At 62.6% G+C, this 56,135-nt stretch carries 52 protein-coding genes and 1 pseudogene (1 of these 53 running past the window's edge); 30 read left to right on the top strand and 23 right to left on the bottom strand.

The genetic code is table 11. The annotated features are described in order from the left end of the window. Positions 1–432, top strand: partial view of a PAS domain S-box protein gene (locus THIDRDRAFT_RS14830; protein WP_007041682.1) — the end only. It extends 2,115 nt beyond the left edge of the window; the window shows 432 of its 2,547 coding nt (coding positions 2,116–2,547); its start codon lies off the left edge, out of view; its stop codon occupies positions 430–432. A gap of 1 nt (position 433) precedes the next feature. Here THIDRDRAFT_RS14830 and dusA read toward each other — a convergent pair whose 3' ends face one another. Then, positions 434–1,426, bottom strand: coding sequence for a tRNA dihydrouridine(20/20a) synthase DusA (gene dusA / locus THIDRDRAFT_RS14825; protein ID WP_007041681.1), 993 nt, complete (start codon positions 1,424–1,426; stop codon positions 434–436). 380 nt (positions 1,427–1,806) lie between these two features. Beyond that, the gene (locus THIDRDRAFT_RS14820) at positions 1,807–2,760 is read right to left on the bottom strand and encodes a helix-turn-helix transcriptional regulator (protein WP_007041680.1); all 954 of its coding nucleotides are present in this window, start codon (positions 2,758–2,760) and stop codon (positions 1,807–1,809) included. A gap of 249 nt (positions 2,761–3,009) precedes the next feature. Here THIDRDRAFT_RS14820 and THIDRDRAFT_RS14815 point away from each other — a divergent pair, with 249 nt between their 5' ends. Beyond that, positions 3,010–5,019: a TonB-dependent receptor gene (locus THIDRDRAFT_RS14815; RefSeq protein WP_040844982.1), complete on the top strand. Its 2,010-nt coding sequence runs from the start codon at positions 3,010–3,012 to the stop codon at positions 5,017–5,019. Positions 5,020–5,158: 139 nt separating this feature from the next. Here THIDRDRAFT_RS14815 and nifN read toward each other — a convergent pair whose 3' ends face one another. The 4 genes from nifN to THIDRDRAFT_RS14795 form a co-directional block, all read right to left on the bottom strand. Next, positions 5,159–6,490 (bottom strand): nitrogenase iron-molybdenum cofactor biosynthesis protein NifN, encoded by a 1,332-nt coding sequence (gene nifN / locus THIDRDRAFT_RS14810; protein WP_007041678.1) that lies wholly within the window; start codon positions 6,488–6,490, stop codon positions 5,159–5,161. Further along, positions 6,478–7,830, bottom strand: a complete 1,353-nt coding sequence (gene nifE, locus THIDRDRAFT_RS14805; protein WP_007041677.1) for a nitrogenase iron-molybdenum cofactor biosynthesis protein NifE — start codon at positions 7,828–7,830, stop codon at positions 6,478–6,480. Before nifE ends, nifN begins: the two co-directional genes overlap by 13 nt. Before the next feature lie 163 nt (positions 7,831–7,993). Further along, positions 7,994–9,370: a glutathione-disulfide reductase gene (gorA, locus tag THIDRDRAFT_RS14800; RefSeq protein WP_007041676.1), complete on the bottom strand. Its 1,377-nt coding sequence runs from the start codon at positions 9,368–9,370 to the stop codon at positions 7,994–7,996. 265 nt (positions 9,371–9,635) lie between these two features. Beyond that, positions 9,636–10,376, bottom strand: a complete 741-nt coding sequence (locus tag THIDRDRAFT_RS14795; RefSeq protein ID WP_007041675.1) for a glutathione peroxidase — start codon at positions 10,374–10,376, stop codon at positions 9,636–9,638. 379 nt (positions 10,377–10,755) lie between these two features. On the opposite strand from THIDRDRAFT_RS14795, the gene THIDRDRAFT_RS14790 reads away from it, so the two are divergent. The 13 genes from THIDRDRAFT_RS14790 to THIDRDRAFT_RS14730 all read left to right on the top strand — a co-directional run bounded on the left by THIDRDRAFT_RS14790 (position 10,756) and on the right by THIDRDRAFT_RS14730 (position 24,655). Continuing rightward, positions 10,756–11,073: a sulfur globule protein CV3 gene (locus THIDRDRAFT_RS14790; RefSeq protein ID WP_281054768.1), complete on the top strand. Its 318-nt coding sequence runs from the start codon at positions 10,756–10,758 to the stop codon at positions 11,071–11,073. Positions 11,074–11,267: 194 nt separating this feature from the next. Beyond that, positions 11,268–12,248, top strand: a complete 981-nt coding sequence (gene glk, locus THIDRDRAFT_RS14785; RefSeq protein ID WP_007041673.1) for a glucokinase — start codon at positions 11,268–11,270, stop codon at positions 12,246–12,248. Between the two features lie 85 nt (positions 12,249–12,333). Beyond that, positions 12,334–12,504: a heavy-metal-associated domain-containing protein gene (locus THIDRDRAFT_RS14780; RefSeq protein ID WP_007041672.1), complete on the top strand. Its 171-nt coding sequence runs from the start codon at positions 12,334–12,336 to the stop codon at positions 12,502–12,504. 58 nt (positions 12,505–12,562) lie between these two features. After that, complete coding sequence (locus tag THIDRDRAFT_RS14775; protein ID WP_007041671.1) at positions 12,563–14,383, top strand: autotransporter assembly complex protein TamA; 1,821 nt, start codon at positions 12,563–12,565, stop codon at positions 14,381–14,383. A 16-nt stretch (positions 14,384–14,399) separates the two neighbouring features. Further along, positions 14,400–18,437, top strand: a complete 4,038-nt coding sequence (locus tag THIDRDRAFT_RS26805; RefSeq protein WP_007041670.1) for a translocation/assembly module TamB domain-containing protein — start codon at positions 14,400–14,402, stop codon at positions 18,435–18,437. Then, the gene (locus THIDRDRAFT_RS14765) at positions 18,406–19,377 is read left to right on the top strand and encodes a lysophospholipid acyltransferase family protein (RefSeq protein ID WP_007041669.1); all 972 of its coding nucleotides are present in this window, start codon (positions 18,406–18,408) and stop codon (positions 19,375–19,377) included. The genes THIDRDRAFT_RS26805 and THIDRDRAFT_RS14765 overlap by 32 nt, the downstream gene beginning before the upstream one ends. Beyond that, positions 19,374–20,369, top strand: coding sequence for a lysylphosphatidylglycerol synthase transmembrane domain-containing protein (locus THIDRDRAFT_RS14760; protein WP_007041668.1), 996 nt, complete (start codon positions 19,374–19,376; stop codon positions 20,367–20,369). The genes THIDRDRAFT_RS14765 and THIDRDRAFT_RS14760 overlap by 4 nt, the downstream gene beginning before the upstream one ends. A gap of 272 nt (positions 20,370–20,641) precedes the next feature. Then, positions 20,642–21,022 carry a succinate dehydrogenase, cytochrome b556 subunit gene (gene sdhC, locus THIDRDRAFT_RS14755; RefSeq protein WP_040844980.1) on the top strand — a complete coding sequence of 127 codons (381 nt, stop codon included), beginning with the start codon at positions 20,642–20,644 and terminating at the stop codon, positions 21,020–21,022. Further along, positions 21,019–21,363 (top strand): succinate dehydrogenase, hydrophobic membrane anchor protein, encoded by a 345-nt coding sequence (gene sdhD / locus THIDRDRAFT_RS14750; RefSeq protein ID WP_007041666.1) that lies wholly within the window; start codon positions 21,019–21,021, stop codon positions 21,361–21,363. Before sdhC ends, sdhD begins: the two co-directional genes overlap by 4 nt. Positions 21,364–21,370: 7 nt before the next feature. Beyond that, the gene (gene sdhA / locus THIDRDRAFT_RS14745) at positions 21,371–23,134 is read left to right on the top strand and encodes a succinate dehydrogenase flavoprotein subunit (protein ID WP_007041665.1); all 1,764 of its coding nucleotides are present in this window, start codon (positions 21,371–21,373) and stop codon (positions 23,132–23,134) included. 79 nt (positions 23,135–23,213) lie between these two features. Continuing rightward, positions 23,214–23,906 (top strand): succinate dehydrogenase iron-sulfur subunit, encoded by a 693-nt coding sequence (locus tag THIDRDRAFT_RS14740; protein WP_007041664.1) that lies wholly within the window; start codon positions 23,214–23,216, stop codon positions 23,904–23,906. An 8-nt stretch (positions 23,907–23,914) separates the two neighbouring features. Then, positions 23,915–24,196, top strand: coding sequence for an FAD assembly factor SdhE (locus THIDRDRAFT_RS14735; protein WP_007041663.1), 282 nt, complete (start codon positions 23,915–23,917; stop codon positions 24,194–24,196). 6 nt (positions 24,197–24,202) lie between these two features. Then, positions 24,203–24,655, top strand: a complete 453-nt coding sequence (locus tag THIDRDRAFT_RS14730) for a protein YgfX (protein WP_007041662.1) — start codon at positions 24,203–24,205, stop codon at positions 24,653–24,655. An 82-nt stretch (positions 24,656–24,737) separates the two neighbouring features. On the opposite strand, the gene THIDRDRAFT_RS14725 is transcribed toward THIDRDRAFT_RS14730, so the two are convergent. Further along, complete coding sequence (locus THIDRDRAFT_RS14725; RefSeq protein WP_159105420.1) at positions 24,738–26,216, bottom strand: flagellin N-terminal helical domain-containing protein; 1,479 nt, start codon at positions 26,214–26,216, stop codon at positions 24,738–24,740. Positions 26,217–26,439: 223 nt separating this feature from the next. Here THIDRDRAFT_RS14725 and galE point away from each other — a divergent pair, with 223 nt between their 5' ends. After that, positions 26,440–27,450: a UDP-glucose 4-epimerase GalE gene (gene galE / locus THIDRDRAFT_RS14720; protein WP_007041659.1), complete on the top strand. Its 1,011-nt coding sequence runs from the start codon at positions 26,440–26,442 to the stop codon at positions 27,448–27,450. Between the two features lie 37 nt (positions 27,451–27,487). On the opposite strand, the gene THIDRDRAFT_RS14715 is transcribed toward galE, so the two are convergent. From THIDRDRAFT_RS14715 to hrpB, 9 genes are all read right to left on the bottom strand, one after another. Continuing rightward, entirely contained in the window at positions 27,488–28,828 is a 1,341-nt protein-coding gene (locus tag THIDRDRAFT_RS14715; protein WP_007041658.1) for an ATP-binding protein, read from the bottom strand. Continuing rightward, complete coding sequence (locus tag THIDRDRAFT_RS14710) at positions 28,825–29,523, bottom strand: response regulator transcription factor (RefSeq protein ID WP_007041657.1); 699 nt, start codon at positions 29,521–29,523, stop codon at positions 28,825–28,827. Before THIDRDRAFT_RS14710 ends, THIDRDRAFT_RS14715 begins: the two co-directional genes overlap by 4 nt. Positions 29,524–29,576: 53 nt before the next feature. After that, on the bottom strand, positions 29,577–29,807 hold the full coding sequence (locus THIDRDRAFT_RS14705; protein ID WP_007041656.1) for a PepSY domain-containing protein: 231 nt from the start codon (positions 29,805–29,807) through the stop codon (positions 29,577–29,579). Between the two features lie 141 nt (positions 29,808–29,948). Beyond that, positions 29,949–30,293 (bottom strand): hypothetical protein, encoded by a 345-nt coding sequence (locus THIDRDRAFT_RS25655; protein ID WP_007041655.1) that lies wholly within the window; start codon positions 30,291–30,293, stop codon positions 29,949–29,951. A gap of 104 nt (positions 30,294–30,397) precedes the next feature. After that, complete coding sequence (locus THIDRDRAFT_RS14695; protein WP_007041654.1) at positions 30,398–31,759, bottom strand: DegQ family serine endoprotease; 1,362 nt, start codon at positions 31,757–31,759, stop codon at positions 30,398–30,400. 180 nt (positions 31,760–31,939) lie between these two features. Beyond that, positions 31,940–32,404 carry an Hsp20 family protein gene (locus THIDRDRAFT_RS14690; protein WP_086009935.1) on the bottom strand — a complete coding sequence of 155 codons (465 nt, stop codon included), beginning with the start codon at positions 32,402–32,404 and terminating at the stop codon, positions 31,940–31,942. Between the two features lie 121 nt (positions 32,405–32,525). Further along, a complete protein-coding gene (gene mobA, locus THIDRDRAFT_RS14685) occupies positions 32,526–33,134 on the bottom strand; it encodes a molybdenum cofactor guanylyltransferase MobA (RefSeq protein WP_040844975.1) in 609 nt (202 codons plus the stop codon). Positions 33,135–33,145: 11 nt separating this feature from the next. Then, the gene (locus THIDRDRAFT_RS14680; RefSeq protein ID WP_007041651.1) at positions 33,146–33,880 is read right to left on the bottom strand and encodes a carbonic anhydrase; all 735 of its coding nucleotides are present in this window, start codon (positions 33,878–33,880) and stop codon (positions 33,146–33,148) included. A 162-nt stretch (positions 33,881–34,042) separates the two neighbouring features. After that, positions 34,043–36,589: an ATP-dependent helicase HrpB gene (gene hrpB, locus THIDRDRAFT_RS14675; RefSeq protein ID WP_007041650.1), complete on the bottom strand. Its 2,547-nt coding sequence runs from the start codon at positions 36,587–36,589 to the stop codon at positions 34,043–34,045. A gap of 164 nt (positions 36,590–36,753) precedes the next feature. On the opposite strand from hrpB, the gene THIDRDRAFT_RS14670 reads away from it, so the two are divergent. The 6 genes from THIDRDRAFT_RS14670 to mgtE all read left to right on the top strand — a co-directional run bounded on the left by THIDRDRAFT_RS14670 (position 36,754) and on the right by mgtE (position 42,588). Further along, positions 36,754–37,470 carry a transposase gene (locus THIDRDRAFT_RS14670; RefSeq protein WP_007041649.1) on the top strand — a complete coding sequence of 239 codons (717 nt, stop codon included), beginning with the start codon at positions 36,754–36,756 and terminating at the stop codon, positions 37,468–37,470. A 1-nt stretch (position 37,471) separates the two neighbouring features. Beyond that, a complete protein-coding gene (locus tag THIDRDRAFT_RS14665) occupies positions 37,472–37,885 on the top strand; it encodes a cupin domain-containing protein (RefSeq protein WP_007041648.1) in 414 nt (137 codons plus the stop codon). A 77-nt stretch (positions 37,886–37,962) separates the two neighbouring features. Beyond that, positions 37,963–38,565 (top strand): flavin reductase family protein, encoded by a 603-nt coding sequence (locus THIDRDRAFT_RS14660; protein WP_007041647.1) that lies wholly within the window; start codon positions 37,963–37,965, stop codon positions 38,563–38,565. 85 nt (positions 38,566–38,650) lie between these two features. Then, positions 38,651–40,099 (top strand): pyruvate kinase, encoded by a 1,449-nt coding sequence (pyk, locus tag THIDRDRAFT_RS14655; RefSeq protein ID WP_007041646.1) that lies wholly within the window; start codon positions 38,651–38,653, stop codon positions 40,097–40,099. A 100-nt stretch (positions 40,100–40,199) separates the two neighbouring features. Continuing rightward, a protein-coding gene (locus tag THIDRDRAFT_RS24695) for an IS5 family transposase (RefSeq protein ID WP_425358445.1) occupies positions 40,200–40,960 on the top strand; the annotation gives its coding sequence in 2 pieces (ribosomal slippage) (positions 40,200–40,542 and positions 40,542–40,960; 762 coding nt in all). Between the two features lie 185 nt (positions 40,961–41,145). Continuing rightward, positions 41,146–42,588: a magnesium transporter gene (gene mgtE, locus THIDRDRAFT_RS14640; RefSeq protein WP_007041644.1), complete on the top strand. Its 1,443-nt coding sequence runs from the start codon at positions 41,146–41,148 to the stop codon at positions 42,586–42,588. Positions 42,589–42,660: 72 nt separating this feature from the next. On the opposite strand, the gene THIDRDRAFT_RS14635 is transcribed toward mgtE, so the two are convergent. Continuing rightward, complete coding sequence (locus THIDRDRAFT_RS14635; protein ID WP_007041643.1) at positions 42,661–43,149, bottom strand: peptidylprolyl isomerase; 489 nt, start codon at positions 43,147–43,149, stop codon at positions 42,661–42,663. A gap of 183 nt (positions 43,150–43,332) precedes the next feature. On the opposite strand from THIDRDRAFT_RS14635, the gene cysS reads away from it, so the two are divergent. The 4 genes from cysS to THIDRDRAFT_RS14615 all read left to right on the top strand — a co-directional run bounded on the left by cysS (position 43,333) and on the right by THIDRDRAFT_RS14615 (position 48,749). Next, positions 43,333–44,724, top strand: coding sequence for a cysteine--tRNA ligase (gene cysS, locus THIDRDRAFT_RS14630; protein WP_007041642.1), 1,392 nt, complete (start codon positions 43,333–43,335; stop codon positions 44,722–44,724). Positions 44,725–44,846: 122 nt separating this feature from the next. Further along, entirely contained in the window at positions 44,847–46,244 is a 1,398-nt protein-coding gene (locus tag THIDRDRAFT_RS14625) for a sensor histidine kinase (protein ID WP_139058749.1), read from the top strand. Beyond that, a complete protein-coding gene (locus THIDRDRAFT_RS14620) occupies positions 46,241–47,248 on the top strand; it encodes an NADH-quinone oxidoreductase subunit B family protein (protein WP_007041640.1) in 1,008 nt (335 codons plus the stop codon). The genes THIDRDRAFT_RS14625 and THIDRDRAFT_RS14620 overlap by 4 nt, the downstream gene beginning before the upstream one ends. Before the next feature lie 52 nt (positions 47,249–47,300). Next, positions 47,301–48,749 carry a nickel-dependent hydrogenase large subunit gene (locus THIDRDRAFT_RS14615; protein WP_007041639.1) on the top strand — a complete coding sequence of 483 codons (1,449 nt, stop codon included), beginning with the start codon at positions 47,301–47,303 and terminating at the stop codon, positions 48,747–48,749. A 27-nt stretch (positions 48,750–48,776) separates the two neighbouring features. Here THIDRDRAFT_RS14615 and THIDRDRAFT_RS14610 read toward each other — a convergent pair whose 3' ends face one another. After that, positions 48,777–49,166, bottom strand: coding sequence for a hypothetical protein (locus tag THIDRDRAFT_RS14610; protein ID WP_007041638.1), 390 nt, complete (start codon positions 49,164–49,166; stop codon positions 48,777–48,779). A gap of 191 nt (positions 49,167–49,357) precedes the next feature. Between THIDRDRAFT_RS14610 and THIDRDRAFT_RS14605 the strand changes: the two genes are divergently transcribed. Further along, positions 49,358–49,897, top strand: a complete 540-nt coding sequence (locus THIDRDRAFT_RS14605; protein WP_007041637.1) for a hypothetical protein — start codon at positions 49,358–49,360, stop codon at positions 49,895–49,897. 17 nt (positions 49,898–49,914) lie between these two features. Here THIDRDRAFT_RS14605 and THIDRDRAFT_RS14600 read toward each other — a convergent pair whose 3' ends face one another. Further along, on the bottom strand, positions 49,915–51,162 hold the full coding sequence (locus THIDRDRAFT_RS14600; protein WP_007041636.1) for a hypothetical protein: 1,248 nt from the start codon (positions 51,160–51,162) through the stop codon (positions 49,915–49,917). Here THIDRDRAFT_RS14600 and THIDRDRAFT_RS25650 point away from each other — a divergent pair. Next, positions 51,145–51,333: a hypothetical protein gene (locus THIDRDRAFT_RS25650; RefSeq protein ID WP_139058748.1), complete on the top strand. Its 189-nt coding sequence runs from the start codon at positions 51,145–51,147 to the stop codon at positions 51,331–51,333. The two genes, THIDRDRAFT_RS14600 and THIDRDRAFT_RS25650, sit on opposite strands and share 18 nt — an antisense overlap. 560 nt (positions 51,334–51,893) lie before the next feature. Here the strand turns inward: THIDRDRAFT_RS25650 and THIDRDRAFT_RS26800 are convergent. The 3 genes and pseudogenes from THIDRDRAFT_RS26800 to THIDRDRAFT_RS26790 all read right to left on the bottom strand — a co-directional run bounded on the left by THIDRDRAFT_RS26800 (position 51,894) and on the right by THIDRDRAFT_RS26790 (position 52,805). Beyond that, the gene (locus THIDRDRAFT_RS26800; protein ID WP_050984732.1) at positions 51,894–52,088 is read right to left on the bottom strand and encodes a hypothetical protein; all 195 of its coding nucleotides are present in this window, start codon (positions 52,086–52,088) and stop codon (positions 51,894–51,896) included. 88 nt (positions 52,089–52,176) lie between these two features. Continuing rightward, positions 52,177–52,542, bottom strand: a pseudogene (locus THIDRDRAFT_RS26795) (transposase); the annotation flags it as partial. Continuing rightward, complete coding sequence (locus THIDRDRAFT_RS26790; RefSeq protein WP_159105418.1) at positions 52,494–52,805, bottom strand: hypothetical protein; 312 nt, start codon at positions 52,803–52,805, stop codon at positions 52,494–52,496. The gene THIDRDRAFT_RS26790 and the pseudogene THIDRDRAFT_RS26795, both read right to left, overlap by 49 nt. A 310-nt stretch (positions 52,806–53,115) precedes the next feature. Here THIDRDRAFT_RS26790 and THIDRDRAFT_RS14590 point away from each other — a divergent pair, with 310 nt between their 5' ends. Together THIDRDRAFT_RS14590 and THIDRDRAFT_RS14585 are read left to right on the top strand one after the other, a co-directional pair. Next, positions 53,116–54,378, top strand: coding sequence for a lipopolysaccharide biosynthesis protein (locus THIDRDRAFT_RS14590; protein ID WP_007041633.1), 1,263 nt, complete (start codon positions 53,116–53,118; stop codon positions 54,376–54,378). Then, complete coding sequence (locus THIDRDRAFT_RS14585) at positions 54,368–55,306, top strand: glycosyltransferase family 2 protein (protein ID WP_040844972.1); 939 nt, start codon at positions 54,368–54,370, stop codon at positions 55,304–55,306. Before THIDRDRAFT_RS14590 ends, THIDRDRAFT_RS14585 begins: the two co-directional genes overlap by 11 nt. Before the next feature lie 360 nt (positions 55,307–55,666). Here the strand turns inward: THIDRDRAFT_RS14585 and THIDRDRAFT_RS14580 are convergent. Beyond that, positions 55,667–56,135: integrase core domain-containing protein (locus tag THIDRDRAFT_RS14580; protein ID WP_007041631.1), on the bottom strand; the 469-nt coding region annotated here is incomplete at its 5' end.

Raw genomic sequence — 56,135 nt, 5'->3', positions numbered from 1 at the left:
GCGGGGCAGCAGGCTGAGCGTCTGGCGAAGATGGAGCGTGCGGCCGTCCAGCTACTCCAGGTCACCAATGACGCCTTGGATCTATCCCTGAGCGAGACGGATGGACGGTCGCTCGAAGCGCGGGATTTCAGGCGCGATGAGACGGGGGACGTCTCGGGTGGGGCGGAATCGACAGAGGATCCAGAGGTCACGGCCGATTCGGCTGGCTGGGATTCCGGGACTCTGACGCGTCTCCAGGCGCTGCTCGGCAAGGGCGATATGGCGGCCAACGATCTGGTCGTCTCGGAATCGGTTCTGCTCGGGAGTCGGCTCGGTTCGGAGTATGCGCGTCTGTGCGCTCTGGTCGAGCGCTTCGAATACCGTTTGGCGCTCGACCTGTTGCGGACCTCTCTTTCGGAGGTGCCCGACCGAGAATCTGAGGAGCGTCGCTGATTCAGGTGTCCTCCAAGCGGCCGCGTTCGGCCATGCGTGCGCACGCCAGAGAGATGCAGTCCGCCGACAGGACATCGACCCCAGCGCCCTTGCGATGGGCCTGCTCGCTGATTTGGCGACGCCAGGCCCGCGCGCCCGGCTGGGCCTGAAACAGCCCCAGGATGTGCCGACTCATGGTCCCGAGCGGGGTGCCTTGCGCCAGCTCGCGCTCGGCGTAGCGGATGAAATCGTCGAGGACCTGGAAGCGGTCCGGTGGCGCTCGATCGTCGCCAAAGATGCGTCGGTCGGCCTCGGCGAGGATCCAGGGATTCTGATAGGCCTCGCGCCCGATCATGACGCCGTCGAGCTGGGTCAGAAACTCCGCCGCTTCGTCCAGCGTCTTGATGCCGCCGTTGACGGCCATGGGGAGATCGGGGAAATCCCGTTTGAGCCGCAGGGCCACGTCGTAGCGCAACGGCGGAATGTCGCGGTTCTCTCTCGGGCTCAGTCCGCTCAGCCAGGCCTTGCGTGCGTGAACGATGATGGCGTCGCAGCCGGCCTCCGCCTGGGCGCCGACGAAATCGACCAATTCCTCGTAGCTGTCGCGGTCGTCGATTCCGATCCGGGTCTTGACCGTTACCGGGATCGAAACCACGTCCTTCATCGCCTTGACGCATTCGGCGACCAGTCCAGGCTCGGCCATCAGACAGGCGCCGAAGCGTCCGTTCTGGACCCGGTCCGAGGGACAGCCGACGTTGATGTTGACCTCGTCATAGCCCCAGTCGGCGCCGATCCGTGCGCAGCGCGCCATGTCGGCCGGGTCCGAGCCGCCGAGCTGGAGCGCGAGCGGGTGCTCGGCCGCATCGAAGCGCAGATGGCGCTCGCAGTCGCCATGGATGAGCGCACCCGTGGTGACCATCTCGGAGTAGAGCAGGGTGTGGCGCGAGATGAGGCGAAGGAAATAGCGGCAATGCCGGTCGGTCCAATCCAACATCGGCGCGACCGAGAGTTTCATGTATTCAGTATTCACCAGGTGTTTCAGTTAGATGCTTGGTTGAATTGAGGATTCATATGTTTAGACGCCGGCCGGGCTCGGCCTGAATTGGCCCTATTTGTTGCCCTCGGTGCTACGGCAGTGGTCGATGAACTCTTGTGTCGGCACCGCGAGCGATCGCGGCCGCCATCACCTCCTTCACGCGGAGGCGACGGACTGAACGCCCGGTTCGGCTCGATCAAGATGGCGACGCTCTGATCCGAGCGCCATCAAACCACGATCGGCGGCCTCATCAAAGCCTGTGGCTGGGGTATGGAATGTCTTTCCAGGAGGGTGTTCATCGCGCCGAGCGGTTTGCAAGGGATCTCGGAGAGATCGCCTTGCCGCTCGGTCGCTTCGGATCATGCACGATCTTGCGCATTGGGACGCGCTGCCGCGTGCAGTGCCCAGTCCCTGGGCGCACGCCCCATGCATTCCTTGTAGATCTTGCTGAAATGGCTGAGGCTCGAAAAGCCCACCGCATAGGCGGTCTCGGTCACGCATTCTCCCCGTGCGAGCAGTCGCGAGGCGGCCTCGATGCGCGTCCTGATCAGGTATGTCCGAACCGTGGCTCCGAACAGCGATTTGAATCCGGACTGAAGGCGTTTTTCGCTCATGCCGACCCGTTCGGCAAGCCTTGGGACGGTCCAGTCCTGCTCATATTGCTCGTCGAGCAGGCGGCGCGCATCCAGCAGGGGGCGCCGGTCGCGCGCGGCCGAGGTGCCATTCCAGGCATCCGCAGCGAGCAGGTCGGACAGCACCAGTGCCAGGGCTTCGTCGATCTTGGCTCCGAGATAGAGTGGCTGTAGTGCGACGTCGATGCGTCCGCCGCCGAGAATGTCGCGACCGACGCGCATCAGGTCGTTGGAGGCGACGATTCCCGCCATGAAGGCACCCTGGGCAGGCAGGCTGCAATCCTCGACGAGGTTCGGCGGATGTTGCAGTCGGGCCGGATCGCAGAAATGGGGTAAGGCGTTTGCTGGGATCGAGAACTCCACCAGCTGCATGGATTGTGCGCCCACGAGATCGTCATGGCCCGTCACTGTCTGCTGGGTCGACATCACGACCGCCATCCCTGGGGACAGGGCCAGCGATGGGCCGCCCTGCAAGCGCATATGCGAACGTCCCTCCAGCTGAATGCCGATGCGGAAGGCGGGTTCGCAACGCCCGCTCAGGGCCAGGTCGGTGTCCAGATGCGTGTTCCAGCAGCTGATGCAGCGCCCTCCGGGCAGCGTCCAGTTCAGCGGGATCTGGTCATGGACCGGGTGGGCGCATGGTCGGCGATCGGCCTCGACGCCCTCTGTCGTGCTTTCCATTCTCGGGTCATCCGTCTCTCGATCGTTCCGAAAACCGCATGTCCCGGCGCATTACCGTTAGCGCAATTTTCGATAATAAATATCATTTGCCTTTAGCGCGGGCCGAGTATCTCCCGGCGATGTTGTGGCTGTCCAGCGACGCGACCCAGTCGCGTGCGCTCCGCAGCCCTGCCTCGGGAGGTGAGGGCGCGCGCGATGGGGCCCGGGTTCGGATTCGGGGGTGAGTCTGCAACGATAGAAGACGCGAGCATGATAAAGCAGAAGGTTTTGACTCCGGTGATCGCGGTTGCCGCCGCCGTCATCGTCGATGGCGCTCAGGCAGTGAGCGGCGGTGAGGACGGGGTGTTTCTCGAGCCCATTACGGTGACCGCGACCAAACGGCCGGAAAGCGATTTCGATATCGCCGGTAGCGTAGACGTCGAGTCCCGCGAGCAGCTCGTCGAGGCCGTCGTGAACGACACCGACGAACTCGACCGTGTCTTCCCCGAGCTGCTCTCGGTCGGGCGCAGCTCGCGGGTCTACAACATAATGACCTTGCGGGGACAGGCATCGGCCGATTTCTTCAGCCCGAGCACCAGTTTCTATCTCGATGGCGTCCCGCAGCTGCCGCATGCCTTCGGGCAGACGCTACAGGAGGTCGGGCAGGTCGAATTGCTCAAGGGACCGCAGGGCGCCATCTATGGCCGGGGTGCGCTTGGCGGTGTGCTGAGCATCACCAGCCGCCGGCCCGGCACGGAGCCCGAGCTGTGGGGCAATGTCCAGGGATTCGAGCGCGGTTATCGGGTACGGGCGGGCGCCAGCACGGGGTTCGATCGCAACGGCCTGGCGATCCAGGGCAGCATGATGCGTGCCGACGAAGACGGAACGCTCGACGATGCCCTGAACGGTCGCGACGATCTCGACGATCGCGAGAACACTGCGGGCAGGCTGTCGATTCACTATATGTCCGAGAATCTGCCGCTGGAGATGCGTCTGAAGGCGCGCGCCGAGCGCTACAGCTCTCACGAGGAGTATTACGTTCCCTACGCCCCGCTCTCGCGTTCGCAGGTCGAGCCGGTGGTGAAGACACCGTGGCTCGAGCGCAAGATCAAGGACGTCTCCTGGGATCTGGAATACAGCCCGAATGTCGACTGGACCATCACCGGGATCCTCGCCAGACAGACCGTCGATCTGGAGCGCACGTTCGGCCCCTACGGCGTCGACACCGTCGAGGCCCAGAGCAGCAATTACGCCGAGCTGCGGGCCAATTACGAGGGCGCGGCCCTGACCGCCGTCATGGGGATCTCCGCCCAGCGTCTCCGTTTCGAATATCAGGACGTCAATTATGGCGAGGCGGCCGGTTACATGGGTGGGCCCTACACCGAGAACGAGATTCTCAACTATGCGGTCTTCGCCGATACCAATTACCGCTTCGCCGAGCACTGGGAGGTGAGTCTTGGCACGCGTGTGGCTCGGGAGGATGCCGAGGTGAGCATGCTGATGCCGGACGCGAACGGCTCGGACGTCATGCAAACCTACACCAACGACGAAAGCTTCACGGCGGTGACTCCGCGCTTTGCGCTCGCCTGGCTGCCGAACGACCAGATGCGTCTCTGGGCCGCCGTCGGACGCGGCTTCAAGCCGGGCGGCTTCAACAAGGCCGGGACCAGCGATGCCGATCTCGTCTCCTACGACTCCGAGATCGCCACCAACTTCGAGATCGGCCTCCGGTGGCGCAGCCCCGGGCGCCGCTATCAGGCCGAGGCCACCCTGTACGCCATCGACAGTCAAGACGTACAGGGATGGATCGGACCGCCCGGCCTTCAGATCCTATCGAACATGGGCGACGCCACGAGCCGGGGCATGGAGTTGCAGGCGAAGATGCGCTTGGCCGAAGGCCAAACCTTCACGCTCGGCGGCATGGTCAATCGCAGCCGCTATACCAGCGGCGAGTTCGATGGCAAGGACGTCGCCTACACCCCGGGGTACAGCGCGCTCGTGGCCTGGGATGGCATCTTCGGCATGCGCGACCAATGGCGTCCGCGTATCGCCTTGCGTGCGACCGGGCCGCATTATTTCGATACCGAGAACGACTTGCGCCAGAGCGCCTACGCCCTGCTCGAGGCCTCCCTGATGTGGCACAGCAGGCATGGCTTCGAGCTGGGTGTCTACGGCCGCAACCTGACCGACGAGCTCTACCGCGTCTATGGCAACAGCGCCGTCGGTGCCCAGTTGGGTGCGCCCCGTGAGATCGGGGTGCAGCTGAACGTCGAGATCTGAGGGCTCGAGCCCGGAGGCGTAAGCAAACGGGCGAACGATGAGGGGATATCCGACCGGGACAGCCGGGCTTCCCAGTCTCAGAAGATGTCTCTATCGCGGCCTTGGCTATGTTGGGCACTGCGGTGCAGTGCCATGCCGATTAGGCGATACGTTGCAGCTTAATCTGTTCACGCTCATGGTGAACCTGCTCTTCTCTCATGCGTTCGGCGGCATTGGCGATCTCGAAGAGAAAATAGGCGCCGCCCTCGTAGAGCAGGTCGTTTTTCAGGGCGATCCCGACCTCCTCATAGTTGGGAAAACCGCGCATGACCGCCTTTTTTGCCACGCGATGGGCCAGGGCCTCGGTGTGGAAGTTGCCGATGATCAGGTCGTAGGCGTCGTGCATCTTTTCGGCATCCTCGAGGTCTCCGACGATCACCTGGTCCGCCTCGATGTCGCCGAGGATGGGCGAATCGACCGTCGAGATCGCCAGGGCGATCTTGCCGCCCACCTCGCGCAGGGAGGCGGCCATGGACGCCAGATGATCGGGCTCGGCGACCAGCAGGAAACGGGTCTGGCCGATGGAGAAATGGCTGTCGAGCATGGCGTCCTGCAGCCGCTTGCGCCAGCGTTCCACCACCGGCGGAAGCCTGTCCCCCCGGCCGCTCGTCTCGAGCAGCCAGGCGACCAGCGCGTCGGTTCCCTGCAGACCGTTCACATGATCGAAGTGGCGGTGCTGGATGGCCGGATTCTTCTTCTGCAAGGTTGTGCCGACGGGCTTGACGGAGGCCCCGAGGGTGACGACGAAGGCCGCATCCGCGAGCTGCTTGACCTCGGCGACCGTGACACCGCCGCTGCTCAGGGACGCCTGCTTCTCGCCCAGATGATTGTCGAGCGAGGAGGAGAGATCCGGGACGGCAACGACCTTGAAGCCGAAGGATTCGATGAAGTCGCGGAGCTTCTCCACCTCGATCGGCTGCAGACTGACATGGGGGACCAGGACGATTTTTTGGGCATCGATCCGGTCGCAGGGCTCGGTGAGCTGATCGATCAGCGCCTGGGTCGTCAGGGCCCATCCGCTCTCCAGTCCGCCCTGGTAGTCCGGGGTGTTGACGTAGACCAGAGGCACGTCGATTTTGCTGGCGATGCCGCGGAGATCGTCACCCTTGGTTTCGGTCAGTCCGGTGGTATGGACGCCGATCAGCTCGGGGGCGACCTTGTCGTGGATGTTCTTGACCGACTCGAGGATGCTGTAGTCGCCGCCGTCCAGCACGGCGATCACGTCGTTCACTGCGGTCGTCTGCAGGGCAATGGGCTCGCAGAAATGGCGGGTGAACATCACCTTGGTGAAACTGGCGCAGCCCTGACCGCCGTGCATCAGTGGCATGCAGCGGTCGACGCCCAGGAACGCCAGGGTCGCACCCATCGGCTGCGAGAGTTTGTGCGGGTTGACCTGCAGCGGCTTGCCCGATTTGTGTCTTACTTCTGCCATGGTGCCTTCCTGTCGACCAGTTCGAAGACCGGATTCTGTAACGAGTTCTTGAGGTCCTCGGCGAGGACCAGCAGCCCGTCGTAACCGCCGTAGCTCTTCTTCTTCTCCTGATTGACGTCGGTGAAGGCGATCCGCTTCTTGATCGCGGTATAGAGCGAGCGGCCTCCGGCCAGGAGCAGATGGGCCCCTGTGTCGTCGATCACCTTCGCCTGCTGGGTCGCCGGACTGGTCATGAGAATGGCGTTCTCGCCGAGATATTCGCGCGCCTTGGCCTTGTCCGCCTCGGTCGACTTGCGCACGGATGTCGCCACCACCTCGATCCCCAGGTCCTGCAGCGCCGAGGCGATGGACCAGGCCTTGTTGCCGCCGGTGTTGAGCACCGCCTTCTTGCCAGCGAAGATCTCGCGGTACGGGACCAGCTTCTCTTCCAGCCGGGCCTCCTCGCGGGCGATCAGGGCGCGGGTGCGCTCGATCAGGTCGGCATCGCCCAGGGCCTCGGCGATGGCCAGGATGCTCTTGGAGGTATCGGTCTTGCCGTAGAAGGAACAGGAGATCCAGGGGATGCCGTATTGCTCCTGCATCTTGCGGGTCATGGACACCAGGGACTTGGCGCAGACGATGACATTGAGCTTGGCCCGGTGGGCCGTGCGGATGCTGGCGATGCGGCCGTCGCCGCTGAAGGTCGAGAGCACGCGGATGCCGAGCTCTTCGAGCAGATGCCGATAGCGCCAGAGCTCGCCGGTGTTGTTGTGCTCGCCGATCAGGTTGATGTCGAAGGGGGTCGTCTCCTCCGGCTCCTTGGTCCCGATCAGGTGTTTCAGCACGGCCTCTCCGGCGATGCGGCTACCGAGGTTCTTGGCACCGACGAACCCCGGTGCATGCACAGGCACGCAGGGGATGCCATGTTTTTCGCTCCGTTGCTTGCAAACGGCGTCGATGTCGTCCCCGGTCATGGCGGGGACGCAGGTCGAATAGACGAACACGGCCTCGGGCGCGTAATTCGTAACGATATGGTCGATGGCTGCCGCCAGCTTCTTCTCGCCGCTGAAGATGACATCGTTGTTGCTGATGTCGGTGGCGAAGCCGGTCTGGGTCAGATCGCGCCCGGACCAGCTGGTCGGCGTCAGGCGTGTCTCCCAGGCCCCGCCGACGCAGGACATGGGGCCATGGATCAGATGGGCGGCGTCGGCGAAGGGAAAGAGGGCGATCTGCGCCCCGTCGAGGGCGCAGCCGCCGGTCGTGGCCCCGGGCGTGGGGGCGTTGCACGACCCTTTCTTGCCTTTGTTGTGTTCGCAGGCGCTTTCGGCGAGCAATTCTTTGATTTTCGGTTTGGATGACACGAGGCGTTAGTTTCCGTTCTTAAAAGTGGGATCTGAACCGCCTGGATCACTCCAGGGCTCGGGCATGGCTCCAGTCTCTAACCGAGCGAGTCTCGATTTCAAGTGCACAATCTCATGAGCGCTTTCGGTGCCGCCGAACCCGGCGTCGGGTTCGGGCGTGACGTTAGTGGTCGCCTGGGCTGCGGACCGGCACCTTCAGGGTGACCAATTCCTCGGCGCTGCAAGGGTGGATGGCGACGGTGTTGTCCAAATCCGCCTTGGTGGCGCCCATCTTGAGCGCGACGGCGAAGCCTTGCAGCATCTCGTCGACGCCGTCGCCGATCAGATGGATACCGACCACCTTTTCCTCGGGACCGGCGCAGACCAGTTTCATGGCCGTCTTGGGTCCGTGCGCGTTGAGCGCGTAGCGCATGGGCGTGAAGCTGGTCTCGTAGATCGTGAGCGTGTCGCCGTAACGCTCTCGCGCCTCGGGCTCGGTGAGTCCGACCTTGCCGAGCGGCGGATGGGCGAAAACGACGGTCGGGATGTTCTCGTAGTCGAGCTTGAGATCCGGCTTGTCCTTGAACAGACGCTCGGCCAGACGGCGTCCGGCAGCGACGGCGACCGGGGTCAGCGGGTCGCGTCCGGTGATATCGCCGAGGGCATAGATGCCCGGCACGTTGGTGTTCTGGAAGGCGTCCGTCGGGATGATGCCGTTCGGTTGCACCTCGACGCCGGCGGCCTCCAGGTTGAGGTCGCGGGTGTTGGCGGCGCGTCCGACCGCCCAGATGACCTGGTCGAAGCCGCTCAGGCGCTGGCCGTCGCTTGCCACCAAGGCGAGGAGGCCGTCGGCGTCCTTCTCCAGCTTGGAGACCTCGAATTCCAGATGCGTCTGAATGCCCTCTGCGTGCATGTTCTCGGTGAGAGTCTCGCTGATCAGCGGGTCGAAGAGCCAGAGCACCCGGTCTTCAAGCGCGACCATGGTGATCTCGGTGCCGAAGGCGCGCAGCACGCCGGCCAGTTCGACGCCGATGTAGCCGCCGCCGATGATGGCGACGCGCCGAGGACGTTCCTCCAGTGCGAAGAATCCGTCCGAGCTGATGCCGAACTCGGCGCCGGGCAGGCGCGGCACGATGGGGCGCCCGCCGGTGGCGATCACGATATGCTCGGCCGTATACCGCTCCTCGCCGACCTCAATGGTATGCGCGTCGACGAAGCGTCCATACCCCTGGATCAGGCTGATGCCGAGCTGTTGGGCATAGCCGTCCCAGTAGTCGTTGATGTTGGCGATGTAGCGGTTGCGTCCCTCAATCAGCTTGCCCCAGTCGAGTCCGTCCGAATGGGCGTTCACGCCGAAATCCGGTGCGTCGGCGACGGCGGCGACCAGGTTGGCGGCGTACCACATAACCTTTTTGGGTACGCAGCCGGCGTTGACGCAGGTTCCGCCCAGCTTACTGGCCTCGATGATGGCGACACGCAATCCGAATTGAGCGGCCTTTTCCGCGACCGCTAGGCCGCCGCTGCCGCCTCCGACCGCGATCAGATCGAAATGCTGACTCATGTTGGATACCTCTGAGGATGAAAGCTGCAACTATTCTCGCACGGATGAGGCAGCCTTTCGGTGCGGCTGTAGCTTCATGTCAGTGGCGAGGATGCGGGAAACAGGACCTCCCGGCAGTGAGAATGCCGGGAGGCGCTGGGTCGTCGGAAGGGATCCGAATTCCGCCTTGGCTCCATTCCCGATTGGGCCTGTTTGGCCTTCTGGACGGGGCACGGCGAGATTCGAGGAGCCCCGCCGCTCGATGACGGGGCTCGGGGCGGTCGTCTTAGGCCGCGCGGCTCTTGAGCCAAGCGATGGTCTCGTCGGATCCGCCGATCAGTTTGCCGTCGACGAAGACCTGCGGCACGCTCGCGGCATTGGAGACGGCACGCAGGCCCTGTTCCGTGTAGTCATTGTTGAGGACCAGTTCCTCGAATGGGATGCCTGCGTTGCTCAGTGCCTCCTTGGCCCGCGCGCAGAAGGGGCATCCTTCGCGGCTGAACACAGCGACGTCCAACGGCTTGGGCTCCTCGGGTGCGAGGTAGGCGAGCATGGTGCCGGCGTCGGAGACCTCGTAGGGGTCGCCTTCGACCTCGGGCTCGATGAACATCTTTTCGATCACACCGTCTCGCACCAGCATGGAGTAACGCCAGGAACGCTTGCCGAAGCCCAGGTCGTCCTTGTCGACCAGCAGGCCCATGCCTTCGGTGAACTCGCCGTTGCCGTCCGGGAGGAAGGTCAGGTTGTCGGCGTGCTCGGCCTCCTTCCAGGCGTTCATGACGAAGGTGTCGTTGACCGAGACGCAGACCACGTCATCGACGCCATGCGCCTTCATTTGGGGCGTCAGCTGGTTGTAGCGCGGCACGTGCGAAGACGAGCAGGTGGGCGTGAAGGCGCCTGGCAACGAGAAGACGACGACGGTTTTGCCGGCGAAGATGTCGTCGGTCGTGACGTCCACCCATTCGTGTCCGCTGCGGGTGCGGAAGGTGACGTTGGGAATGCGGCTGCCTGTGCGATCTTCAAACATCTGTTGGTTCTCCTTGTAGCGTTTTTAGGGCTGTTGGTTCGGGTCTTGATCCGAATCCGATCCAGGTTGAAAGTTTCGGTGTTGGCGGACTGTTCGCTGCCGACGGGTGCCATGATAGGAGGATTCGACTAATCCGTGAAATGGATTGTGGAAATCATAGCGATTGGTTTGGCCTATGAGTTTTTCGGGGATCGCTTCGACGTTCACGTAGATAGGGCTGCAAGACAGCGATGTTAAGCAAACCCTTATTGATGGAGATCAACGAAGCGGTCATTCAACCATCCTAGTCTTAGTCTCGCGGAGGGTGAATCGGTTCGACGCGTTCGGTCCGATCTTGCTGATAGACACTCTACATTCGCGAGGAATTACGATGATGACCATGAAGCGATTCTTGATGGCCGCCACCGTCGCGGGCGTCTCTGCATTGGGTTCCGTGTCCGCCAACGCCTTCTGGGGTTGGGGTCCATTTGATTGGTTCAACCCCTGGGGTGGCGGTCCTTGGTACGGCGGCGGCCCTTACGGCTACGGCGCTCCCTACTATGGAGGCTACGGCGCTCCCTATGGTTATGCTCCCTACGGTTATGGTTGGGGCGCCCCTTATGGCTGGGGCGCGCCGGTCTACGGGTATCCGGGATACGCCTATCCGGGATACCCGTATCCCGCAGTGAGCGCGCCGCAAAGCACGACGACCAAATAGATCTTTGCTCGTACACGTTTCAATCATAAAACGCCACCGCCCGCGATTCGCGGGCGGTGGCGTTTTACGAGCGTGCCAAGGCATTGATTTCGCAGTCGAGCCTGCAAGTTGCTATTATCCCCGCCTTCCGATCCGATGCCTCTGTGTTGCCTAGGGGCGTGGGTTGTTCGCCGTCTGACGATGGGAGACACGCAATGCGCTTGTTGGTGGGTGACATCGGTGGTACCAAGACGGCACTGGGAATCGCGGAAACGGATTGTGAGGTCGTGTCGGTCACTGAACCCCGACGTTATCCGAGCGCTGCCTTTGATTCCCTCGAACAGATCATCTATCGCTACTGCATTGAGACCGGGGTGCATTGCCGCTTTGCGGCCTTCGCGGTCGCCGGTCCCGTGCAGGATCGTCGCTGCGAGACGACCAATCTGCCCTGGTCGCTCGATGCCGATGCGCTGGAGGGGGCGTTTGGATTCGCCGGTGTCGAATTCCTCAACGATCTGGAGGCCGTTGCCTGGGGCGTTTCAGCGCTTCGCAGCACAGACTTTGCTGAACTTCATCCTGGCGAGGGAAATGGCGAGGGAAACGCCTGCGTGGTGGCTGCAGGGACCGGGTTAGGGCAGGCAGGACTCTTTTGGGACGGCTTTCGCCATCATGCCTTCGCGACCGAGGGAGGGCATACGGATTTTGCTCCGGCGGACGATCTCGAGTTCGCCATGCTGCGCTATCTCAAGATGCGTTTCGGTCGAGTGAGCTGGGAACGCGTGGTCTCTGGGCCGGGAATCGTCAACATCTACGAATTCCTGCTTCGCTACCATGACTGCGAGTCTCCCGTCTGGCTGCGCCGTTCGATCGACGAAGGCGCTGATACGGCTGCCGTCGTCGCTCAGGCTGCAGCCATCGAGCGTTGTCCAATTTGTGTCGAGACGATGCATCTCTTTCTGCGGCTCTACGGGCGCGAGGCGGGCAATGCGGCGCTCAAGCACATGTCGCTGGGCGGCGTCTATCTCGGTGGCGGTATCCCCTTGAAAAACCTCGCTCTCTTGCGTCAGGGCGGATTCCTCGAAGGCTTTTTCGACAAGGGCCGCATGGGCTGCTTGATGCGACGCATGCCGGTGCGGGTTATCCTCCAACCTTTGACGCCCTTGTTTGGTGCCGCCCGTTTCATGGCTTCGCAATGAGTTCGGTGTCAGAGCGCGATTGCGCTCGATGCCGTACCGGGCTCTGAAGCCCGTGGGCGACACAATCAAAGAGGAGACATCGACAATGGCCGAACTCAAGATCACGGGCATGCACTGTCAAAATTGTCCCCGCTCCGCGACCCAGGCGATTCAGTCGGTTGCCGGCGTTGAGACTGTCGAGGTCGATTTGGAAACGGGATCGGCGCGCGTCGCCGGCTCGCCGGAGCCGGCCGCGCTCATTGCCGCCATCCAATGAGGTTGGTTTCTCCGCTGAGCAGGTCTGAGTCGCGCGACGCGGATCGCCGGGGGTAAGGATGGATCGGAGTCTCACCGATGAACGGATTCCCAAGAGGGCATTCTGTACGCGCGCCGGACGTTACTGGCTGCGTGCGGGGACGGCCCTGTTGCTCCTGCTCGCTCAGCAGACAGCCTTTGCGCTCAAGTTGGATGTCAAGGTCGAGGGTCTCTCGGGGGCGCGAGAGTCGAACGTCCTGGCGTTGCTCGACATCTATCGCGAGCGCGGGGATGCGGATCTGACACCGGCTCGGGTCCGGGCGCTGCATCGCATGGCGCCCGAGCAGATCGCCGACGCCTTGGCACCCTTCGGGCTCTATCGGGTCCAGGTCGATGATACGTTGAAAGTGCCCTCGGACGCGGGAGGCACCTGGCGCGCGACCTACCGCGTGAATCCGGGCGATCCGATCAAGATCGGCTCGGTCGACTATCAGGTGGAGGGCGAGGGGGCTGAGAACCCAGTTTTCCCCAAGGTGTTTCCGATGAAGGTCGGGGACGTCCTGCTGCATTCGGACTACGAGAAGGCGAAGTCGGATCTGCGTTACAACGCGACATCGGCCGGTTTTCTCGACTTTCAGATGGTCCGCCATCAGGTGCTTATCGACCCGGTGGCCTACAGCGCCCATATCCACGTCCATCTCCAGACCGGACCCCAATACCGTATCGGTCACGTCAGCTTCCGACAGGATCTGCTCGACGAGAGTTTTCTTCAGAAATACGTGACCTTCAAATCGGGCGACGTCTACGACCCGGACGATCTGATTGGTCTGCAGAGCCGTCTGCTGGGCAGCGAGTATTACAGCGATGTCGAGATCGTCCCGCACACGGGTGAGGCCGGTCCGGATCACGAGGTGCCGATCGAGGTCGTGGCCAAGCGCAACAAGGCCAACAAGTACCGTGTCGGTTTCGGATTCGCGACCGATATCGGTCCGCGATTGAGCCTGGATTACCGCCGCCGCTATATCGGGCGTCATGGACACAAACTTCGCACCGAGCTCAGTCTGGCCCCCGCGCTGTCGACGATGGAGCTCGACTATCGCATCCCGATCCAAGATCCGACCCGCGACTACATCATCATCAAGCCCAGCTCCAGCCGCTATGACACCGATACCCGCAAAGGCTGGAGTCACAGCGTTCAGGCCGCCCATTCGACCCTGACCGAGCGCGGTTGGCGACGCAACATCGGTCTCGACTACAGCTATGAGGATTTCGACCTCGATAGCGCCTCGCTCGGCGCCACCAATGAGCTGGTGCCCAGCGTTTCCTGGTCCAAGACGGTTTCGGACGACCCGATCAACACCAATCGCGGCTACCGGATCAAATACGCCCTGCTCGGGGCGGTCGAGGGCGTGGTCTCGGAGTCCTCCTATCTCAGCGGCCTGATCCAGTTCAAATGGATCAGGCGCTTCACCCCCAACTATCGCTTCATCACCCGAACCAATCTGGGCGCGACCTGGGCCGATCATCTGGACAATCTGCCTGCGAGCCGTCGCTTCTATGCCGGTGGAGACAGCTCCATCCGTGGCTGGGGATTCGAGGCGCTCGGCCCAAACGATCCCAAGACCAATGAGACCGTCGGAGGACGCTATCTCGCCGTCGGCAGTCTCGAATTGGAACGGCGGATCAAGGGGCCATGGAGCGCGGCCGTCTTCACCGATTTCGGCAATGCCTTCGATCCGGATTACGAACAGGAATTCGCCCAGAGCGCCGGCGTCGGGGTGCGCTGGGCCTCGCCGATCGGCCAGGTCCGGCTCGACGTCGCCTTCGCTCTGACCAAGGACGACGATAACGGCGGACTGCCGCCGGCCCGTCTGCACCTCGTCATCGGGCCGGATCTATGAACCTGCGGGATTGAAGATGACGGATTTGGACAAGGTATCGGACAGCCCCGAGACGCCGCCGGATGGCGCGCTGGATCAGGCGCCTGCGCCTCCAGTTATTCGGCGGCGCCGTTTGCCGCGCGTCCTGCTCGGTGTCTTCCTCGCGCTCCTGTTGCTCATCCTGATTCCGGTTTCCGTCGTGCTGGGAACCCAGACCGGGCTGCGTTTCGCCGTGCAGACGGCGGAAGCGCTGCTTCCCGGAGTCTTCAGCGTGGGACAGTTGGATGGTCGGCTGCTCGGCCCTCTGAGCCTGCGCGATTTCAAGCTGACCCTGCCCGCGTTGGATGTGTCGCTTGATGCTCTGGACCTCGACTGGTCGCCCTCGGCGCTCTTCAATGGCTTGGTTGCGGTCGAGCGGCTCTCGGTGCGCGGGCTGGACCTAGCCCTCGGTCCGAGCTCGGACACGGAGGATACCCCCTTCACATTGCCCGAGATCGCGCTGCCGCTGGGCATCGCGCTCGACGATGTTTCGCTGGAGCGACTCAGGCTCTTCAATAAGGGCGTCGCCGAGCCCTTCATGGTGCTGGACCAGGCCGCGCTTGTCGCGAATCTGGACGGCAGCACGCTGGAGGTCGTGAAGCTGGAGGCGAGGATGAGCGAGCCCGAGGCCAACGTACGGCTTCATGGACAGGCCGATCTGGTGCGTCAGTATCCGCTCGATGTCGATCTCGACTGGGCGTTGCGGCTTCCGCCCAAGGCCAGTCTCAGCGGTGTCGCCCATCTCGAAGGCGATCTGAAGCAACTGGATATTCGGCATCGGTTGACCGGTTCGGCCGAGGCGGATCTGGAGGCCAAGGTCCGGGATCTGCTGTCCGCCCCGAGCTGGGACGCCCAGATCCAGCTTGCCCGGGTCGATCTGCCGGCCTTCGCCGAGGACCTCCCGGCGGTCGAGACCAAGGCCGATCTGGAAACGCGCGGCGATCTGAACCAGGCTTCCGTCACCGGCTCGCTGGACGCCAGGGCACCGGATTTGCCCGATTTCGGACATCTGGCCGCGACGCTCGATCTGCTGTGGAAGGACAAGCGGCTGGATATCCGCCGGCTCGATTTGACCGAGGAGGTCTCCAAGGCGGTTCTGGACGCCAAGGGTCATCTCGATCTCGCGACCGATCCGGGCGCCTTTGCACTGGAGACGACCTGGACGCATCTGCGCTGGCCATTGAGCGGGGATCTGCTCGCCCAGTCGGCGCAGGGCGCGCTGAAGGCATCGGGCGATTTCGACGCCTACGACTACAGCCTCTCGACCCAGGTCGAGGGTCCGAGCATTCCGGCCTCGACACTGGCCCTGCGGGGAAGCGGAACCCTCGACGGGACCCGCATCGCTGCACTGGGGCTGGAGACCCTGCGCGGGCGGATCGAGGGCGATGGCGATCTGAGCTGGTCGCCCGAATTGGCCTGGAACCTGACGCTCAACGGCAAGGGGCTGGACCCCGGCGCCTTTGTCGAGGGGTTGGACGATCGGATCGCGCTCGCCCTGTCGAGCAAGGGCGGTCTCGATGGATTCGATTACGATCTGACCGCGACCAGTGTCGGCCCCGGATTGCCGCCGGCCAAGCTAGCGCTTGCGGGGACCGGGGATCTCACCAAAACAGCGGTCGAGACGCTGCGTCTGGACGTGCTCGGGGGGCGGATCGACGGCGCGGCCAAGGCGACCTTCGATCCCAAGGTGACCTGGGGCGCGGCCATCCGGCTCGCCGGGATCGATCCTGGACGCTATGCGCCGGACTGGCCAGGCGACATTGAAGGTCGACTGACGACGAAGGGGTCGCTTGAGGATGCGGGGCCGGATCTGGTCGCGGTCATCGAGGAACTCAAGGGACGGCTACGCGGCTATCCGATCGCTGCCTCGGGTCGGGTCAGCATGGCGGACGGCTCGACGCGTATCCAGGATCTCAACGCCGAGTCGGGAACCAGCAAGGTCAAGCTCCAGGGAACCATCGATACCGCACTGGATCTGGCCTTCGATCTCGACTCGCCCGACCTCTCCAATCTGCTGCCCGACGCCAAGGGAAGCCTGACGGCCAAGGGGACGGTCACGGGGCCGCTGGAGACACCGCGCATCCTCTTGGACCTGAAGGGCAAGGACGCGGCCTTCGGTACGCAGGGACTGGCCAGTCTGACCGGAAAGGCCGATCTGGATCTGGCCAAGCCGGGACGCTTCGAGGTGGCCCTGGACGGCAAGGATCTGTTCGCGGGCGGTCTGCGTTGGGATGCACTGAAACTGCGTGGATCGGGCTCCATGCCGGACCACCAGGTCTCCGCCACGCTCGATGGCACTTCGCTGTCGCTCAAGCTGGAGGCGTCGGGCGGGCTGGACGAGAACGGTGCCTATCGCGGACGTCTGTCCAGGCTGGATCTGACGCCCGAGGATCTGGGGCGCTGGCGTCTGGAGCGGGCGGCACCCTTTGGGATCGATCAGGACAAGATTCAGGCCGGTCCACTCTGTTTGCGCCATGATCGCGGCTCGGGCGGCTGCGCGAGTTTCGATCAGTCCGCTCCCGGCAAGTGGCTCGCGGACCTGAATCTGAACAGGCTGGATTTCGATTTGCTGGATGGTTTTCTGCCCGATGGTCTGGATCCGAGCGGCGGGGCACGTCTGAGCGGGCGTTTTCAGGCCGATGGCGTCATTTTGACCGGCAAGGCCAGCTTCGAGATTCCCAAGGGAGGGCTGGCGGTCGCCCTGGATCAGGGGCGGCGCGAGACACTGGATTTCTCGGGGACGCGCCTGACGCTGAACGCCGGCGTCAAGGGGCTCTCGACCCGTCTGGTTTTGCCGCTCGGCGATCTGGGTGGCGCGGATGGCGATCTGGATCTGCCGGGCTGGCGCTTCCAGGATCCAGCCGCTCCGGGCCAGCGCTTGCAGGGTCGTCTGAAGGCGGACGTGCGTAGTCTCGATCGCATCGCCAAACTGCTTCCCGACATCTCGGGTCTGGCCGGCTCGATCTCGGCCAACCTCGCCCTGGGTGGTACGGTCGCGCGACCGGGCGTGAAGGGGCGGGCGGATGTGCGTCAGGTCGCCTTCGAGGTGCCGCTGATCGGGCTGGTGGTCAAGGACCTGAATCTGGAGGCCGTGGCCCCGTCCATGGAGCGCATGGATCTGCGCGGTGGCGGCTTGGTCGGTGGCGGACGGCTTGATCTGAACGGCGAGACCCGCTTTGGCGCCAAGGGGCCGCAAGCCACACTCAAGATCAGCGGCAAAAAGCTCAAGGTGGCGAACACCAATGAGTATTACGCCCTGGTGTCCCCCGAGTTCGAGTTGAAGGCCGGGCCGGATGGGGCGACCGTCCGAGGCCAGGTCCGGGTGCCCGAGGCGCGGATCCGGCCGCGCTCGGTTCCGGCCGGAACCCTGTCGCCCTCTCCCGACGTGGTCATGGAAGAGCGCACGCAGAAGCCACCCTATCCGGTGGATCTCGATGTCGGGCTCGTGCTGGGCAAGGACGTCACCATCGACGCTTTCGGGGTGCGTGGCCGGCTTGCCGGCAATCTCAGGGTCTTGCAGTCCCCCGGGGCGGAGATGCTGGGTGACGGTCAGCTCCAGATCACCGAGGGCGAATACCGCTTTTCGGGCGGCTTCGGTCTGGCGGCGGAGCTGGGTGCGCCGCTGACCATCACGCAGGGCCGCTTGATCTATGCCAAGAGTGCGATCGACAATCCCGGCCTGCTGCTTCAGGCCGAGCGCCAGGGCGGCGATACGACTGCCGGGGTGCGCGTTCTGGGGACGCTGAGGAATCCCAAATTGGCCTTCTTCTCGGAGAGCGATCCGGACATGACTTCGGCCGAGATCACCAAGTATCTGATGACCGGCATTCCGCCCTCGAACAACGACCGCGCCAGCAATGCCGGATTGGCCGTCGGGACCTATGTCGCGCCCAAAATTTATATGGAATACGAGAGCGCACTCGGCGACGAGGCGAGCAAGGTCAAGCTGCGCTACGACCTGTCGCGTCATATCGAGCTTCAAACCGAGACCGGTGACAGTCAGGGTGCCGATATCTACTTCAAATTCGAGAACTGAATCCATTCCTAACATTCAACCTGTCCTGCTGCATCCCCGGCACTGGCCCAGCTGGGTCGGGGTCGCTTTCGTCTTTGCAATCGGGCGGCTGCCCTTTCCCGTTCTCTGGGCGCTGGGGAGCCTATTCGGGCGGCTCGGCTATCTGCTCGCCCGATCGCGCCGCCGAGTGGCGCGACGCAACCTGGAGCTCTGTCTGCCCGAACTCGATCCCGAGCGGCGCGAGCGCATCCTGCGCGCCCACTTCGGCTGGCTCGGCGTGGCCGCCTTCATTCAGGGGGCGGTTTGGGGCGCCTCGCGTCGACGTCTGTCGCGGTTGGTGCGGATCCGCAATCGCGCCTTCATCGACGCCTGCATTGCCGAGGGACGCCCGGTGATCGTCCTGGTGCCACACTTCGTCGGGCTGGAACTGGGCGGGGCCGCCTTCACGGCGCTGGTCCATTCTGGAGTCTACATGTACCAGAAGATCCGCAATCCGGTGGTGGATCATCAGGTCAAGCGCGCGCGTCAGCAGTACGGGAGTGTCTCTGTCGAGCGCCAGGACGATCTGCGCAGTCTGATCCGCGAGATGAAGAAGGGAACGCCCTTCTTCTACCTGCCCGATCAGGATGGTGGGCGTCGTGGCGTTTTCGTTCCATTCTGCGGCGTTCCGGCATCCACCGTTCCGATGCTGGGTCGCTTTGCCGGCATGACGGGGGCGGCGGTCATCCCCACGTTCACCCGCTTCTTGCCGTGGGGCAGGGGGCTCGAACTCATCTTCGATCCGCCGCTTGAGGACTTTCCGCAGGGCGATCCGCTGGCGGATACCGCCCGTATGAACGCGGCCATCGAGGCGCGCATCCAGACCATGCCCGAGCAATATTTCTGGGTCCATCGTCGCTTCAAGACCCGTCCTGCGGGCGAGCCTCCCGTCTATCCACCGAAACGCAAGAGGCGCAGATGAGCAGCGAGTCGGATTCCTCCGTTCCAGCGTCCAGTCCGCTGCGTTTGGGGCGACTGCGTGACTGGGCGCTCGGCGCGGCCTTGCTGGCCGCGCTGGTGGCGGCCGTCCATTACAGCGTCGGCTGGGCCGATCTGCTCGCCCCCTGGCGTGCCTTTCCGCCGGTTCTGCTCCTGTGGCTGTTCATGCTCACCTCGGCGAGCTATGTGCTGCGGGCGGTGCGGGTGCATGACTATTTCCGACCGCGCTTCAGCGGCGCCTTCGCGGTGGTGCTGAGGCTGTCCGTGCTTCACAACACGGCCAACAATCTCATGCCCATGCGCACCGGTGAGATGGTCTTCCCCTGGCTGATGCGCCGCTATTTCGGCGAGGGCTTTCTGGACTCGGCTGCGGCGCTCATGTGGATCCGGCTGCTGGACCTGCACTTCCTCGCCCTGCTGGCGCTACTCATCCTGAACCTGAGCCATCCCTCCTGGATCTGGTGGGTCGCCGCCGGGCTCTGGGTGGCCGGGCTCGCAGTCATTCCGCGTCTGCACGGGTTGGCTGCGCTCGGTTTTCTGTCTGGCGCGGGCAAGGTGCGCGAGGTGGCGCGCCGGGTGCTGCTCGCCGTGCCGCGTCGGCCCTGGCTGATCGTGCGGATCTATTGTTGGACCGCCCTGATCTGGACGCTCAAGTTCGCCGCCTTCACCAGCGTGCTGCACTTCTTCCTGCCGGTCGATCTCTGGCGCTTGCTCACGGGCGTCATGGGGGCGGAGCTCTCCAGCGTGTTGCCCTTCCACGGTATTGCCGGCAGCGGTAGCTATGAGGTGGCGGCGGTCGCGGCCCTGGTGCCGCTCGGTATCGATCCCAAGCTCGCCCTGGCCGGTGCCGTGAATCTCCATCTTTTCCTGCTCGGCAACACCCTGGTGCTCGGGGCGCTGGCCTTTCTGCTGCCTCGATCGGTCAAGGTGCGCGGGGGCGGAATGCCTCGGAATCGCGTCCCTGACGCCCTGTGAACGGGCGTTTCGAGAGGCGATTCAAGGCATTCATCTATTCGTGTGTAAAAAAGTCGGGTTTTATCTTTGATAAATTTAATTGATACCCACAGGAAAATACCTATATTCTGGCGCGCTGCACAATAGGCCTTGGCTTGGCCGAGACCGACGTCGGGATAGAGGTTTCGAATCTCCATCGCGAAACATCCTGGGATTGCGTCAGCGTTACGGTGAGCACGCCTCTTCCGAGCATGCGCTGGCCATGTGTCCCGCGTTTCACCAAAGGTCCGAGAATGCAAACATCCAGACCCGTTTTCCTGGAACTGTGGCGCATCAAGCTGCCGCTCCCAGGTCTCGTTTCCATCCTCCACCGCGCGAGTGGAGTCCTGATGGTCTTGGCCATCCCCTTCGCTGCTATCCTGCTGCACCTGGCCGCGTCCGGTCAGCAAGGCTTCGAGTCCGCCGCCGGGTTGCTCGATTCCTGGTGGGTCGGTCTGTTCCTGATCGGGCTCGTCTGGAGTCTGATGCATCACCTGCTGGCGGGCATCCGTCATCTGGTTCTGGACATCGGCATCGGCTTGGATCGTCCGGTGGCCCGGCGCACCGCTAAGACCGTTTTGGTTGCGGGCCTTGTTTTGTCGCTGTTGCTGCTCGTTGGGGGGCTGATCTCATGAGTCGTCAAGCTTCCGGCCTCATGGCCTGGCTGGTTCAGCGCGCTACGGCGGTCTATCTCGCCTTCTTCGTGGTGTATCTCGTCCTGCACTTCACCTTCGGCGCCCCCGCCGACCACGCCGAATTCGTCGCCTGGCTGCGACAGGCGCCGGTCGCCATCAGTCTGCTCCTCTTCGTTCCCGTGCTGCTCTCGCACGCCTGGGTCGGGATCCGCGACGTGCTGATCGACTATGTCCATCTGCTCGGTCTGCGCATGGGGCTGCTGATGCTGTTCGCCTTCATTTTCTTCGCCTCCGGACTCTGGGCCATCAAGGCGATCGTCACCGCTGGTATCGGAGGTTAGGTTCCGCATGAGTCTTCCAACACGTCATTTCGATGCACTCATCATCGGTGCCGGTGGCGCGGGACTGAACGCCGCGCTGCAACTGGCGAGCGCCGATCTGCGCGTCGCCGTCGTCTCCAAGGTGTTCCCGACCCGCTCGCATACGGTCGCAGCGCAGGGCGGGGTGAACGCCGCGCTCGCCAACGTGCTGCCCGATTCCTGGCACTGGCACATGTTCGACACGGTCAAGGGCTCGGACTATCTGGGTGACCAGGACGCCATCGAGTTCATGTGCCGCGAGGCCATCCCGACCGTCTACGAACTGGAGCACGCCGGCGTGCCCTTTTCGCGGCTGGATGACGGCAAGATCTATCAGCGCGCCTTCGGCGGTCAGAGCCAAAACTTCGGCGGCGACCAGGCGGCACGCACCTGTGCTGCAGCCGACCGCACCGGACACGCGATTCTGCACACCCTCTACCAGCAGAACATCCGCGCCCGCACCCATTTCTTCGACGAATTCTTCGCGCTCGACCTGGTCCGCGACGCCGAGGGCGTCGTCTGCGGTGCCCTGGTGCTGGAGATCGAGACCGGCGAGCCGCTGCTGATCGAGTCCAAAGCGACCCTGCTCGCCACCGGCGGCTGCGGCCAGGTGTTCCGCACCACCTCGAACGCCCATATCAACACCGGCGATGGCATGGCCATGGCCCTGCGTGCGGGCGTTCCGCTGATGGACATGGAGTTCTTCCAGTTCCATCCGACCGGCATTGCCGGCAAGGGCATGCTCATCACCGAGGGCACGCGCGGTGAGGGCGGCTATCTGATCAACAAGGATGGCGAGCGCTTCATGGAGCGCTATGCCCCGCGCGCCAAGGACTTGGCCAGCCGCGACGTGGTCTCGCGCGCCATCGTCACCGAGGTCAAGGAGGGACGCGGCTGCGGCGAGCATGGCGATCACGTGATGCTCAAGCTCGACCACCTGGGCGAGTCGGTCATCTCCAAGCGACTGCCGGGCATCCGCGAGTCGAGCAAGATCTTCGCCGGCGTCGATCCGGTGGTGGAGCCGATCCCGGTCTTCCCGACCGCGCACTACGCCATGGGCGGCATTCCGACCGACCGCTTCGGGCGCGTCGCCATGCCGGCGGGGCAGGGCTCGGAAGAAGTCGTGGCCGGTCTCTATGCTGCGGGCGAATGCGCCTGCGCCTCGGTGCATGGTGCCAACCGTCTCGGCGGCAACTCGTTGCTGGACATCCTGGTGTTCGGGCGTCTCGCCGGTAAGGACATCATCGACTTCGTGCGCGAGAACCCCTACCAGCGCACCGCCGACTCGGCCAGCCTGGATCAGGCGATGGGCCGCCTCACTCGCTGGGACAAGCAGGACGATGGCGTTCCGGTCGCCCAGATGCGCGCCGACTTCCGCAAATGCATGGAGGACCACGCCGGCGTCTTCCGCACCGAGGAGGTCATGCAGGAGGGCTTCGAGCGTCTGTGCGAGCTGCGCGAGCGTCTTCCCGAGGTGCGTCTGTCCGATCACTCCAAGGTCTTCAATACCGCGCGTATCGAGGCGCTCGAACTGGAGAACATGATGGACGTGGGTTTCGCTATCGCGACCTCCGCCCTGCATCGCCAGGAGAGCCGTGGCGCCCATTCGCGTCCGGACTACCCGGATCGCGACGACCAGGCTTGGCTCAAGCACAGCCTCTATTCGAAGGACGGCGACCGCATGGACTACAAGCCGGTGCGGACCAAGCCACTGACCGTCGAATCCTTCCCACCGAAGGAACGGGTGTATTGAGGTTCCTGGGGTACGCCGGGCGTACCCTTCAAGGTTTGAGTAAGAGGGCGCGCGCTGCGTGCCCCACGGGGTATCGACGATGAGAATCAGCGTCTATCGCTACAATCCTGACACCGACAAGAAGCCTCGGATGCAGGATTACGAGGTCAAGACCTTCCAGGGCATGATGTTGCGCGACGTCCTGCTGGAGGTAAAGAAGCAGGACGAGTCCTTCAGTTTCCGCCACTCCTGCGGTGAAGGTGTGTGTGGCTCGGATGCGGTGAATGCCAACGGGCTCAACGTGCTCGCCTGCGTCACGGCCATCTCCGATCTGAAACAGCCGATCGTGGTGCGCCCGTTGCCCGGGCGTCCGGTGATCCGCGATCTGGTCGTGGATATGAGCCAATTCTACGAGCAATATCGGGCGGTCAAGCCCTATCTGGTGCGCCACGATCCGGCACCGGAGCAAGAAATCCTGCAGTCGCCGGCCGATCGCGACAAGCTCGACGGACTCTACGAGTGCATCCTCTGCGGCTGCTGCTCCACCGCCTGTCCCTCCTTCTGGTGGAATCCTGAGAAGTTCCACGGTCCAGCCGCGCTGCTGCAGGCCTGGCGTTTCCTCGCCGACAGTCGCGACCAGGCGACCGAAGAGCGTCTCGATGCGCTTGAGGGGCCCTACAAGCTGTTCCGTTGCCATAGCATCATGAACTGCGTCGAGGTCTGTCCCAAGGGACTCAACCCGACCCGCGCGATCGGACACATCAAGGAACTCATGCTCGACGAGGGGTTGTGACGTTCGTTATGGAACAGTCTTCCCAAGACGCGGCGTCCGAACTCAGACGGCTGCGTTGGCAGTGCCGACGCGGCATGCTGGAGCTGGATCATCTGCTCGACCGCTTCCTCGATCTGGGCTACGCGGATCTGGACGAAGGCCGACGCGAGACCTTTCTGCGTCTGCTCGGCGAGCAGGATCAGCGTCTGAGCGACTGGTTCATGTCCCGCGCGCCGGCCTCCGACGAGGCGTTGCAGGATCTGGTCGACCACATCCTCGACGTCGTGCGAGCGCCCGCTCCAGGCGGTTGAGTTCGGATGGGGGCGCACCGCGATCGCCCCCCGCTGGTGCTGCGGCCGCGTCGATCCAGACATTTGCGGCTCTATGCGATGACGCTCCATGCGACGGCTGCGGCCGTCGTGCTGTTCCTGCCGATCGGTCTCTGGCGTCTGCCGCTCCTGAGTCTGATCCTGCTCGGTGCTATCCATGTCCATGCCGTTCATCTCGCCGGCTGGGCGCCTTGGTCGATCCAGACCCTGGAATGGCACTCGGACGGTTCCTGGACCTTGACCCTCAAGTCGGGCGAACGGCGTGCGGCGACGCTGCTGCCCTCGACCTTCGTCAGTCTGCCTTTGGTGGTGCTGAGCTTCCGCGTCGGCCGTTGGGGGCGATGCGCGGTGCCGCTTTTCGCCGATTCCCTGGAGTCCGACCGTCTGCGACGATTGCGCGTGCTGCTCAAGATCGAGGGAGATCGTCAACGATCACTTTGAGCCATTTGAGATGCACGACATCATGCCGCTGCGATGGATTGGAAACGTCGGAAATTGGGAGTGCACTTCTTTCATCGAGTCGTCAGGGTTTCAGCTGCTGTACAAGCTCAAGAATGAGTTGGGGTGATTTGTTCGCTTGTGCCTGCATCGCCAGGTTGGCATTCATCAGGATATTGGATCGGGATAACTCGGCGGTAACCTGCGCATAATCCGCATCCATGATCCGGCTGGTGGCGGTACTGAGTTTCTCGTGCGTGTCGTATAGGCTGTTCAGCGCCGAATCGAGGCGTTCTTGGATCGCGCCGTATTGGCTACGGTATTCAGCAATCCTGTCGATCGCCGAGTTCAATGCCTCCAGTGCCTTGCGTGCTTTTTCGAATGGGTCGATCTCGATATCCTCGAGTTCGAGATCCTTGGTTGTTGCCGGTGTCTTTTCGACCTCGATCGTTGTTGGCGTGCCGCCATAGTGAGCCTCGACGACGATCTTGAGTGCTTCATCATCGACCGCCGCCGGCGGCGGCTCGGTTGGCTCGGGTGTGACTGGGATGGTCGGCGGGGCGGTGCCTGGGGCTGGCATCGCGTCCCAGGATGCCTTGGCATCGAAAGCGCCTGTTCCGACGACCATGATCAGCAACGGCTCCGTCGTTTGGTCGATCGAAATGCGTTCATTGAGGCTCCCGCCGGAATGACCGTCTCCGCTGTAGCCGATCGACATCCCGTTATAGGTGGATTGAAGCGGCAGTGGGTCGGTCAGAGCAAAACTGGCGGTGCCATCGAGGAGCTGGGTGTCATCGTAGGTGGCGCCGGTATCGAAGCCGTGGCTCTCCAGGAAGACGTTGCTCTCGATGTCCGTCGGTGTCGTGCTGGCGTGGGAGGCCCAAACCGAGTCCGTGGCGATCGGAGTCCCGGCCAGGTGCTTGCCATCCTTCGTGAATATCTGGATGTCGTCATCCGCGCCATTATCATCAATATCGATGGTTACGTTGACCGCGCCGGCAGGGATGTAGGCGATAGGGACGATCCCGGAGGAAAAGTTCTTCCATGGGCCGTTATTGGCCAGCTGATCGCTGATGTGCGGCGTTTCGCCTGCGTCGGGTTCCGGAGCCGGAGGTGGCTTGACAGGCTCTGTCTCGACCGGTTCGGGTTGCACGCGACCTTTGAGGGGGTAGATGCCAAAGATCTCGGTATTCTCCGCGAGCGAATCCACTTCGCTCGCAAGGTGCAGGAACTCGTAGTTCAGTATCCTGCGATCATTCGCGCTCAGGGTGCCGGTGTTGGATTGAACGGCAAGCTCTCGGGCGCGCTGTAGGATGCCATCGATGCCTTTCAATGCGCTATCGGCGACCTGAGTGAGGCTGATGCCGTCGTTGATGTTGCGGGCCAATGCGTTGGATACGGCCAGAGTCGAGGACATTCCGTTGCTAACCTCCATGCCGGCCGCGTCATCCTTTGCACTGTTGATACGTAAGCCAGATGACGCCTGCTCAATAGCTTGTTCGAGCTTCGCCTGATTCCGGGAAATCCTGTTCTGATTGGACAGGGATGAGAGATTCGTGTTCAAGCTCAAACTAACCATGTCTCAATTTCCTTATGACTGGCCCATGATAGGGCACTCGCTGACGGACGCTGATCATAACTCCAGATCATTGACCTCAGGTGCGGGGGCGGAGGTGCTCGACGTTGTTGCGGTCTTGGAGGCAGCAGCAGGTCATCATCGCCATCGGTACCGGCGGCCTGATTCGGATAGACTGAGTCGGTCGAAATCCTGGAAGGAGAAAACTCGGATGCGTGTCTTGGTCACGGGCGGGGCCGGCTATATCGGCAGCCATACCTGCGTGGAGTTGTTGGCGGCGGGCATGGAGGTGGTCGTCGTCGACAACCTCAGCAACAGCAAGCAAGAGGCGCTGCGCCGGGTCCAGAGCATTGCTGGGCGTCCGCTCGGCTTCATTCGGGCCGATCTGCGCGACCGCGCCGCCCTGGACGCCATCTTCGGTTCTCACGACTTCGATGCCGTAATCCATTTTGCCGGACTCAAGGCCGTCGGCGAATCGGTGCAGAAGCCGCTGGAGTACTACGACAACAATATCGGCGGTACCCTGAGACTCTGCGAGGCCATGGCTGCCGCCGGGGTCAAGCGGATCGTCTTCAGCTCCTCGGCCACCGTCTACGGCGATCCGGCGAGCGTTCCCATCCGCGAGGATTTTCCGCGCTCGGCGACCAATCCCTACGGTCGTTCCAAGCTCTTCATCGAAGAGATCCTGCGCGATCTCTGGACCTCGGATCCGGACTGGAGCGTCTCGCTATTGCGCTATTTCAACCCGGTCGGCGCCCATCCGAGCGGGCTGATCGGCGAGGATCCGAGCGGGATCCCCAACAACCTCATGCCCTATATCGCCCAGGTTGCGGTCGGTAAGCTGCCCGAGCTTAGCGTCTTCGGCAACGACTATCCGACCCCGGATGGCACTGGGGTGCGCGACTACATTCATGTCGTCGACCTGGCGCGCGGTCATCTCGCCGCACTGCACCGACTCCAGGGCGGGCCGGGTGTCATGACCCATAATCTGGGCACCGGACAGGGCTACAGCGTCTTGGAAATGATCGCGGCCTTCGAGCGGGCCAGCGAGCGCCCCATTCCCTATCGCATCGTCGAACGCCGCGCTGGAGACATCGCCACCTGCTATGCCGATCCCGGGCGTGCTCGCGAGGAACTGGGCTGGCAGGCCGAATATGGCATCGACGCCATGGTCGCCGATACCTGGCGCTGGCAGTCCATGAACCCGCGCGGGTTCGATTGAGAGGCTCCGAGAACGAGGCCGTCCTGCGCCAACCTCCTCACGCTGGCAGGCTAAGGCGAAATCTGGCACCGCCAAGCGGGCTCTGATCGATCCGTAGCGTGCCGCCGTAGGCATCGCTGATCTCGCGCACCACGGCGAGTCCGATGCCGTGTCCTGGTGTCGCCTCGTCCGCGCGTGCGCCACGTTCGAGTAGGCGCGATGCCTGTTCGGGCGCAATGCCCGGGCCATCGTCCTCGACGACGAGCAGCAGTCTGCCGCGCGACCTGGTTCCCCAGACCCGGATGCGTCGTTTGCCCCATTTGAAGGCATTTTCGAGCAGATTGCCGAGCATCTCCAACAGGTCGCCCTCGACACCCTGGAACTGGATGCCCTGGTCCATCTCAAGCGTCACCTGGATTCCCGCGTCGCGATAGACCTTGGTCAGTGTGGCGACGAGTCGCTCGGCGGTGCGTCGTATCGGGACCGGTGGCGCTAGGGTCGCGGCCTGCTGTCCGCCGGCCCGGGCACGCTGTAGCTGGTATTCGACGATGTGTCCCATGCGTCCGAGCTGCTCTTGGAGCGTCTTTCCGGTGGGCGAGGGCACCTGTCCCTCTTCGAGCGCGCCGCGCATCACGGCGAGCGGTGTCTTGAGGCTGTGGGCGAGATCGCCCAGTGTGTTGTCGAGACGTCGTTGACGTGCCCGCTCATGGGCGAGCAGGGCGTTCAGGTTTCCGGTGAGCGCGCGGATCTCGGCTGGATAGCGCCCCTGGATCTGGGCCTGTTTACCGGATTCGATCGCGGCTACTTCCTCCGCTACCCGGCGCAGTGGCTTGAGTCCCCAGCGCAGGATGGCGACCAGGATCACCAGCATCAGGACCGACATGCCGCCCAGCCAGACCGCAAGGCTGGCGCGGAACTGGCCCACCTCGGCATGGAAGGCGGCGGCGTCCTCGGCGACCACGAAGGTGTAATCCTGCGGGGTCGGACCGGTCGCCCAGGTGACGCCGAAGGCCAGTGTCAGGTAGGTGCTTCCGTCCGATCCCGAGAGACGTTCGAAACGGCGCTGACCGGGCGCGAGCGGAAGCGGCGTGGGACAGTCGGCGCCGATGGCGGACGGGGATTGCCAGATGGGATCGCCCAGCGCGTTCAGCACCTTGGCATAGAGTCCCGAATCGGGCAGGTTGAGACGCGGTTCGCCGAGCGTCTTGGGGAAGACCAGTCCGCCGGGCTCCTCCTCGCCGGCCGCCATCAGCAGGAAGACCTGGGCCAGTAGCCGTTCTTCCCGCGCCGAGAGGACGGTATCGCGAACCGCGCGCTCCAGCGCCAGGCTGGTGAACAGCACGAAGACGGTGAGCACCACAGCGCCGGACAGCGCGACGCGGGTGCGCAGCGACATCATCCAGCCGGATCCTTGTCTGAGTCGTCGCCCAGTGCCAGGCGGTAGCCGCGTCCGCGCAGCGTCTCGATCGGATTGAGCGAACCGTCCGGGTCGAGCTTGCGGCGCAGACGCCCGACCAGCACCTCGATTACGTTGCTCTCGCGGTCCTCGTCGTGCGGATAGAGACGGTCGGCGAGATCCTGCTTTGAGAGCACCTTGCCCCGGCTGGCGGCCAATTGTTCGAGCAGACGGTATTCGTAGGCGGTGATCTCGACCGGTCGATCCCGCATCCAGACCTTCTGGGCGGTCAGGTCCAGTCGCATAGGTCCCAGGTGCAGTTCCTGCGAGGCGGTTCCGGCGGCACGCCGGATCAGTGCCCGGATCCGCGCGAGCAGTTCCTCTTGATGGAAGGGCTTGGCCAGATAGTCGTCGGCGCCGGCCTCCAATCCCTCGACCTTGTCCTCCCAGCGGTCGCGCGCGGTGAGAATGAGGATCGGCAGGAGGCTCTCCTTGGCGCGCAGTCGGCGGATGATGTCGAGCCCGGAAAGGCCAGGCAGGCCAAGATCGATGATGGCGGCGTCGAAGGCGTATTCGCTTGCGAGATAGAGACCCTCCTGGCCGTCGCCGGTGCCCTCGACCTCGCAGTCGTCCTGCGAGAGTCGGGTGGCGATTTGGCGACGGAGTTCGGGCTCGTCCTCAATGATCAGGATGCGCATGCGTTGGTGTCTGTCGGCGATAGGGTCGGGCGGCGTGCGATACGGCCACCTGCTCAGCGGTTGGGTACGAAGACATAGCGCACCTGGCCATCGGGGGTCAGGACCTTCACGCGGTAGCCCCCGTTGGCAGATTGGACGGCCAGCACGCGGCCTCCGGTTTGGCGGCGCGCGATTTCGCCGGCCCGGTCGGGCGACATCTGTCCGCCCTGTCCGGATCCGGCCCAGGTGGTCGGTGGCGCCATGCAAAGCAGTAAGGCGGCCAGAATGAACGTAGACAATTGCATGTCGGATCGGCTCCCGTGCCTGTGACGGTCTGCGGGAATCTAGCACAGTCCGGGCGTGTCGCGGTGTGGACGCGTGCGGATGTTGCGGGTCTGTCGATCGGTCGGGCGCCTGTCCATGGCGCGCGCACCGATGGTGCCGGGTCAATAGTCGCGATAGATGATGGTGACTCCATCGCGGCGGTGGTGATGCGGCCAGCGTTTCTTGTAGACCACTCTAGGCCGGTAGCCGTAGTCGTAGACATAGGTCCGCCGATGGTCGCGATGGTGGTGCCGACGGTGGTGATGCTTGCGGTGGTGGTGATGATGTCTGAAGTGACGCGGTGCTGGTGAGTCCCAGCGGTCCGCGTGACGGTGGGAGTCCCAGCCGCGTCCGCCGGCGGACGCGGTTGCTGGAAGCGCTAGGGAACCTGCGACAAGGATGGCGGAAAAGAGGGTCACTAGTCGCGTGAGTTTCGGTGCATGGGAATTCGTGGAAACGTGGCTCATCGGATGGTCTCCTCGGGTCCTGAGACGGGGGCCAAATCCACCGTCTTGGAGGCCATCCTAGTGTGTCGACCCTGAACCCCTGCTGAATCGGCGACCCGGACGGGTCAACGTCGGGAAAGCACGAGCAATTCGTCGCCGCGTTGGATGCGCAGGCTGTAGAGCCCGCGCGAACGCTTGAGCACGTCCCTGATGTCACGCAGTCGCGCGATCTCCTGGCCATTGACCTGGATGATGCGGTCCCCTTCGCGTAGCCCCGCATTCCAGGCCGAGCTGTTGGGCTCGACGCTGCCCACCGGGATCGCTGGAACTCCGCCGCTGTGGCTGAATTCGCCGAAGAGCGCGCCGTCGAGGCTGGATGAGATCCGTTTGCCAGGCACGAAGCTGCGGTAGGGATCGCCGATTTCACCCGTCAGATGACGCTCCTTGCCGCGTCGCACGATATCCAGATCCACCCGCTCACCGATCCGCAGCAGTCCGAAGCGATTGCGCAGATCGGAGGATCCGCCGATCGGCTTGCCGTTGACGGCGAGGATGAGGTCGCCTTGACGCAGACCCGCCTCCTCGGCGGCCGAGCCTGGATCCACATCCGCCACCAGTGCGCCGTCATGATCCTTCAGGTCCAATGCGCTGGCCAATTCGTCGGTCAAATCCTGTACCCGGACACCGAAGAGTCCGCGTCTGACCGCGCCGAACTCCACCAGTTGCTCCATGATGGAGCGCGCCATGTTGGCCGGAATGGCGAAGCCGATGCCGATGTTGCCGCCGCCGGGGGCCAGGATAGCCGTGTTCATGCCGACCAGTTCGCCGCGCAGATTGACCAGGGGACCGCCCGAGTTGCCCGGATTGATGGAGGCGTCCGTCTGGATGAAGTTCTCATATCCCTCGATCCCGAGTCCGGTCCGGCCGAGTCCGCTGACGATGCCGGAGGTGACGGTCTGCTTCAGTCCGAATGGATTGCCGATGGCGACCACGAAATCGCCGACCCGCAGGGTGTCCGAGTCGGAAAACGCGAGCGCCTTCAAACCTTTGGCCGGGATGCGCAGCACGGCGACGTCGGTGTCCGGGTCGTTGCCGACGAGCGTGGCGTTCAGGGTGCGTCCGTCATGTAGGGTGACCTTGATCTCGTCCGCCTTGGCGATGACGTGATAGTTGGTGAGCACCAGTCCGCGCCGGGCATCGACGATGATCCCGGAGCCCAGGCTGTTGTTTTCGCGTCGACGCTGCTGTTGGGGGACATCGAAGAAATAACGGAAAAAGGGATCGCGCAGCAGCGGGTGGTCGGCGGCCTCGATCCGGGTGACGGTCGATACGTTGACGACCGCCGGCACCACCTGCTCCAGCATGGGCGCCAGGCTCGGCAGCGGTTTGCCGTCCAGGGCAAAGGGCAGCGCGGCCTGGGCCGATGACAGCGGCAGCAGCAGCGACAGACAGAGTATGAGAGGGATGGAGGCTGGCTTGGACATCATGGGTGTGATCTTCGAAAGGGACGCGTTGAATCGGCGCACGGTGCGCCGAGAGCGGGGACGATCATGATGGTGGCTGCGGGATGTCGATCGCGCAAGGTCGAGACGGCCGGACTGCCGCAGCGGTCGTCGAGACGAAAAACGCCGGGTGAATGCCCGGCGTCTCCTATCCGATCACGGGGATCAGGCGGCGGCCTCATTGGCCGATCCGTCGATGCAGCGGCGACTGTCGCCTCGGATCTCGATCTTGCGCGGTTTCATGGCCTCGGGGATCTCGCGTCGCAGGTCGATGTGCAGCAACCCGTTTTCGAGCCGCGCATCCACCACCTTGACGTAGTCGGCAAGCTGGAACTTGCGCTCGAAGCTGCGGTTGGCGATGCCGCGATAGAGGAAGCGGCGGGCACCGTCCTCTTCATCGGGTCGTCCGCCGGATACGGTGAGGATGTTCTCCCGGACCTCCAGGCTCAAGTCCTTCTGGGAGAAGCCGGCGACCGCCATGGTGATGCGGTAGTCGTTCTCACCGCTGGCCTCGATGTTGTAGGGAGGATAACCGCCCGACTCGGACCGAGAGGCGTTTTCGAGCGCCGAGGTCATGCGGTCGAAGCCGATCATGGAACGGAAGAGTGGGGAAAAATCAATGTTATTCAATAGCATATCCTCATGAGAGCAATATGTGAATCAGGCGTTCTCAACGAACCGCGTTGTCTTCAAGCCTCGAATGAGCGCTTGTGTTATGTAAAGTAAAAATGCGAGCGTGGAATGTCAAGCGCTACCCGCTATCGGCGGCGCGCCAGCGTTCGAGTTGGGCGAGATCCGCCTGCGTGTTGATGTTCAGGAAGCGCTCGGGCTGGTCGCTGAAGTCGGCGACGGCCAGTTGGTGGCGGTTCTGCCAGACACCCACCTTACGTTCCGTTCCGTCGAGAAAGCTGCGCAGATCCGCGTCGAGCGACGCTCGGATCAATGCATGCAGTGACTGGCGCCGATGTCCGTCGCTGGCGATGGCAAGATCCGCGTTCTCGGCCGCGAGCGATGCGCCAAGTCGGGCGCGCAGATCCGTTGGCGCGAGCGGGGCGTCGCAGGGCAGGGTGAGGATCCAGTCGGTGCGTGCGGCCAGCATGGCGGCGAGACATCCGGCCAGCGGTCCCTGGAATCCGCTCTGGAGATCGCCGATGACCGGGTAGCCATAGCGCGCGTAGTGCTGGAGGTTGCGATTGGCGCTGATCAAGATCGAGTCGACCTGAGGTGCCAGTGCCTCGATGGCCCATTCGATCAAGGGGCGTTCGGCGAGCCGGATCAGTCCCTTGTCCAGACCCTCCATGCGGCGCGCTCGACCGCCTGCGAGGATGACGCCGGTGGTCGAGGCTTTGTCTGGGCTCAAGGCGCGGGTCCCTATTCGAGAATCACGCGATGATTGGCCGCCTGGATCGGGCGGTTGTTCGGGTGTCCCATCACGCGGGCGAATTTGTGGATCTGGTCGGCCGAGGCCGTGACCGGTTCCTTCATCACCAGCCAGGCGACACCCTCGGTGCAGGGCGGGGTGGTGAGCGAGCCGGTGAAGCGGTAATAGTCGCGGTTTTTGGGCAGCAGGTCCTCGGCGGATACCAAATGATCCAGATGTACCTTGGTTTCGGGCTGTTCCGGCATGTGTGACCAGGCCTCGGTCAGGGCGGGATTCTCCGCGCCTTCCTGGATCATGACCGCGATGACTGCGATCTTGCCATGCGCGTCGACGTGAACCAGGTGGGCCTCCATCGGGAACGCCTTGCCTCGGACGTGGTTTTCGCTAGGTGTATGGAAATGGTACTGCTTGAGCGCGTATTCGTGGCCGTTGAGGCTGATGTTGCTGCCCTTGGCGTAATCGATCTGGATGCTATGGCCGTTGTTCTCCTCCTCCTCGCCGCCAGGCTGGTAGTGGAAGCCGATCGGCGGTAGCTGGGCGTCGATGAATTCGGTCAGGTCGACCGGTGACTGGTTCTTGCCGTTGCCGCAGACGCTGAAGGTCCGGTCGAGTTCGCCCCAGTGATCCGGCCCCTCGGCCCCCGAATAGCCCCAGTGACCGTGTGCGGCGAATGCGGTGCAGCTCGCGGTCAGCAGGGCAAAGAGTGCGATTCTCGTATCTTTCATCTGTCTCTTCCTCGTCGAGGCCTGTCGGTCGTGCGGTCAGCGTGGTTGGCCGCTTGCTTCATAACCGATCGGTTTTTGTTTCGGTTGGATCCGATCTCTCGCCATCCGTCGCAATGATAGTCCGAGGCCGGCGGGTTAAGGAACAGGGCTCAGGATGGGCGTTCAGCGCTTCGCGTCGGGCGGGCGTTTCCTGCGGATTCCGCCGACCATGGCCTGGGCCTCGGTCGGATCCTCGGGCCACTGATGTTTGGGATAGCGGCCGCGCAGTTCCTTGCGCACCTCGGCGTAGCCTCTGGCCCAGAATCCGGCGAGGTCCTGAGTGACCTGAATGGGGCGTCGCGCGGGCGACAGCAGATGCAGCAGGACCGGCACGCGGCCGTTGCACAGGCGCGGCGTGTCCTCCAGTCCGAACAGCTCCTGGAGCGGCACCGCGAGCACCGGCACTTCGCCGCTGACATAGTCGAGCGGTCGCTGGTTGCCGGCCGGCGTGGTCAGTGTTCTGGGTGCCTCGCGATCCAGCCGTTGACGCTGCTCCCAGCTCAATTGGGATAGCAGGATTTCGGACAGGTCGAGACGTTGGATCTCGGTCAGTCTCGATCGTCCGACGATCCAGGGCGCGAGCCATTCATCCAATCGTTCGAGCAGCCCTTCGAGGGAGAGATCCGGCCAGTCCCCGTTTTGATCGATCTGGCGCATGAGGCCGACACGGGCCTGGATCTGGCGGGCCGAGTCGGTCCAGGCGAAGGCGCGCTCGGGCTGCTCGCGAATGCGTTCGAGTAGGAGTCGAACGGTCGCCTCCCCGTCGTTCAGCGCCAGCGGTCGCGAGGCCAGCTGGATGGCACCCAGTTGCTCGGTCTCGCGGGCGACGACCGCGTCCCGTGTGCTGTCCCAGAAGATCTCTTGCGTGCGGTCGATGCGTGAGTCGAACAGCGTGCGCAATTCGGACGCATCGATCGGCAAGGCCAGCTGGATCCGTCCGTCCCGACCGCGCGCGTCGAGTGCGGCGACGACCAGATAGGGATGGACGGCGAGCGCGTCGTCGCGGGGCAGCACGGCACCGCCGCCCGAGGCCAGCAGGTAGCGGTCGTCCGATCCTTCTCGGCGCTGGGCGATGCGGTCGGGATAGGCGAGCGCCAGCAGCGCGCCGGGAGAACGGATGCCGGACGGCTCGGACAGATTCGGCGAGGCGTCCTTGATCAGCCCCAGCAGTTGACGCGAGACCCGTTCGATGGCGCCGAGTCGGTTCGCATCCATCCCGGAGATGCGGACCTTCGCGCGACCTTGTTGAAGCGCGCGCAGCCGAAGGTCCAGGTCGCTTTGGCGTCCCTGGTCTGGACGGTATGTCATGGGATCGCGCTCGGTCAGTAGCGCGCAAAGATCGGCCGCTGTCTGGCGGGCCTGCGGCGCGGCGCCGAGCAGCATGGCCGCGAGTCGCGGATGCAGGGGGAGCGGCGCCATGGCGCGGCCGAGCCGGGTCAGAGCGTCCCGCGCATCCAGTATCCCGAGATCTTTCAGCAGCGCGACGGCCTGCTCCCACGCTGAAGCTGGAGGCGGATCGAGCCAGGCGAGGGCGTTGGGATCCTTGACGCCCCACAGAGCCAGCTCGACGACCAATGGAGCCAGGTCCGATTGCAGGATCTCTGGAGTACGATGTGCGGGTCTGCCGTGTTCCTGAGCACGGGTCCAGAGTCGATAACAGATGCCGGGGGCGACGCGTCCGGCACGCCCGGCTCGCTGGTCGGCTGAAGCGATGGGGACAGGCTCGGTGACGAGTCGTTCGAGTCCGGAGCCTGGATCGAAGCGCGGCTTGCGGGTGAGCCCGCTGTCGACAACGACTCTGACTCCTTGGATCGTGACACTGGTTTCGGCAATGTCGGTGGCGACGATCACCCGGCGCGTGTCCGGTGTGCTTGGGAGCAGGGCCAGGTCCTGAGCCTGTGTGGGCAGACTTCCGTGCAGCGGGAGGATCGATGTCGTGGAGTCCACCGCGTCCTTGAGTTGCTCGACGCAGCGGTCGATCTCGCGCGCGCCGGGGAGGAAGACCAGGATGTCGCCGTCTTCGGTGCGCAGGGCGTGGCGAATACCGGCGAGGACGGCCGCCACCGGGTCTGGATCCGGTTGGCGATCGGCATAGCGGATCTCGACCGGAAAGCTGCGTCCCTCGCCGCGCAGAGTCGGTGCACCTCCGAGCAGCCGTGCAACGGGTTCGGCGTCCAGCGTGGCCGACATCACCAGGAGTTTCAGGTCTGGACGCAGGTTGGTCGCGGCGTCCAGCGCCAGCGTCAATCCCAGGTCCGATGTCAGGTTGCGCTCGTGGAATTCGTCGAAGATGAGCAGGCCCACGCCCTCAAGTGCGGGATCCGACTGGATACGCCGGGTCAGGATGCCCTCGGTGACCACCTCGATCCGAGTGCGTGGCCCGATCCGTCGGTCGAAGCGGACCTGATAGCCGACACGTTCGCCGAGCGGCTCGCCCAGTACGGATGCCATGCGTGCGGCGGTCATGCGCGCGGCTGGCCGGCGCGGTTCCAGCATGAGGATGCGCTGTCCGCCAAGCCAGTTAGACCCCATCAGCCGTAGCGGAACACCGGTCGATTTGCCCGATCCGGTGGGCGCTTGGAGCAGGGCGTGACCTCGGCTCAGCGCCTCGTCCAGTGCGGGCAACACCGCATCGATGGGGAGTGCGAGCTTGGTCGATTCTGAATTCATGGGAGGCATCTGGGGCTGTCGTCAATCGGATGGGGTCGTACGGATACATATGATCGAGCGGGGCGGGATGGCACCGTATGTTTCGTTAGGTGCCGACCGAAAAGCAAGCCTGGATAAGCCGTCTATACTTGGTTTCAGGTCAATCAACCGGATCCGACCCTATCATGGCACGCCTTCCTCGCTTCGTCCTTCCCGGCTATCCGCAGCACGTTATTCAGCGTGGCAACAACCGTCAGCAAATCCTGTACGAAGAGGATGATTACTGGTTCATCTGGGATAAGATGAACGTGGCTGCGCAGAAATTCGAGTGCGATATCCACGCCTATGTGCTGATGCCGAATCACTTCCATGTGCTGCTCACGCCCCATGTCGAGAACGGTATCGGCAAGCTGATGCAATATGTCGGGCGGTATTACGTTCAGTATTTCAACAATCGCTATGATCGTACGGGAACCCTCTGGGAAGGACGCTATCGCGCGACGCTCGTCGATCCCAAGGGCTATCTGCAGGCGATTTCGCATTATGTCGAGGCCAATCCGGTACGTGCCGGTCTGGTCGAGCATCCATCCGACTATGGCTGGTCGAGCTATGCCGCCAACGCCACTGGCGCGGACGATGATCTGGTGACGCCTCACCATGAATACGAGCGGCTCGGTCGTAGCGCCAAGGCACGCCGCGAACAGTATGCCAAGGCTGCGGAAACGCCAGCCTCGGAGACCTTGCTCAAGGAGGTCCGCGACGCGACCAACAAGGCATGGGTGCTGGGTACGCCCGCCTTTTGCTCCGAGATCGAGGGCGTTCTCAACCGTCGCGCTCAGCCGCGTCCGCGTGGCGGAGACCGCCGCTCCGAGGCTTACCGCCGTCAGGCTGGACGGCTGTGAGATGAAGGCGGAACTTCAATCGCCCTCGGTGCATGCGCCACAAGAGGGCGATGAGTTTTATATTGCCGAGGGGTGTTACATCCTGGAGTCCTGGAATCGCGATCAGGATCCGGATGTTTCGATTGCGCGTGCGCGGGTCGAGCCAGGTGTGACGACCCGTTTGCACCGGCTGGAGGGCATCGTCGAGCGCTATCTGATGCTTTCTGGGCAAGGACGCGTCGAGGTCGAGGGCTTGGAGCCGCGTCTGGTCGGTCCGGGCGATCTGGTCGCCATCCCCGCCGGGGCCGGGCAGCGAATCGCCAATCTTGGCGAAACCGATCTGGTTTTCTACGCTATTTGCACGCCGCGTTTTGTGCCAAGCGCCTATCAGGACATCGATCCCGAACCATTCCCCGAGGCCGCACCGGTTCGATAGGCGTATCGTCACCCGTGTCTGTCATACTCCGAGCCCTGGTCAGCGTCGACCTGGGACGACTACGAGAATCCGGATCCATGTCGAATCCAAACGCTCCGTCGGGCGCGTCGCTTGACGCCATCTCCAGGGTCTTCGAGTGTTACGACACGCCGCTGTGGCTGGTGACCGCATGCGACGGCGAGCGTCGTGGCGGACTGGTCGCGACCTCGGTGACGCGAGCCTCCATTGTCGATAGCCTGCCGCGCATGCTGATCTGCATCGCCAGACAGCACTATACCTGGGCGCTGATCGAGTCCAGACGTCGTTGCGCCCTGCATCTGCTCCAAGTGTCGGACCTTGCGGCGATCTGGCGCTTTGGTCTGCCGAGCGGGCATGAGGTGGACAAGTATGCCGATCTGGATCCGGCAACGACGCCCGACGCCAATCCGCTCTATGGCGATGCCGTTGCCTGGTTGGATGGAAGGGTGGAATTCAGCGCCGATATCGGTGACCGTAGCCTCTACTTGCTTGAAATCGTCGACGGCAGCGTGCTGCGGGATGCGCCTGCCCTGACCCTGAACCGACTGCTCAAGGACGCGCCCCCTGAGCGTCGAGACGAACTTCAACGACTCTATGCGCGTGATCAGGCCATCGATGCCGCCGCGATCCAGCGCTGGCGCGCCACCTCGCGCGTCGACTGATTCCCGCGTTATTTCGCCCGGGCTACCCGGGCGCTCGCGCTCCCAGATCCATTCTCAACCGCGTTCCTCAAGGGGAGACACCTCAATGCACCTGCCCGACCACAAGACCAAGATCGTGGCTACGATCGGACCCGCCTCGGATTCCCCAGAGATGCTGGTCCAGCTGATCCAGGCCGGGATGAATATCGCCCGACTGAACCTCTCGCACGGCGATCCCGACTACCACGCCGAGGTCGTCACACGCATTCGCCAAGCCGCTAAAACGGCCGGGCGGCGCGTCACCATCATGGGCGATCTGCCCGGACCCAAGATGCGTATCGGCGATCTCGCGTCCGAGCCCATCGAGCTCCAGCGTGACGACCTGCTGACGCTCACCACGGACGAGATCCTGGGCGACAAGGAGCGGATCGGCGTCAGCTTTCCCGATCTGCCGAATGCGGTGAAACCGAACGATCGGCTCTACCTCAACGACGGATTCATCCTGCTGCGCGTGGAGTCGGTCCAGGGATCGGACATCTTCTGCCGCGTGCGGGTCGGCGGCGAGCTGACTTCGCGCAAGGGGGTCAACCTCCCCGGAATCGACCTGGGGATCAGCGCCTTTACGCCCGAGGACCGCGAGTGGTTGAAATTCGCCGCCGAGCATCGTCTCGACGCGGTCAGCCAGTCGTTCGTTGCGACCGCCGCCGACATCCTGGCGGTGCGCAGTGCAGCCGAAGAGATGGGGTATGCACCCTTCATCATCGCCAAGATCGAGCGGGCCGGGGCGCTCGACAATCTGACCGAGATCCTGCGTGTTGCCGACGGCATCATGGTGGCGCGCGGCGATCTGGGCGTGGAGATCCCGATCGAGCGCATCGCTGTTGTACAGAAACAGATCACTGATCTGGCCAACCATTTCGGCAAACCTGTGATCACCGCAACCCAGATGCTGGAGTCCATGGTCACCTATCGCCGCCCAACCCGCGCCGAGGCTACGGATGTAGCCAACGCGATCCTCGGCGGGACCGATTGCGTCATGCTCTCCGCCGAATCCGCCGTCGGGCGCTATCCGGTTGAATCGGTCGCCATGCTCGCCAGCATCGCCACCCACGTTGAACCGGAGCGCAGCAAGCAGCCCTTCGTGCGCACCATGGACAGCTTCGACGGCAGCGACCGCATGAGCGCCGTCGATCTCATCGCCTCCAGCGTCTACCACACCATCGACAACAGCGAACCGCGCTGCGTCCTGGTGCCCACCCGCTCCGGCAGCACTCCGCGCAACGTCGCCCGTTTCCGTCCACCGGTCTGGATCATCGCCTTCAGCCCCAGCGCAGCCACCTGCCAGTCGCTGCAATTTTCCTATGGCATCGAGGCGATCCAGGTCGACGCCGACCGCTCCGACTGGTCCGGATTCCTGCTTCAATGGCTCCGCGAGCGTGGCGTCGATTCCGGACTCGCGCTCCTTACCCAGGGACCCACAGCGGAGAACCCCAGCGGCAACTACCGCATGGAGATCCTCGAACTCGGCCGTGAGTCGAGCGACGCCGGTCGCTGATAGACCATTCGGACCGCCACCAAGCCTAGGGCGTGTCATCAATTCCTTGAGCGTGCCATGATTCTCGTCCATCACGATCGCAACATTGAGGAGAGCCCAGATCGCACAACGCCGCCATGCCCTGCGCGATGACCAATGGGAGCGCATCAAAGATCTGTTGCCAGGCCGCCCTGGCCAAGTTGGCGTTACCGCCCGCGATAATCGCTTGTTTGTCGAGGCGGTTATTTACCGCTATCGCACGGGCATCCCGTGGCGCGATCTGCCGGCACGGTTTGGTGATTTTCGCGTCGTGCACACCCGTTTCTCGCGCTGGGCACGGCGTGGTGTCTGGCAGCACGTGTTCGAGATTCTGGGCGCAGATGCAGACAACGAATACGCCATGCTCGACAGCACCATCGTGCGCGCTCATCAACACAGTGCAGGAGCTCCCAAAAAAAAGGAGAGCAAGCCATCGGGCGCAGCAAAGGCGGATTGAGCACGAAGATTCATGCTCGAACCGATGCCTTAGGTAATCCGACGGGTTTTTATCTAACGGGAGGACAGGCCTCGGATTTGGTCGGTGCCGATCACTTGCTGGTCGATCTGGAGGTCGAAGCACTGCTCGCGGACAAGGCCTATGATGCGGATGAGCGGGTGCTTGATGTGTTGGAAGCGTGCGGGGCGATAGCGGTGATTCCACCTAAGCGCAACCGCCTGGTCCAACGCGCTTACGACAAGGAATTGTATAAAGCGCGCCATCTGATTGAAAACTTTTTCTCGAAGATCAAGCAGTTCAGAGCGATTGCCACCCGATATGACAAGTTGTCTCGCAACTTTCTCGCCGGTGTGCACTTGGCCTCAGCATGCGTCCTGCTTAATTGATGACAGGCCCTAGACGCGTCGTTCAGTCGACGCGTATCCGGACTTTCAGTCCGTTACTCAAACCCACCGGCTTTTAGCCGGTGGTTGTTTAGTTTCCTGCTCGCGTTGCCGTGTCTCGCATTGATGGACCGAAGTCCGTAAAGTGCGCGGCTCGATTCCATCGACTCAGCCCTGGTGCCCTGACCATGACCGAGCAGAAGCCGCGCGACCCGGATGGCTTTCACCAACATCTTCACGATATTCAGGATCTGCTGGCGCGTCAGCAGTTGGTCGAGAGTCTGGAGCATCGCCAGAACATGCCGCATCGGGCGCTGGTCGAGACCATCACCCATAAGCAGAATCTGGCGCGTTTGAGTCGCAAGCTCGAACGTCTGCATCCGGCCGACATTGCCCGCATCCTGGAGGCGCTGCCGCTCGCGGACCGCTGGTTCGTCTGGGATCTGGTGCGCGCGGACAAGGATGGCGAGATCCTTCTGGAGGTCTCGGACGCAGTGCGCGCCACGCTGCTTCGGACCATGGATCCGGACGAGCTCAAGGCCGTGGCCGAATCGCTCGATGCCGACGAACTGGCCGATCTGGCCCCGGACCTGCCGTCCGAGATCGTCCAGGACGTGTTCGACTCGCTGGACCAGAAGGAGCAGGAGCGGGTGCGCGCGGCCATGTCCTACCCGGAGGGTACGGTCGGCGCCCTGATGGACTTCGATATGGTGACGGTGCGCGAGGACGTCACGCTGGAGGTGGTGCTGCGTTATCTGCGTCGCTTCGAGGCGTTGCCGGATCACACCGACAAGCTCTTCGTCATCGATCGCGACGATCGGCTTCATGGTGTTCTGACGCTCGAATCGTTGCTCATCAACGCGCCGGAGACGCAGGTGGGGCAGGTCATGAAGTCCCGCTCGCTGGTGACCTTCGGACCAGATGACGATGCCAACGTCGCCGCCACTGCCTTCGAGCGTTACGACCTGGTCTCAGTGCCCGTGATCGACGACGATCGCCGCCTGATCGCGCGGGTTACCATCGCCGACATGGTCGATCAGATTCGTGAGGAATCCGAGGCGGAGATCTTCAGTCATGCCGGTTTGCGCGAGGAAGAGGACATCTTTGCCTCCGTCATCCAGTCGGTGAAGAACCGCTGGGCCTGGCTGGCGATCAATCTGGTGACGGCCTTTCTCGCCTCTCGGGTCATCGACCTCTTCCAGGACTCGATCGAGAAGTTGGTCGCCTTGGCTGCGCTCATGCCGATCGTCGCCGGGATCGGCGGTAATGCCGGCAATCAGGCGATCACCATGATCGTGCGCGCTCTGGCTATGGGTCAGGTCGAGCCGTCCGGGATGTGGCGTCTGTTGAGGAAGGAGGCCGGCGTTGCACTCATCAACGGTCTCGTCTGGGGCGGCGTGGTCGGGGCGCTGGCCTGGTGGCTCTATCGCGATCCCTCTCTCGGGTTGGTGATGACCGCTGCCATGACACTCAATCTGCTGCTGGCCGCGACAGCCGGGGTACTCATTCCGCTGATTCGTCAGCGTCTCGGGCGGGATCCGGCGCTTGGCAGTTCGGTGCTCATCACGGCGCTGACCGACTCGGGTGGGTTCTTCATCTTTCTTGGGCTGGCGACGCTCTTTCTGCTCTGAATGAGGCGCCAGTGACCAGCTGTTCGCTAACGTGCCGCAACCGTCCGGCGACGGTTGCGTGCGACGGCTGGTTCAGTCGACGATCTCGGCCTTCTCGATGATGACGTCCTCGACCGGGACGTCTTGGTGGCCGTGACGGTTGCCGGTCTTGACGGCTTTGATGGCGTCGACCGTCTCCATGCCCTCCACGACACGACCGAACACGCAGTAGCCCCAGCCGTCCTGGCCTGGGTAGTCCAGGAAGTCGTTGTTCGAGACGTTGATGAAGAACTGCGAGGAGGCCGAGTGCGGTGCCATGGTACGAGCCATGGCGATGGTGCCGGCTTCGTTCTTGAGTCCGTTCTTGGCCTCGTTCTCGATGGGGCTGCGGGTTGGCTTCTGGTTGAAGTCTGCGGTCATGCCGCCGCCCTGGATCATGAAGCCGGAGATGACGCGATGGAACAGGGTGCCGTCATAGTGGCCGTCGCGGACGTATTGTTCGAAGTTGGCGCAGGTCTTGGGGGCCTTTTCGGCGTCCAGTTCGATGAGAATGTCGCCGTGATTGGTGGTGAGTTTGATCATGGTGATGGCTCTGGGCTTGAGCGTCGACACGCCTTATCAACGTACCGTGTCCGCTCGTGGGTGATTGATGACCGACCATGGTAAGGATTTTGCCCGGCGGTGGAAAGGCGCGGAGCGGCTCGCCCAGGGCTTTGCTACCATGATGTATTCGATGTTCGCCTTCATTTCCAAGAATTCGTGCCCATGCTGCAGATCCACAACAGTTTGACCCGCCAGAAAGATGTCTTCACGCCGATCGAGCCCGGCAAGGTGCGCATGTACGTGTGCGGCATGACCGTCTACGACTACTGTCACCTGGGGCACGCGCGGGTGATGGTGGTGTTCGACGTCGTCTATCGCTACCTGCGTGCGCTTGGCTACGCGGTGACCTATGTCCGCAACATCACGGACATCGACGACAAGATCATCCGCCGCGCGGCCGAGAACGGCGAGACCTTCCAGGAGCTGACCGAGCGTTTCATCCAGGCCATGCGCGAGGATGGAGACGCGCTCGGTGTGTTGCCGCCGAGCCAGGAGCCGCGTGCGACCGGGCATATGTCCGAGATCCTGGCCATGGTCGAGACCCTGGTCGACAAGGGTATGGCCTATGTCGCCGACAATGGCGACGTCTACTATGCCGTTGGCCAGTTCACCGGGTACGGCAAGCTCTCGGGCAAGGATCCGCAGGATCTGCGCGCCGGTGCGCGGGTCGAGATCGGCGAGTCCAAGCGCGATCCGCTCGACTTCGCGCTTTGGAAATCGGCCAAGCCGGGCGAGCCGGCCTGGGAGTCGCCCTGGGGGATGGGGCGTCCTGGGTGGCATATCGAATGTTCCGCCATGAGCACCTGTTGCCTGGGCAACCATTTCGATATCCACGGTGGCGGGGCCGATTTGCAGTTCCCGCACCATGAAAACGAGATCGCCCAGTCCGAGGGCGCGACCGGCGAGCCATTCGTCAACGTCTGGATGCACAACGGTTTCGTGCGGGTCAACGAGGAGAAGATGTCCAAGTCGCTGGGCAATTTCTTCACCGTGCGCGAGATCCTGCAGCGCTATCAGGCCGAGGAGGTGCGTTATTTCATCCTCACCAGCCATTATCGCAGCCCGCTCAACTACGACGACGAGAATCTGCAGAACGCGCGCGGCGCACTGACCCGTCTCTACACGGCTCTGCGCGGGCTTCCTGAGGTCGAGCCGGCCTTTGGGGAGACCTATCGCGAGCGTTTCAGCGCCGCCATGGATGACGACTTCAATACGCCGGTCGCCTTGGCGGTGCTCTTCGATCTGGTGCGCGAGATCAATCGGGTGCGTCCGACCGACATGGCGCGCGCAGCGGCCTTGGGTGCCGAGCTGCGTCGATTGGGCGAGATGTTGGGGATCCTTCAGGGCGATGCCGAGGTCTATCTGCGTGGTGGCCCGAGTTCGACCGAGGATGATCTCAGCGACGCACGGATCGAGGCGTTGATCCAAGAACGGACCCAGGCGCGCGCCGATCGGGACTGGGCAGCGGCCGACCGCATCCGCAAGGAGCTCGCCGATGCCGGCGTCCAGCTCGACGACGGACCGCAGGGGACGACCTGGCGGCGTGCCTTGTGAGGGGGGCGGCGTGGCGCCATGACGCTCGAGTCAAGGGTCGCGCCGATGCGTTTTCATAGCGCCAATGGGTGATCTTCGATCCGACCGACGCATCAATTTCGGTGGCTCCGATGAATCCTAGGATGCACGATTCTCGCTACGATTCGGACGCGGTGACGAGCGACACCGATGGCGGCCTCGGTCTGTCCGATCCGGTCGATGGTCTCGACAACCGCCAGGATGCGCTCTGGATCGAGGTCATCCACAAGATGGACGAGACCTATGCCGATCTGGTGCGGTATCAGATCGAGCTGGAGGAGAAGAACAGCGCGCTCGAAACGGCCCATCAGTTCATTTCGAGCGTGCTGGCCTCCATGACCGACGTCCTCATCGTCTGCGATATCAACGGTCGTATCGAGGAGGTCAATCCGGCATTGGAAAGCCTGTCGGGTCAGCCGGAAACGGCCTTGATCGGGCGTCCCTTCCAGTCGCTTCTCACCACCGAGTGCCTGGATCTGGCCAGCGGTTTCGTCGAGAAGATTCGCGATCATGCGGTCTACGATTGCGAGCTGGTCCTGCGCGGTGAGCACGAAGAGGTTCCGCTGGCCGTCAATTGCACCTCCCGCTACGACCCTCGCGGTCGACTGGTGGGGATGGTGCTGATCGGCCGTCCGGTGGGCGAGCTGCAGCGCGCCTACAAGGCGCTGAACCAGGCCCACGACGAGCTCAAGCAGGCCCAGCAACAGTTGGTCAGCGCCGAAAAGATGGCCTCGCTGGGGCGTCTGGTCGCCGGTGTCGCGCACGAGCTCAACAATCCCATCAGCTTCGTCTATGGCAATGTCCACGTGCTCAGTCGCTATCGCGAACGGCTGCGCGCCTTTTGCGACGCAGTGGACGCCTCCGATCCGCCCGAGAGCCTCAAGGCGCTCAAGGAAGAGTTGCGCATCCAGCGCTTGCTCGACGATCTGGATCCTCTGGTCAAGGGAACACTCGAAGGTGCCGAGCGGGTGCGGGACGTGGTGCAGGATCTGCGATGCTTCTCCGGCGGTCAGCAGGGCGAGCACGCGCCCTTTGATCTGGTTCGCGTGGTTCAGACCGCAGTTCAGTGGGTCACCAAGGGCAAACGGTTCGGGGCGCGGCTCGATCTGGATCTGCCGGAGCGTCTCGATATTTGCGGCCATGCCGGACAGGTCCATCAGGTGGTGATGAATCTGGTGCAGAACGCGGTGGACGCGCTACAGCAGACGCGCGATCCCGAGATCGGGATCCGTCTCATCCGTTTCGAGCGCGAGGCCGTTGCGGAGGTCGGTATTTCTCGTCGCGACTGGGTGCGGCTCACCATCGAGGATAATGGTCCCGGTCTCTCGGAGGACGGTTTGCTCAAGGTGTTCGACCCCTTCTTCACCACCAAGCCGGTCGGGCAGGGCACGGGGCTGGGATTGTCCATCAGTTATGGCATCGTCACCGATCACGGTGGGCGTCTGGGCGTCGACAACCGTGCCGAGGGTGGTGCCCGCTTCACCATGGAGCTTCCGCTGTGAGCGCTCCACTCGGCGTGCTTTGGCTCCAGTCCGGCGGTTGCGGCGGCTGCACCATGTCGTTGCTCAACGCCGAGTCGCCCGAGCTGCCGGGGCTGCTCGACGCCGCTGGGCTGCGTCTCATCTGGCATCCCTCGCTGAGCGAGGCGAGCGGCGACGAGGTCGTGTCGTGCCTGGAGCGCCTGGAGCGGGGCGATGAGCCGCTCGATCTGCTGTGTGTCGAGGGCGCTCTGCTGCGCGGACCGAATGGCAGCGGGCGCTTTCATCTGCTATCCGGAACCGACCGCCCCATGATCGATTGGGTGCAATCCTTGGCAGCGCGCGCCCGCTGCGTGGTTGCCATGGGGACTTGTGCCGCTTACGGCGGGATCACCGCCGGCGCTGACAATCCCACGGATGCCTGTGGCTTGCAGTACGAGGGCGTGCATCCAGGCGGGCTGTTGGGCGCCGATTTCCGAGCCGTTGGCGGCCTGCCGGTGGTCAACATCGCCGGCTGCCCCATCCATCCCAACTGGGTCGGCGAGACCCTGGCCGCTCTGGCTCTGGGGGCGTTGGTCGAATCGGATCTGGACCCCTACCAGCGTCCACGTATGTTCTACGACCATCTGGTCCATCACGGCTGTCCCCGCAACGAGTTCTACGAGTACAAGGCCAGCGCGCTGGAGCACTCGGATCTGGGCTGTCTGATGGAGCATCTCGGTTGTCTCGGCACGCAGGCCCATGCCGACTGCAACACGCGGTTGTGGAATGGCCAGGGTTCCTGCACGCGGGGCGGCTACGCCTGCATCAACTGCACTGCGCCCGAATTCGAAGAGCCGGGTCACGGCTTCCAGCAGACCCCCTCGGTGGCGGGGATTCCGGTCGGGCTGCCGACGGACATGCCCAAGGCCTGGTTCGTCGCCCTGGCCTCGCTCTCAAAGGCGGCAACGCCGCAGCGGTTGCGGCTCAACGCGACGGCGGATCATCTGGTGGTTCCGCCGTCGGTTCGTCACACCCGGCAACGCTAGGGAGATGTGGATGCGCTGTGCGGGCGAACGCCTCGCGGGAGGCGACTGAGGCATGGCTCGACTGGTGGTCGGACCCTTTAACCGCGTCGAGGGCGATCTTGAGGTCCGGTTGGATGTCGTCGACGGACAGGTGCGCGAGGCCCATGTGGTCTCGCCGCTCTATCGTGGCTTCGAGCAGATCCTGCAGGGGAAGGATCCGCTCGACAGCCTGGTGATCGTGCCGAGGATCTGCGGGATCTGTTCGGTCTCCCAGTCGGTGGCCGCCGCGTCCGCGCTGGCCCAGGCGCAAGGACTCTCGATGCCGCCGAACGGCGAGCGGGCGGTGAATCTCATTCTGGCCTGCGAAAATCTCGCCGACCACCTCACCCATTTCTATCTCTTCTTCATGCCCGATCTTGCCCGCGAGATCTATGCGGACGAGCCCTGGTATCCGGCACTCGCCGAGCGTTTTCGCGCCGGCTCCGGGGTCGCCGCGCGGGAGTTCACCGCTGCGCGCGCCAGATTGCTGCATCTCATGGGCTTTCTTGCCGGGAAGTGGCCGCACAGCCTGAGTCTTCAGCCCGGTGGCTCCACGCGTGCCGTTCAGCCGCAGGAACGCGTGCGTCTGCTGATGATTCTGGGCGGATTCCGCCGTTTCCTCGAAGAACGGACCTACGGCGACCGGCTGGAGACGATCGCCGGTCTCTCCAGTCGGCGGGCGCTGCTGGAATGGCGCGATCAGGCGCCGTCGGGGACGGGCGATCTGCGTCAGTTTCTCGCGGTTGCGGATCGCTTGGGGCTCGATCGGCTGGGGCGGGCGACCGATCGCTTCATGAGTTTCGGCGGGTTTCCGCTCGGTGAGTCACGTCTGTTCCGCCGGGGTGTCTGGTCCGATGGGGTTCGGGATCTGGACGAGGGGACCATCGCAGAGGATCTGAGTCACAGCTGGATGCTCGGCGGGGCCGAGCCCCTGCATCCGAGCGCTGGGAGCACGCTGCCACTGATGGAGAAGGAGGGCGCCTACAGCTGGTGCAAGGCCCCACGGCTGAACGGGCAGGTCATCGAGGTTGGCGCGTTGGCGCGCCAGTTGATCGATGGCCAGCCGCTGGTACGCGAGCTGGTCGGCCATTCGGGCGGCAATGTCGCCAACCGGGTCATCGCCCGTCTGATCGAGTCGGCCCGATTGCTGATCGCCATGGAGGAGTGGGTGCGGCAGCTCTGTCCGGGCGAACCCTTCTGTGCGTCGGGCCCGCTTCCAGAGGAGACTCAGGGTGTCGGTCTGATCGAGGCGGCGCGCGGCAGTCTCGGCCATTGGCTGCGGGTGCGTAACGGTCGCATCCTCAACTATCAGATCGTCGCGCCGACCACCTGGAACTTCTCGCCTCGGGATCGCAATCAGGTTCCTGGCGCCTTGGAACAGGCGCTGGTGGGGGCGCCGGTCAGGCCGGGAGAGCGCACGCCGGTGTCGGTCCAGCACATCGTGCGCTCGTTCGATCCCTGCATGGTGTGCACGGTGCATTGACCGGCGCCCCGGTCGCGGGTCGCGAGGCTATCCGCCGTTGCGGCAGGCCTGAGCGCATTCCTGATAGCGATTGCTGCAGTAGCCGTAAAGGTTCTCGGCACAGGGCCACCCTGCGTAGCCGCATTCCTTGGTGTCGTAGGCGGAGGCGAGGCACCAGCGGTACTTCTTGAAGGAGGTGTCGTAGCCGGCCTGGCACTGGCTGTAGTCGTAACGGGCATCCTCGTTGCACTGCTCCTTGGTCACCCGGCAGTCCTCCACGCAGGCGATCTCGGCGAATTGTTGCGGCAGGGTCGCATCCAGCACCAGTGGCTTGGCGCAGCCGCCGAGCACGAGCGCGAAAAGGGTGGCGCCCAAGCCGATTCCAGTGCTCCGGATGGCCGGATTGGGACTTCCTAGACAAAGATTCAGTGGTCTCATCTGTATCGCTCCTGTCCTACCATCGGTCCTGTTCGGTCGGGTCTGCGCGGTGCGCTTCGGTGTCGTGTCGTCCGAACTGTAGCGGTAATTCCGCCTATTGTGCACGTTCGGGGATCCGTGAGCACACTGAGAACTCGGATGCATGTAAACTCCATAGCCGTTCGCTCCATAAGGCTAAGCGGAGAAAGCCTATGTTTCGATTGGTCGTCATCGCCGGTATATCCAGTTGGCTTGCGGGTTGCGCGCTCGTACCGCCGAATCATCTGGGAGGCATCAGTACTTCGATCTCCCCTGACGAGTACGGCAAGCGGCTGTGTCAGCATCTGGACCTGGAGGACTACTCGGCCTGCATGAGCGAGGTCCTAGAGTATTTCGAGCGTCCTCGCCCCAATGAAGAGCCTGGAGACCGCTCCACGGCAGGTCCGTTCGCGGTCATGATGGGCGGCGAGGTCTATATCGGCGATTATCGGACGACTCTGCTCAAGGCGCGCTTCGATGTCACCAATGGCCGAACCGACTGCCGCGGTCGCTACGATGCCTTCACGGTGTCGAACGATGCGCTCTTCGACGTCTATTGCAGCGACGGTCGCAGCGGCTGGGCCGACATCATCCTCGATCATGACGGGCGTAACGGGATCGGTCGGATCGGGCTCGACGATGGCACCACAGGCGATATCGTGTTCGGCTATACGGCGCTCGGCCAGGCCAAGCCCTATCCCTATCGGCCTTGATCACCCAGGCTCGATCGTCACTGCTTGGCGCGCAACTGCAGGGTCAGTTTCTCGAACTCGCGCTGCATCTGCAGGTTCGCGAAGGGTCTTAGCGCCGGAACCTGACGGTTCATGAGTCCTTCGAGCAGCTGCTGGCTGGATTTGACCAATCCGACCAGCTCGCCCGAGACGCGCACGGTCTCGTAGGTGTTCCAGGCCGTCGCGATGTCCTTTTCCAGCTCCAGGCGGGCCTGCTCGACCTGTCTGGCCTGGTCCTCCAGATAGCGACGATACATCTGGGCGGCCTCGATGGTGGCCCGCTGGGCCTCCAGGTTGGCGGTGAGCAGGTCGCGCTTGTCGGGCGAGGTGTGCATCAGCTCGCGTGTCTCGCCGGAGAGCGTTTGGGCCTGGCGGATGATCGAATCGATCTGGGGAAGATATTCCTCGGACACCGATTCTTCGACCTGGATGTGCATGCGTCGCAACGCCTTGAGCAGGACTACATAGAGCCCGTAGTAACGGCGCGCACTCTCCAGATCCTCGCCGCTTTCGGCAACCAGCTCCTCCAGCTCGGCGGTCATGGATTTGACGTTGTCGAACAGGATGCCGAGGTCGACCATGTTGTCGCCGACGACGGTGGTCAGCAGAAAGGCAACCTGTTCGTCGCCGAGTTCTAGTCCCTTGCCGCGCAGTTCCTCGGCGAAACGGTGCTTGAGATCCTCGATCTCGGCGTTCCTGGCGGCGATCTCCTGCTCGCGGGTCGCGATCAGCCGGTCGTAGTCGGTCACCGTCTTCTGGATTGCGGATTCGGTTGGCGCGGCGACGCGCTTCTGTCGGTACTCGGCGATTTCGGCGCGAAGTCGTTCGATTTCGCCCTGGATCGCCTGGATGCGGTCGCGATAGCGCAGTGCCGGTGACACCGAGAGAATCTCGACGGCCTCGTCCAGAAGCGCGTCGATTTCGGTTTGGTTCGAGCGCTGATCGGCACCGATCCAGGCGCTTTCGGGCAGCTGGGCCTGACGCTGCTCCAGTTCCAGCGCATCTTCGAGTCGTGGAACCGCCGCTTCCCAGACATGACCGAAATCGTCCTTTGGTCCGAGTATCCGGCGCGCGTCGTTGGCGGTCTGGTTCGCGAAATCCTTGGAACGGTTCCACCAATCGGTTGCGGTGTCCCGCGTCTGATTCCAGATGTCCGGCCCGGTCGAGGTCTCTGCTTGCAAGAGGGGCGAGGCGCCGATCGTCAGGGCGGCAAGCGCGAGGGCGACAGGATGCGTGAGTCGATTCATGGTCTGTCTTCGGTGGCTGTCATGCCGGTCGATGAGGAGGCCGTCGGTGGCGGCATCCTGGGCGCGTCGTCCCGCTGGGAGCGCGCGGCGAACGTCTATGGTACAGGGCGGGGCGGTCGGGTGGGTATGCCGCGCCGATGTCGCTCGCGTAGCTTGAGCGAATCCCAGTGAGCGAGGTTGGGGGCGTCGAGTTGAACTCGGCCAGGTTCGGTAATTGTCAAGGTAAAGTTGACTGTGTTGGGTGAGTGATCGTCGGGCCTTGATCATCGTTCGGTCCACCTGCCGTGATGCAACCTCGGCCGGCCAAGTAAGGCGCTGATTTTTTAGATAAAAATTGCTTTAGTTGAGTACTTGTCTCGGTCTTGGACGAAACGATGATCAAGGCCCATCGTCGCGAGGCGCTGATTTCATGTTGGTTTCGGTTCGGAGTGTTATGCATTCAGCCACTCGGTTTTTCCAGAGCCATACTCCTCGACTGAATCCTGTGATTGACCGCTCACTGTTTCGCATCTCCGTGTTTTATACTTTTTTCCAGTATCTGGGTTGACTGCTCCCAGCTCTTATGGCAATGCCTAGCTGCAAGGGTTGCGACAGGGACCGGCCTACGTTATTCGCGGCGATGATCGTTCGTTCGGTGACGGTCTGGGGTGAGCTGGATGATGGCTGGGCAAGCGGGCGATGGGCTGTGGTCCGGACCTCAGTACAGTACAAAACGAAATAGCCTCGCCTAGCTAATACAGCACGAGCCTCATGTCATGCTCGACCTTGAACGGCTGTCCATCGAGCATGAATCCGAGGACACAGAGCAGTTCGGCGCCGAAGCTGGCCTGCTTGATGATGAGATGCTGAAGGAGATCGAGCCCATAGCGAAAGAAGCTGAACTGAGGGCGCTCGAGTGTTTTTTTGGCGAATCGGTTGTTGCTCATGCGCCCAGACGCCGGCATGAACGGCCCACAGCGTGGCCAGCGTCAGCAGCGCGAACAGTCGCTCAAGGCGCTCGGGTTGGGTCGGATGGGTCTCTTCGAGGTGAAACCCGTGGGATTTCAAAGCGGCAAACAAAGTTTCGATGGTCCAGCGCTGGGCATACGCCTCCACGGCATGGCGGCTGAAGGATTCGCTGACGATGAGCAGCCATTCATTGGGCTTCAAGCGTTTGGCGCTGAGAAAAACCGCCTGCCCCCAGAGTCGGCGCGGCTGACGCAGCACCCGTGTGCTTCCGACTGCCAGCGTCTGGAACTCCCGCAGCAGTGGGTAGGAGCCCTTGATGGAGGTGAGGTTGGCGTTGGCCTTTAGGCGCACGCGAAACGGCAACCCCCGCTGCAAGAGATACGTTAGCCATTGGCGCCCGACGAACTCGCGATCGGCCAAGAGGAAGGCCACTGGTTTGAAGGAAAGGTGTCGAAGTAGCGATCCATCAGTGCGATGCGCTCGTGCATGTTGGAGTTGCCCGCCTTGGGCAACGCCTTCCAAAACAGCGGGATGGCCAAGCCACGATAGGCAACCCCGAGCACCAGCAGATTGATCTCGGCACGCCCGAGTTTCCAGTTGGTGTGATTGAGTGTCAGCACCCAGGGCGGTTCCTTGGGTAGTAGGTCGCCAACCGTACGTGCGATGTCGGCCTGATCGATCGTGAAGGCGCGCATGAAGTGCTGCAAGCGGATGTAGTTTGAGTTGGTCTTCGCGCGGTTCGAAAACACCGGCGCCAGGCGGGCTAGATTAACCGAACGCACCTGCAGCACAGCCAGGATGAAGCGGGCGAGAAAATCAAGACGAGAGCCATGCCATGCCAGTCCAGGTGAGTGGCGAGCAGGGTTTGGAGCAGTTTGACGGTACGGATTTCGGACATCGCGACATTGGGGACAGAATCTCAAGGCGACGTCATTATAATGAAGATCTTAATGTGAAATTCACTGTTCTGAGGGGGCGGTAATGGATAGAGGACTCTAGGATTCTATGCTTCGGCTTCATCGCTACCGATCGATTGCGAGTGCCATATCCTTTAGCTTCGCCAATCAGTTCGTCAGTAGCGGCACCAATTTTATGTTGACGATTTATCTGGTACGGGCACTAAGCGCTGATGAATTCGGGCGTTTCAGCGTCGGGTTTGCGGCCGTTCTTTTCTTTGGGGGTATTGGTAACGCACTTTTCCTGACGCAGATGGTTGTCAATACGCCAGACAAGGCACAAGACGACCGACTAGCCTATGCGGCGCGCGTCATGTTTTCCGTTGTTATATTCTGTGGCGTACTGCTCTTATCATTTTCAATAATTATTGTATTCTCGGATGAGTTCGGGTTGGATTGGGTTGCTCAGAAGCGAGCCTATCTGTTTGCGTGTGCAATCGCATCCGCCGCGTATCTCATCAATAACTTTTTCATTCGTCACGCCTATATCGTACGCTTGGAGAAACGGGCATTTGTGATGAATGTGGGTGTGGCTGTCGTCATCGCATCGCTGCTTGGCGTGAGCTTTCTGGCAAAGATCGAGCTTGACGCAGTACTGGGGCTCTGGATCTACGCTGTAGGCCAAATCATTGCCGTGCAGATCGGCGCGAAACAGGCGAATCTGCCACTGCGTGGCGTGCGCTTGAAACACCTATTCTCTGATTTGAGCGGCAGTTGGCAGGGTGGGCGCTGGGCCTTGGGGGGGGTGATCGTGACCTGGCTTCAAAGTCAGGCCTATCTCTATGTCACGGTCTTGTTTGCCGGCCCGGCAGGGGCAGGACAAGCCAATGCAGCCAGATTATCGATCATGCCGTTTATGTTCGGGGTTCCTGCAATCAACCAGATTCTCTTACCCCGACTCGCTGACATGCGTGTAACCAAACCGAAGAAGATGCGTCAAACGATACTGGTCTACACCATGATCCTCATCACGCTCGCGGCAGTCTACATGCTCCTGCTTTGGTCCTCTCGCGATTGGGTGATCCCCCTGGTCTTTGATCTAAAATATCCGAACCTTGAACCCCTGATCGCTATGTGGTTCCTGACGCTTTTTGCGCTCCTTGCACGCACCACCGCCTCGATCATGTTACAGGCACAAAAAGAGTTCAGATCGATCATGATACGCAATAGTGTCAGTGCGGCGGTCACGATTGTCGCGGCCGCGAGTCTCTGTTACCTCTACGGGATTCAGGGCGCACTGGCAGGTGCAGTGATCGGCGAGACGCTATTGGCGATTTTACTCTGGAGGAGACTACTCAGGCATGGAGAATGATGCACGGGTTGATATCTGTATCGCCACCTATCGCCGGCCAGAGCTTTTAGAGTTGCTCTTGCGGAGTCTTGTGGCGATGGATATGACGGGATTTCAGGTCAGGGTCATCGTCATCGACAACGATCACAGGGCATCCGCCGGGGTGGTCGTCGATCGATATCGAGTGACGAAAACCCCATTCAGTATTTTTTATGACGTCGAACCCATTCAAGGGATCTCATATGCGCGCAATCGGGCATTGCGGCATATCGATGCGGACTATGCAGCCTTCCTTGACGATGATGAAACCGTGTCGTCAGGCTGGCTCCAAAGTATGATGCACGCGCTGCATCATTATGGGGCTGATGTGGTCTTTGGGCCGGTCATTGGCCTACTTCCTGAAGGCGCACCAAAGTGGTCATCGAAACACCCCTCATTCAAGCGTCCAAGACATTCAAGTGGCGCGATTCTGGCAACAGGGGCAACTGGTAATGTCTTGTTTCGAGTTTTCGCTATTGGCCAGCCCCGTCAGCAATTCAACTCGGCGTATGCGCTTACAGGCGGGGAAGATACTGACTACTTCAGTCTGCTGCACCGATCAGGGGTTCGAATGATATGGTGCGATGAAGGCGAGGTCTTCGAGAGCATTTCTGAGGAACGACTCAACATCAAATGGATTTGCCGTCGAGGCTATCGCGGTGGGCAGCAATTCTACAAGCGGGTTGTTCAGTCTTACTCGGCACCTAACAAATTTTTATGGTTTTCGATCAAGATTGCACAAACCATCACAGCAAGTTTGTTCCTGCCGATTATTGCCATAGTGTCTTTTAGTCAAGCGGTTATCATTCTAACTCGCATCAGTGCATCCATGGGTCAGTTATCGATGAGCATTGGGATGAGTTGTTATCAAGAATACCGGCCTGATCGTTATCGAACGGGAAGTGAGTAAGTCTACTAATGCTTCAAACATTCTTTATTTTGTAGCTGATGTTACGCACCGATCATGTAGAAACAATCGCTTAGCGAATGAACACGAAATGTCAAATAGCTGATTTTGTAAGCTAAAGTCTCGTGGTGCCGCGTAACATCAGTTTGCAGTATAAAATCATGGCTCTTTGTGCCCGCTCAGACACTTACGGCACCCGGTTTTCGTCCCACGAAGCTGGCAACTCATGACTCCAAGACGCTCAATCAAGCACTTATCTCGCCGTACACGAAAAGCGCTAGAAGATATGGGTAAAACTATGCCCCAGAGGTTCGTCGACTCGGGTCTCCCAGCATCATCAGTATAATATTTTAAAACAATGGCTTAAGTGTTAAGTCCCCTAAGATTATATGCCCGCTTTTTGAATAGTTCGGGGCGCTTCTCAGCCCAATCCTTGAGGGCTTGAATCGGGGCGATGTGCCCGAGTGCTTTTTGCGGAATGTGCTGGTTGTAGACCTGGACGTAGCGGGTGATGGTTTGCTCGAGACTCTGTGAAGAATCGAAGCGTGTGGTGGCCAACACCTCGGCGATGCGCCCATTGAAACGCTCGACCATGCCATTGGTCTGTGGGGTTCTGGGTTTGGTCAGGCGATGCGCGATGAAATGCTGGGCGCAGACCTGATCGAAGCGATGCTGTCCCGTTGGCGAGCGCTCGCCCGTGGCGCAGAAACGGTCGGTGAACTCTTTGCCGTTATCGGTGAGGATCTTGGTGAGGGTGAATGGCGCCTTGGCGATCAGGCGCTCGAGAAAGCCACTGGCCGAGGCCGCCGACTTATCGTCGAGGATCTCGACA

Source organism: Thiorhodococcus drewsii AZ1 (genome assembly GCF_000224065.1).
GTDB lineage: Bacteria > Pseudomonadota > Gammaproteobacteria > Chromatiales > Chromatiaceae > Imhoffiella > Imhoffiella drewsii.
Note: the sequence above shows the minus strand (reverse complement) of the source record. Positions and strands in the feature narration are given on the sequence as shown.

Excerpts from the sequence above, each read along its gene's own strand:
- dusA (WP_007041681.1), bottom strand. The coding sequence starts at position 1,426 with ATGAAACTCTCGGTCGCGCCGATGTTGGATTGGACCGACCGGCATTGC.
- THIDRDRAFT_RS14820 (WP_007041680.1), bottom strand. The coding sequence starts at position 2,760 with ATGGAAAGCACGACAGAGGGCGTCGAGGCCGATCGCCGACCATGCGCC.
- THIDRDRAFT_RS14815 (WP_040844982.1), top strand. The coding sequence starts at position 3,010 with ATGATAAAGCAGAAGGTTTTGACTCCGGTGATCGCGGTTGCCGCCGCC.
- nifN (WP_007041678.1), bottom strand. The coding sequence starts at position 6,490 with ATGGCAGAAGTAAGACACAAATCGGGCAAGCCGCTGCAGGTCAACCCG.
- gorA (WP_007041676.1), bottom strand. The coding sequence starts at position 9,370 with ATGAGTCAGCATTTCGATCTGATCGCGGTCGGAGGCGGCAGCGGCGGC.
- THIDRDRAFT_RS14795 (WP_007041675.1), bottom strand. The coding sequence starts at position 10,376 with ATGTTTGAAGATCGCACAGGCAGCCGCATTCCCAACGTCACCTTCCGC.
- THIDRDRAFT_RS14790 (WP_281054768.1), top strand. The coding sequence starts at position 10,756 with ATGAAGCGATTCTTGATGGCCGCCACCGTCGCGGGCGTCTCTGCATTG.
- glk (WP_007041673.1), top strand. The coding sequence starts at position 11,268 with ATGCGCTTGTTGGTGGGTGACATCGGTGGTACCAAGACGGCACTGGGA.
- THIDRDRAFT_RS14780 (WP_007041672.1), top strand. The coding sequence starts at position 12,334 with ATGGCCGAACTCAAGATCACGGGCATGCACTGTCAAAATTGTCCCCGC.
- THIDRDRAFT_RS14775 (WP_007041671.1), top strand. The coding sequence starts at position 12,563 with ATGGATCGGAGTCTCACCGATGAACGGATTCCCAAGAGGGCATTCTGT.
- THIDRDRAFT_RS26805 (WP_007041670.1), top strand. The coding sequence starts at position 14,400 with ATGACGGATTTGGACAAGGTATCGGACAGCCCCGAGACGCCGCCGGAT.
- THIDRDRAFT_RS14760 (WP_007041668.1), top strand. The coding sequence starts at position 19,374 with ATGAGCAGCGAGTCGGATTCCTCCGTTCCAGCGTCCAGTCCGCTGCGT.
- sdhC (WP_040844980.1), top strand. The coding sequence starts at position 20,642 with ATGCAAACATCCAGACCCGTTTTCCTGGAACTGTGGCGCATCAAGCTG.
- sdhD (WP_007041666.1), top strand. The coding sequence starts at position 21,019 with ATGAGTCGTCAAGCTTCCGGCCTCATGGCCTGGCTGGTTCAGCGCGCT.
- sdhA (WP_007041665.1), top strand. The coding sequence starts at position 21,371 with ATGAGTCTTCCAACACGTCATTTCGATGCACTCATCATCGGTGCCGGT.
- THIDRDRAFT_RS14740 (WP_007041664.1), top strand. The coding sequence starts at position 23,214 with ATGAGAATCAGCGTCTATCGCTACAATCCTGACACCGACAAGAAGCCT.
- THIDRDRAFT_RS14735 (WP_007041663.1), top strand. The coding sequence starts at position 23,915 with ATGGAACAGTCTTCCCAAGACGCGGCGTCCGAACTCAGACGGCTGCGT.
- THIDRDRAFT_RS14730 (WP_007041662.1), top strand. The coding sequence starts at position 24,203 with ATGGGGGCGCACCGCGATCGCCCCCCGCTGGTGCTGCGGCCGCGTCGA.
- galE (WP_007041659.1), top strand. The coding sequence starts at position 26,440 with ATGCGTGTCTTGGTCACGGGCGGGGCCGGCTATATCGGCAGCCATACC.
- THIDRDRAFT_RS14715 (WP_007041658.1), bottom strand. The coding sequence starts at position 28,828 with ATGATGTCGCTGCGCACCCGCGTCGCGCTGTCCGGCGCTGTGGTGCTC.
- THIDRDRAFT_RS14710 (WP_007041657.1), bottom strand. The coding sequence starts at position 29,523 with ATGCGCATCCTGATCATTGAGGACGAGCCCGAACTCCGTCGCCAAATC.
- THIDRDRAFT_RS14705 (WP_007041656.1), bottom strand. The coding sequence starts at position 29,807 with ATGCAATTGTCTACGTTCATTCTGGCCGCCTTACTGCTTTGCATGGCG.
- THIDRDRAFT_RS25655 (WP_007041655.1), bottom strand. The coding sequence starts at position 30,293 with ATGAGCCACGTTTCCACGAATTCCCATGCACCGAAACTCACGCGACTA.
- THIDRDRAFT_RS14695 (WP_007041654.1), bottom strand. The coding sequence starts at position 31,759 with ATGATGTCCAAGCCAGCCTCCATCCCTCTCATACTCTGTCTGTCGCTG.
- THIDRDRAFT_RS14680 (WP_007041651.1), bottom strand. The coding sequence starts at position 33,880 with ATGAAAGATACGAGAATCGCACTCTTTGCCCTGCTGACCGCGAGCTGC.
- hrpB (WP_007041650.1), bottom strand. The coding sequence starts at position 36,589 with ATGAATTCAGAATCGACCAAGCTCGCACTCCCCATCGATGCGGTGTTG.
- THIDRDRAFT_RS14670 (WP_007041649.1), top strand. The coding sequence starts at position 36,754 with ATGGCACGCCTTCCTCGCTTCGTCCTTCCCGGCTATCCGCAGCACGTT.
- THIDRDRAFT_RS14665 (WP_007041648.1), top strand. The coding sequence starts at position 37,472 with ATGAAGGCGGAACTTCAATCGCCCTCGGTGCATGCGCCACAAGAGGGC.
- THIDRDRAFT_RS14660 (WP_007041647.1), top strand. The coding sequence starts at position 37,963 with ATGTCGAATCCAAACGCTCCGTCGGGCGCGTCGCTTGACGCCATCTCC.
- pyk (WP_007041646.1), top strand. The coding sequence starts at position 38,651 with ATGCACCTGCCCGACCACAAGACCAAGATCGTGGCTACGATCGGACCC.
- mgtE (WP_007041644.1), top strand. The coding sequence starts at position 41,146 with ATGACCGAGCAGAAGCCGCGCGACCCGGATGGCTTTCACCAACATCTT.
- THIDRDRAFT_RS14635 (WP_007041643.1), bottom strand. The coding sequence starts at position 43,149 with ATGATCAAACTCACCACCAATCACGGCGACATTCTCATCGAACTGGAC.
- cysS (WP_007041642.1), top strand. The coding sequence starts at position 43,333 with ATGCTGCAGATCCACAACAGTTTGACCCGCCAGAAAGATGTCTTCACG.
- THIDRDRAFT_RS14625 (WP_139058749.1), top strand. The coding sequence starts at position 44,847 with ATGCACGATTCTCGCTACGATTCGGACGCGGTGACGAGCGACACCGAT.
- THIDRDRAFT_RS14615 (WP_007041639.1), top strand. The coding sequence starts at position 47,301 with ATGGCTCGACTGGTGGTCGGACCCTTTAACCGCGTCGAGGGCGATCTT.
- THIDRDRAFT_RS14610 (WP_007041638.1), bottom strand. The coding sequence starts at position 49,166 with ATGAGACCACTGAATCTTTGTCTAGGAAGTCCCAATCCGGCCATCCGG.
- THIDRDRAFT_RS14605 (WP_007041637.1), top strand. The coding sequence starts at position 49,358 with ATGTTTCGATTGGTCGTCATCGCCGGTATATCCAGTTGGCTTGCGGGT.
- THIDRDRAFT_RS25650 (WP_139058748.1), top strand. The coding sequence starts at position 51,145 with ATGCGTGAGTCGATTCATGGTCTGTCTTCGGTGGCTGTCATGCCGGTC.
- THIDRDRAFT_RS14600 (WP_007041636.1), bottom strand. The coding sequence starts at position 51,162 with ATGAATCGACTCACGCATCCTGTCGCCCTCGCGCTTGCCGCCCTGACG.
- THIDRDRAFT_RS26800 (WP_050984732.1), bottom strand. The coding sequence starts at position 52,088 with ATGAGCAACAACCGATTCGCCAAAAAAACACTCGAGCGCCCTCAGTTC.
- THIDRDRAFT_RS26790 (WP_159105418.1), bottom strand. The coding sequence starts at position 52,805 with ATGCGCGCCTTCACGATCGATCAGGCCGACATCGCACGTACGGTTGGC.
- THIDRDRAFT_RS14590 (WP_007041633.1), top strand. The coding sequence starts at position 53,116 with ATGCTTCGGCTTCATCGCTACCGATCGATTGCGAGTGCCATATCCTTT.
- THIDRDRAFT_RS14585 (WP_040844972.1), top strand. The coding sequence starts at position 54,368 with ATGGAGAATGATGCACGGGTTGATATCTGTATCGCCACCTATCGCCGG.